The sequence below is a fragment of the Ruicaihuangia caeni genome (assembly GCF_029952955.1).
In the GTDB taxonomy this organism is placed as follows: Bacteria; Actinomycetota; Actinomycetes; order Actinomycetales; family Microbacteriaceae; genus Ruicaihuangia; species Ruicaihuangia caeni.
Genome location: NZ_JASATX010000005.1, coordinates 1 through 56,784, shown reverse-complemented (window position 1 = coordinate 56,784; position 56,784 = coordinate 1). Strand labels below are relative to the sequence as shown.

The window sequence follows — 56,784 nt, the reverse complement described above, 5'->3', positions numbered from 1 at the left end:
CGAGGCGTTCCTGCTCTGCGGGTGAGAGTGCTTCGAGCAGTTGGCGCTCAGATACCATGAGGGCGCTGATCGCGGCATCCACGCGCTCCCGTCCTCGCGCGGTCATCTGCACCAGCACGCCGCGCCCGTCGCGCGGGTCGTGGTGACGTTCGACCAGGCCCCGCGCCACCAATCGGTCGATGCGGTTCGTCATGGTGCCGCTCGACACGAGCGTCTGCAGCAGCAAGGCTTTCGGGCTCAACTGGTAGGGCGCGCCTGCACGGCGGAGGGCCGAGAGCACATCGAATTCCCACAGCTCCAGCTCGGAATCGGAGAAGGCGGTCTTACGCGCCCGGTCGAGGTGCCGAGCGAGGCGCCCGACGCGGCTGAGCACCTGCAGCGGCGAGAAGTCGAGATCCGGGCGCTCCCGATCCCACGCGTCGACGATCCGATCGACCTCGTCGTGAGCTGGCATCCCCCCATTATCGTGGTCGCGCGCATTGTGCCGCCTGTTCCTTGGGTGCAGGCTCGCGGCCTTCTCGCGCGGTGCCATTCCCGCACTCGAGCGATCGGCGCAATCGCACAGCGCAGCCAGCCTGATCTGGCAGACTTGACTGGCGCGTTTCGCGCGGTCCGCCTTGGTGTAACGGCAGCACGACAGCCTTTGGAGCTGTTAGGTCCAGGTTCGAATCCTGGGGGCGGAGCCGACCGACCGAGCCGAAGTAGACGGCTCGCAACCGAGTGCGTCTTCGGGTAATTGAAGATGGTCTCGTGGCCCAGGCGGTATCTGGCGCGGCGTCCGCTTCTCGCAGGTCAAGCCGTTGGGCGTGCAACCAGACGCCTTGCGCGCCGTTGGCGATGATGGTGACGGATGCCACGGGCAACGCTGCCTTCGCAAGCCGATGGCTGCAACCCCCGCAGCCACCCCCACCGGTCCCGTGACGACCGGCGCCCACATCCATTTGTTGCCAACACTAGCTTCGTAATGCTCGAAGTAGATCTCGGCTGCGGTCACCAGTGCACCGGCGGCCGTGAGCGCTGAGAGGCTGCGTTCGAACCGTCGCGTCTCGACGTTGCGGAACATCCGGTCGAGGCCGTATGCCGGACTCTGTCCGGCGCGGTTCATGCGCTCGGGGCCTCGATCGCGTGCCACTCTCATCGCAGCGATCGGCTCGTAACGCTTGATCTGAAAACCACCTCCATGGCGCTCGGCCGTGAGTGCACCACGGAACAATAGGCGCGCGGTTTCAGTTCGATGCTTCCGTCTGCAGAGTGTTTGACGTTACGATGCCGCCATCGGGTGGTGATCGTCCGATCCCCGCTTCGTCTGTTCGTCCTGCGGGGGAGCGCCGAATGTCCGAAACGGTTGCGAGGAACGGCCGAGGCCGCGCCGAGATGATCATCTCGAAAGGTTGGATCCAGGGCGTGGCCCTGGTCATGATCTTCGGATTCTTCGTCATGGGCCTACTGGCCTATCGCACGTACACCGATTCGATGCCGCTGCCGAGCGAGGTGGTCTCCACCGACGGCGAAGTCGTATACACGGGTGAGGATGTCACCGCCGGGCAGCAGATCTTCCTCAGGCGCGGCCTGCAGCAATACGGCTCGGTGATGGGTCACGGCGGATACCTCGGGCCTGACTACACCGCCGAGTATCTGCGGTTGGCGTCCGAGAGTATTCGGGAACAGCTTGTGAACCGCGGCGATGCGGACCCGACTCAGGCCGTGATCGACCTGCAACGCGTCAACCGTTACAACGCCGACACGAAGGTGCTTGAGTACACGCCTGAACAGGCGCAGGCTTTCGAAGAGCTCTCTGCCCACTATGCCGAGTTCTTCGGGGATCCCACCACGGCCAACGGCCTGCTGCCGTCGATGATCACCGACCCGACAGAGATCCACCAGTTGACCGCCTTCTTCGCGTGGACGGCGTGGGCCTCAGCGGCGGAACGCCCTGGGCACGACTATTCGTACACGAACAACTGGCCGCCGGAGCCGCGGGTCGGCAACGCACCCACTGCCGACATCCTGGTGTGGTCGGGATTGTCGCTGACGGCGCTCCTGGTCGGACTCGGCGGCCTCTTCGCGCTCTACGGACGCTGGAGCCGCAAGCTCGGTTGGGGGCAAGGCGGCGAGGCGCCCGCGCTGGTCTTTCGGCAGCCGGAGGAGGTCGAGATCACGCCGGCGCAGCGTGCGACCGCGTGGTTCTTCTTCATCGTGGCGGGACTCTTCCTCGCACAAGTGCTGCTGGGCGCTGCGATCGAGCACTACCGAGCCGAGATCACGAGTTTCTTCGGCATCGATCTCGCTCAGGTCTTGCCGTTCAACCTCGCGCGCACCTGGCACGTCCAATTGTCACTGCTGTGGACGGCTACCTCGTTCCTCGCCGCGGGCATCTTCCTGGCGCCGATCATCTCAGGCAGAGAGCCCAAACGGCAGAATGTGCTCGTCTACGTCTTGCTGGGCGCGCTCGTTGTCGTGGTGGTCGGCTCGCTGCTCAGCGAAGCGGTCAGCATCTACGGTGCCGACTGGGCCAAGGGATCAATCGTCTTCGACCAGCAGTGGGAATACCTTGATCTGCCTTTCCTGTGGCAGATCTTGCTCACCGCGGGACTGATCGTCTGGATCCTCATCATCTACCGGGGGCTTCGCGCACGATTGAAGACCGAGAGCCGCGTCAGCATGCCGTGGCTGTTCCTGTACGCGGGGCTCGCGATCCCCGGCTTCTACGCGGTCGGGCTGCTCGCCCGTACGGAGTCGCACCTGACCGTCGCGGAGTTCTGGCGCTTCTGGGTCGTGCACCTCTGGGTCGAGGACTTCCTCGAACTGTTCACTACCGTCATGGTGGCGTACATCTTCGTGATGCTCGGCGTCGTCAGGCGCAAGATCGCCATCCAGATCATCTTCCTCGACGTCATCCTCTACTCTGCCGGCGGCGTCATCGGCACGATGCACCACCTCTACTTCTCCGGGACCCCGGTGGAGCACATGGCCCTCGGCGCATTCTTCTCCGCGATCGAGGTGGTGCCGCTGACCTTCCTGACGGTTGAGGCCTGGTCGTTCCTGCAGTTGGGCTCGCGACAACAGGCGCGCAGAAGTGGGCCGTTCCCGCACCGATGGGCGGTGATGTTCCTGGTCGCGGTCGGCTTCTGGAACTTCGTCGGTGCCGGCGTGTTCGGATTCCTCATCAACCTCCCGATCGTCAGCTACTACCAGATCGGCACCGCCCTGACCGCCAACCACGCCCACGGCGCCATGATGGGCGTCTACGGCATGCTCGGCGTGGGGTTGTCGCTGTTCGCCCTGCGGTACCTGATCCCGGCCACCCGCTGGTCGGATCGAGCCGCGAAGCTCTCGTTCTGGTCGCTGAACATCGGCTTGGCGTGGATGGTGTTCGCCACGCTGCTGCCGCTCGGTGTGATGCAGTTGTGGCACTCGGTGAACGAGGGCTATTACGAGGCGCGCACCTTGGGCTACATCCTCCAGCCCGGCAATGCCGTGCTGGAATGGCTGCGCATGCCCGGTGACGTGCTCATCATCGTTGGCGGTGTACTGCCGTTCCTCTGGCTGGCGTACAAAGGCGTTCGCTACACGATCAAGGCGACCACGCACGAGATCCCGGTCGAGACGCTGTACGTCGAGGAGCATCCCGAAGCGGAGGAAGACCGCACCGGCCTGCCCGCCACGAGCGAGGGCTCGCGCTATCGCTCCGACCGACTCCGCGACCGGGGGCCCGATGACCCACGAGGCGTGCCATGACCATCGGCGTCGGAGCGTGCCTGGCAGCCGGGTACGGCATGGCGCTGCTGCTCGCGGGCTATGGCATCGACCTGCTCGCCCGACGCGCTACGGCGGCGCTCGAAGGTCGCGGGCGCGGCGGATTCGTGTACCACGCCGACCACGACGCATGGCTCTGCCCGGAGGACCAATGGCTCTGGCCGAAGTCCTACGACCCCGAGAACCGGGTGATGCGATACCGGGGCACCCCGGCGGTGTGCAACTCATGCCCGGTGAAGGACGCCTGCACCGCGTCGGACGACGGCCGAGAGATGGTCAGAGCGGTAGACGCATGGCCGGCCACCGAGACTGCGCGCTTCTATCGCGGCATCGCCTGCGCGATCGCGACGATGGGCGTCATCTGGCCTGCGGCCACCACGTTCGCCGCCGAGAGCGCGGCGGAAGTGCTAGTGCTTCTGGGGGTCGCCGCTGCGATCGGGCTGGGGAGCCTGCCTCTGTGGTCACACCTACGGCGCAGTCCGGCGCTCTTCCCCGAGCACGTTCCACAGCGCTCGCTCGATGAGTCGCTTGCTGACCGGCAGTTGGTCATCACCGCCGTCAACAGCCGCCGTCCCAAGTACGGCTCCGACACCCGACGAGGCCCCGATGGGAACTGAACCGATCATCGTCATCGTCAGCGTCGTGGTGGTGCTGCTGCTGGTACTGCTGCTGGCCTCGCTGCGCATCCTCAAGGAGTATGAGCGCGGCGTCGCGTTCCGTTTGGGTCGCCTGCGCCAACCGCTGCAACCCGGAGTGCGCATCGTGATGCCGGGGCTGGACAAGCTCGTGCGGGTCGACCTTCGCGTCGTGACGCTGACAATCCCGCCGCAGGAGGTCATCACCCGTGACAACGTGCCGGCTCGAGTGAACGCTGTCGTGCTGTTCCGGGTGACCGACCCTGTGTTGTCCGTGATGGCCGTCGAGAACCACGCCGTCGCGACGTCACAGATCGCACAGACCACGCTGCGGTCGGTCGTCGGCCGGGCAGACCTGGACACCCTGCTCGCTCACCGCGCGGATCTCAACGAGGACCTCACTGCATCCATCGACTCGCAGACCGCACCCTGGGGGGTGAAGGTCGCGGTAGTCGAGATCAAGGATGTCGAGATCCCCGAACTCATGCAGCGGGCGATGGCGCGCGAAGCAGAGGCCGAGCGCGAGCGCCGTGCGAAGGTGATCAGCGCGCGAGGGGAACTGCAGGCGTCCGTTGAACTCCGTGACGCGGCCCGGACCCTCAGCGAGGCACCGGCCTCACTGCAGCTTCGGTACCTGCAGACGCTCCTTGAGCTCGGCGCCGATCAGAACTCGACTGTGGTGTTCCCCATCCCGATGGACATCATCGGGCCGTTCCTCGAATCGATGCGTGATCGAAGCCAGCACACTGCCCAAGTTCCCCACCCGTCCCAAACCAAGGCGAGCAGCGATGAGCGATGACACTGCCCTCCCGCCGGGCCGACCGATCCGACTGGCGCCCCTGCCCCCGGGTCTCTGGGGGCTCCTTCTCGGAGCGGGAGTCGCCCTGCTGGCTCCGCTCATGGGATTCCTGATCGGGTCGATCATCGGCCCCGGCGATACCCAGGCCGCAATCAATCCGATGTTCCTCGCCCTGTTCGCCGGCATCGTCATCGGCGCAGGCGGTGCCATCTGGGCGCTCGTGAGCGCGCTTCGTTTGATCCGACACGTGCGTCGGACGCCGCCGACTCCTGCCAGACCGAGCAGCCACTGATAGCACGAAGCGCGTGCAGGCGCGATCGTGATAGCGCGAGAACAGCACACCCCTCCAGAGCCCGGCTCGGAGCGGCCGCAGAACGACTCACGTTAACCTGGGGATAGCCTTGCTCAGGCGAATCGGGCGCCGTCGTCAGCAGCGATGGCGCCGGTTCCGGATCGCCCGCCGAGCACCAGTCGGCGACCCTGACTCCAACGCCACCCACGGAGACCCCATGACAGACAGCAACCTGGCCATCATCGTTCTCGCCGCGGGGCAGGGCACACGCATGAAGTCCGCGCGGCCGAAGGTGCTGCATCCGATCGCCGGGGTGCCGCTGCTCGGGCACGTGCTCGCGACGGCGTGGGCGCTCGAGCCGGCGCATGTGCTGGCAGTCGTGCGCCACGAGCGCGATGCGGTCGCCGGGGCAATCGAAGAGCTCGCGCCCGGAACGACGATCGTCGACCAGGACGAGCTGCCGGGCACCGGGCGAGCTGTCGAGCAGGCCGTCGAGGCGCTCCCCGCCGACTTCGACGGAGATGTCGTGGTCGTCAGCGGTGATGTGCCGCTGCTCGACGCCGAGACGCTCACGGAGCTCATCCGCACGCACAGGGAGGCGTCGGCGTCCGCCACCGTGCTCTCAGCGATCCTCGATGACGCCACCGGCTATGGGCGCGTCATCCGCGGCGATGATGGCGCCCTCGACCGCATTGTGGAGCAGAAGGATGCCGCGGCCGACGAGCTCGTGATCACCGAGGTCAACTCGGGCACCTACGTCTTCGGCTGCGGAGCGCTGCGTCGCGTGCTGCCCGGAATCGGCACCGACAACGCGCAGGGCGAGAAGTACCTCACAGACGCCATCGGACTGCTGCGCCGCGAGGGCGGCGCGGTCGCGGCCGTGCCCGTGGCCGAGCCATGGATCGTCGGGGGAGTCAACGACCGCGTGCAACTCGGCGAGGCGGCGCTGCGGCTGAACCAGCTGATCGTGCGCGGATGGCAGCGCGCCGGAGTCACGGTGCACGACCCAGCCACCACGTGGATCGACCTCAAGGCCCGCCTTGCCGAAGATGTCGAACTGCTGCCGGGCACGCAGATCAAGGGGGCGACCGTCGTCGAGCGAGGAGCTCAGATTGGCCCCGACACCACGCTCGTGGACTGCGAGGTGGGCGCGGATGCCGTCATCAAGCGCACCGACGCGACGCTCGCCGTGATCGGCGCGGGCGCGTCGGTCGGCCCGTTCGCCTATCTGCGGCCGGGCACTGAACTCGGGGAGCACGGCAAGATCGGCACCTTCGTCGAGACCAAGAACTCGAAGATCGGCGTCGGCAGCAAGATTCCGCACCTGAGCTACGTGGGCGATACCGAGGTCGGCGTGCAGTCGAACCTCGGCGCGGGCACGATCACCGCGAACTATAACGGCGTCGAGAAGCAGCGCACCGTCGTCGGTTCGCACGTGCGCACGGGGTCGCACAACGTGTTCGTCGCCCCCGTTAGAATCGGTGACGGAGCGTATACGGGAGCGGGAACCGTGGTGCGAAAAGACGTCGCGCCAGGGGAGCTTGCGATCAACGTTGCTCCGCAACGGAACATGGCCGGCTGGGTCGAGGCCAACCGGGCGGGCACCGCGGCTGCCGCAGCCGCGGCTGCGGCGCGGTCTGACGACAGCTAGCTGCAACGCCGGAGGCGCACCGGCAGAAAGCGGGATACGTGTCCGGCATCAAGGTCAGCGGAGAGAAGCGGCTGGTTCTGGTCAGCGGTCGAGCCCACCCCGAGCTCGCTGAAGACATCGCCCGCGAATTGGGCTCCGAACTGGTTCCTACCGACACCCGCACCTTCGCCAATGGCGAGATCTACGCTCGCTTCGATGAGAGCGTGCGAGGCTGCGACGCCTTTGTCATCCAGTCGCACAGCTCGCCGATCAACGAGTGGCTCATGGAGCAGCTCATCATGGTCGACGCCCTCAAGCGCGCCTCGGCGAAGCGCATCACCGTGGTCGCCCCCAGCTACCCCTATTCGAGGCAGGACAAGAAGGGTCGCGGCCGTGAGCCGATCTCGGCCCGCCTCGTCGCCGACCTCTTCAAGGCCGCCGGCGCCGACCGCATCATGAGCGTCGACCTGCACGCCGCGCAGATCCAGGGCTTCTTCGACGGCCCGGTCGATCACCTCTTCGCCATGCCGGTGCTGCTCGATCACTTCAAGAAGAAGCTCGACCCTGAAACGCTGACCGTCGTATCGCCCGATATGGGGCGCGTGCGCGTGGCCGATATGTGGAGCGACAAGCTCGGCGCGCCGCTCGCCATCATCCACAAGCGCCGCGACCCGATGGTGGCGAACCAGGTGTCGGTGCACGAGATCGTGGGCGACGTCTCCGGGCGCGTCTGCCTGCTCGTCGACGACATGATCGACACGGGCCGCACCATCGTCAAGGCGGCCGAGGCGTTGAAGAAGAATGGCGCGCTCGGCGTCGTGGTGGCGTGCACCCACGCCATCTTCAGCGACCCCGCCAGCGAGATCCTGCAGAGCGACTTCATCGACGAGGTCGTCGTCACCGACACGCTGCCGTTGCCCGAGCACAAGCGCTGGGATCGCCTCACCGTGCTCTCGATCGCCCCGCTCATCGCTCGCGCCATCCGCGAGGTGTTCGAGGACGGCTCGGTCACCTCGCTCTTCGACGGCGCGGCCTGAGGCCGGAGTCCGGCTCGCGAGCGCCGGACCCGCCCAGACCCTCAAGATCACGTAACCGTCGACTGACGCAGCGCTCGAACTGAGCGGATGTCGGTGCCCACCGTCGGAATCCCGGCATCCCGGCCTCCCTGCAGCCGCTCAGTCGTAGCGCCGCGTCTGCTTGGCCGTATCGGCATCCAGTGCGCAGACGACGAAGGGGCCCCGCCAAGGGCCCCTCGGTCGATCGTCGCGGTGCGGCTCAGTGCGAGCCGGTCTCCTCGACCTCGCTCCGGTCACCCGACCACAGCGTGTGGAAGGTGCCGTCGCGGTCGACGCGCTTGTAGGTGTGAGCGCCGAAGAAGTCGCGCTGCCCCTGCACGAGGGCTGCGGGCAGCCGTTCGGCGCGCAACCCGTCGTAGTAGGCGAGCGACGACGAGAAGGCGGGCGTCGGCACGCCGGCGGCAACCGCGTGGATGACGACGCGCCGCCAGGCTTCCTGCGTGCGAGACACCGCCTCGGCGAAGTACGGCGCCGCGACGAGCACCTCGAGGTCGGGATGCTCGGCATACGATTCGGCGATCCGGTTCAGGAACTGCGCGCGGATGATGCAGCCCGCGCGCCAGATCTTCGCGATGTCGCCCTTCTTGATGTCCCAGCCGTATTCCTCGGCACCGGCGATGATCGCGTCGAAGCCCTGCGAGTAGGCGATGATCTTCGAGGCGTACAGCGCCTGACGCACGTCTTCGATGAAGGCGTCGCGGTCGGAGCTCGAGACCGCCGGCGGCGCGCTCGGGCCGGGCAGGTCGGATGCCGCGGCGCGCTGCCGGGGGTGGGCCGAGAGGCTGCGGGCGAACACTGCTTCCGCGATGCCGGAGACCGGCACACCGAGGTCGAGCGAGGTCTGCACCGTCCAGACTCCCGTGCCCTTCGACCCCGCCTGGTCGAGCACGATGTCGATGAAGGGCTTGCCGGTCGCGGCGTCGACCTGACGCAGCACCTCGGCGGTGATCTCGATGAGGTAGCTCTCGAGTTCGCCCTTGTTCCACTCCTCGAAGACGCCGGCGATCTCCGCCGGAGTCATTCCCGCCGCCTTGCGGAGGAGGTCATACGCCTCGGCGATGAGTTGCATGTCGGCGTACTCGATGCCGTTGTGGATCATCTTGACGAAGTGACCGGCGCCGTCGGTGCCCACGTGGGTCACGCACGGCTCGCCCTCGGCGACAGCGGCGATCGACTTGAGGATCGGCCCGAGGGTGTGCCACGCCTCCTCGGAGCCTCCCGGCATGATCGAGGGCCCGTTCAGGGCGCCCTCTTCTCCGCCCGAGATCCCCGCGCCCACGAAGTTGATGCCGGTCTCGCGCACGGCCTTCTCACGTCGGATGGTGTCGGTGAACAGGGCGTTGCCGCCGTCGACGATGATGTCGCCGGGCTCGAAGACCTCGACCAGCTGGTCGATCACGGCATCCGTCGCCTTGCCCGCCTTGACCATGATGATCGCGGTTCTCGGCGTCGAGAGCGACTGCGCGAACTCCTCGATGGTCTTTGCTGCGATGAAGCCGGCTTCCGGGTGGGCCTCGACGACCTCCTCGGTGCGCGACCAGGTGCGGTTGTAGACGGCGACCTTGTTGCCTTCGCGGCTCGCGAGGTTGCGGGCGAGGTTCGACCCCATGACGGCCAGGCCGACAACGCCGATGTTCGCCTTGGCTTCGGAGGCAGTTGACACGTGGGCTCCTTGAAAGAGGGTGGAAGTGGGGGATGACCGCTCTCCAGGCTACTGGTTCGCGTCGCATCGAGACGGTGCCGCGACAGGTCAGGAGGCCGTCGGTGGAGGTCTCAAGGGGTCGCCCCGATGTAGGCGTACGCACTGCTCTTGAGGACACGCTAAAGTCTGATATTTGAGTTGTTCACCTCGCATACATCAGACGTATTGTCGCGTGTGAGTCGAGAAATCCGGAGAGACGAATGGTCGATCAGTCCACATCGGAGCCGCTGGCGCTCGTGGTCATGGGCGTGCAGGGTAGTGGCAAGTCGACGATCGGTCGTCTGCTGGCGGAGCGGCTCGGTGCGGCCTTCATCGACGGAGACGATCTGCACACTCCGGCTGCCAAGGCGAAGATGGCGTCCGGCGCGCCCCTCGACGACGACGACCGCCGGCCGTGGCTGCAGCTGATCGCGGCCAAGATGGCCGAGTCCGTCGAGGCGGGCGCTCCTATCGTCGTCGCATGCTCGGCCCTGAAACGCAGCTATCGCGACCTCATGCGCGGGCGCGTGCCCTCTCTGGGCTTCGCTCACCTCGACGGCGATAAGCACCTCATCGCGCAGCGCCTGACGCAGCGCGATCACGAGTACATGCCTCCCACCCTGCTCGACTCGCAGTTCCAGACGCTCGAGCCGCTCGGCGACGACGAGAGCGGAACGACCATCTCGCTGGTGCGCAGCCCCGACGAGATCGTCGACGCACTCGCCGAATCCTTCGGCGGCCGCTGACGCCGAACCCGCTCGCACCGCGTTCGGGAGCGCCGTTACGCGCGCCAGAAGCCGACCAGCAGCACCGGACGACACCGAGCCCACTGACCACATCCGACAACCCACCACCTGAACAACCTGCACACGAAGGACGACGATGACCGATCTGGAGATGAACTGGGTGCTCGAAGCGCCCGCGCTATTGGGGATCGCCGCAGCTGGCATAGCGCTCCTGCTGCTGGTGATCATGAAGTTCAAGATCCACGCGTTCCTGGCGCTGATCATCGTGAGCCTGCTCACGGCGGTTGCAACCGGCATCCCTGTGACGAGCATCGTCTCGACCCTCACAGGCGGTTTCGGCGGCACGCTCGGTTCAGTGGCGCTGCTGGTCGGTCTCGGCGCGATGCTCGGACGGATGCTGGAGACCAGCGGCGGCGCGCAAGTGCTCACCGACGCGCTGATCGCCCGCTTCGGTGAGAAGCGTGCGCCCCTGGCGCTCTCGATCGCCTCGCTCATGTTCGGGTTCCCGATCTTCTTCGACGCGGGTCTCGTCGTCATGCTGCCGATCATCTTCTCGGTGGCGCGCCGCTTGGGCGGATCGTTCCTCGGCTATGCGTTCCCCGCCGCGGTCGCCTTCTCGGTGATGCACATCTTCGTGCCGCCGCACCCCGGGCCTGTCGCCGCCACCGGACTGCTCGGTGCGGATGTCGGCCTGGTGCTCGTGCTCGGCCTCCTGGTCGCGCTGCCCTCGTGGTACTTCGTCGGTCACCTCTTCGGCCGCTGGGTCGGACGTCGCTACCAGATTCCGGTGCCCTCGCTGCTACGCGGCTCGAACGGTGACTTCGCCGAGTTCGCCTCGAAGCCCTCACTCGGCACCGTCGTGTTCCTGCTGCTCCTTCCGCTCGGGCTCATCTTCCTCAACACCGGACTGAACATGCTCGCGACCGCGGGAGTGGTCTCTCTCGAAGACACCTGGGTGCAGGTGCTCCGGCTGATCGGCGAGACCCCGGTCGCGCTGCTCATCACCGTCGTCTTCAGCATGTGGCTGCTGGGCTGGAAGAAGCGCAAGGGCTCGCGTCTCATCGAGACGGTCGTCGACAGCGCCCTGGGTCCCGTGTGCTCGATCATCCTCATCACCGGTGCCGGTGGCATGTACGGTGGCGTCCTCCGGGCGAGCGGCATCGGCGGAGCGATCGCCGACTCGCTCGACGCCGTGGGTCTGCCCGTCATCGTCGCCGGGTTCGTGATCGCCGCTGTGGTGCGCGTCGCCCAGGGGTCAGCGACCGTCGCGCTGACCACTGCCGCAGCCCTCGTGCAGCCGGTGGTCATGGGCAACCCCGACTTCAACGCCGTGGAGCTCGCCGCCATCGTGCTCTCACTCGCCGCCGGCTCGGTGTTCGCGGGGCACGTGAACGACTCGGGATTCTGGCTCGTCAGCCGCTTCTTCGAGATGGACACCAAGACCACTCTGAAGACGTGGACCGTCGGCCAGGCGTTGATCGGCGTCATCGGCTTCGTGCTGTCGTTCGCCATCTACCTGATCGCCTCGACCTTCTAAGGAGCGCGACATGAGCACTTCGCTGTTCGATATCAGCGGCCGCGTGGCGCTGGTCACTGGATCCAGCCGCGGGATCGGCCGTGCGATCGCCGAGGGACTCCTGGATGCCGGAGCAGTCGTCGTGCTCAACGGCCTCGACCCGCAGCGGCTCCTCGACACCCACCGCGAACTCGTCGGCCGCTACGGCGCCGAACGGGTCCACGCGCGGGCGTTCGACGTGACCGACGGGGCGTCCACGGCTGAAGCTGTCGATTGGGTCGAGCGCGAGATGGGCCCGCTCGACATCCTGGTTAACAACGCCGGCATCCAGCACAGGGTGCCGCTGCTCGAGCTCGAGCAGGCCGACTGGGAACGCGTCGTGAGCACGAACCTCACGAGCGCGTTCCTCGTCGGCCGCGAGGCGGCCCGACACATGATCGCCCGCGGGCGCGGCAAGATCGTCAACATCGCGTCGGTGCAGGCCGACCTGGCACGGCCGACCATCGCCCCGTACACCGCGTCGAAGGGCGGCATCCGCAACCTCACTCGTGCCATGACCGCGGAGTGGGCGCAGCACGGGCTGCAGATCAACGCGATCGCACCCGGCTACATCCACACCGAGATGACCCAGAAGCTGGTCGATGACCCGCAGTTCAACGAGTGGATCCTCGGCCGCACCCCGGCGCATCGCTGGGGGACGACCGCAGACATCGTGGGTCCGCTCCTGTGGCTCGCGAGCGACGCTGCCGGATTCGTCAATGGCCAGGTGGTCTTCGTCGACGGCGGTATGACCGTCGTCGTCTGACGGAGAGCACTCAAGCCGGCCACCGGAGCGCTCAAGCGGCCACGCGCGGCCATCGCGCTCGGCGATCGAGACCAAGGAACGACCATGACTACCACCCCCACCACCCCATCGGTCCCCGCCGAGACGCTCGCGGTCGTCGCGCACGCAGCGGGCGATCTTCGTGTCGACTCCGTCCCGGTCGCGGAACCCGCGGCCCACGAGGCGCTGGTCCAGATCGCCTATGGCGGGGTCTGCGGGTCGGATCTGCACTACTGGCAGCACGGCGCCGCGGGCGAGTCGATCCTCAAAGCACCGATGGTGCTCGGCCATGAGGTGGTGGGCACGGTCGTGAGGGCCGCCGCAGACGGCAGCGGCCCCGCATCCGGAACCGCGGTCGCAGTGCACCCGGCCACCCCGGGCCCCGGCGACGGCGCACGCTACCCGCACGACCGGCCCAACCTCTCGCCGGGCTGCACCTACCTGGGCTCCGCGGCGCGGTTCCCGCACACCGAGGGTGCGTTCCTGAAGGTTGCCGCACTGCCGGCACGGATGCTTCGTCCCCTTCCGGCGCAGCTGTCGCTGCGCGCGGCGGCGCTCGTCGAACCGGCTTCGGTCGCATGGCACGCCGTGTCGCGAGCGGGCGACCTGGCGGGGAAGCGAGTGCTCGTGATCGGGTCGGGGCCGATCGGATCACTCATCGTCGCAGTGGCGAAACGCGCGGGGGCGGCTGAGATCGTGGCAACCGATGTGCAGGAGCTGCCTCGCCGCATCGCCGAGCAGGTCGGCGCCACCCGAACGATCGATGCCGCCGACCAAGCGGCGATCGACGCGGTCGAGGCCGATGTGGTGTTCGAGTCGTCGGGCAACCGATTCGGGCTCGCCTCGGCCTTCCGCGGCGCGATGCGCGGCGGGCGCGTGGTGATGGTCGGACTGCTGCCCTCGGGAGAGCAGCCGGCGCTCATCTCGCTCGCGATCACGCGGGAGCTCGAGCTGCTCGGCTCGTTCCGGTTCAACGACGAGATCGACGATGTGATCACGGCGCTCGCCGACGGCTCGCTGTACGTGGAGCCGATCGTCACGCACGAGTTCCCAGCCGAGCGCGCGCTCGAAGCGTTCGAAGTGGCGCGTGACGCGTCGCGGTCGGGGAAAGTGCTCTTGGCCTTCTGAGCCGTTCCTGCGGTGCTCGCCGGCAGGGGAGCGGCTGGGGCCGCGGCGACTGGAAGCGGCGGCTAGAAGTACAGGCGAGGCGTCGCGCTCCACACCGACTCGACCTCGGCGATCGTGCGGCGCATGATCAAGTCCATCGCCTCGCGGGCCCGCATCGGGTGTCCGCCCTGAATCGCATCGGCGACATCGACGTGCAACTGGAGCGCGTCCTCGTGAGGGTGCGTGGGCATGAGCCCGAGTTCCGTGCGGCCCGTCAGCACTGCGCCGATCGCCTCGTCGAGCTTCGCGAACATCTCGTTGCCCGAGGCTCGCAGCACGAGACGGTGGTAATGGATGTCGAGCTCGAGGAACGCGTCGAGATCGCCCGCGCGGCCGATCGACCGCATCCGTGCGGCGACGGCCATGAGCTCCGCTGAGATGTCCTGCGGGGCGACGCTCGCGGCCAACTCGGCCGCCATGGGTTCTATCGCCGAGCGCAGTTCGGTGAGCGACCGCAGCTGCGCGCCCTGGCCCGAGCCGGCGAGCCTCCACCCGATCAACTGCGGATCGAACACGTTCCACTCAGCCATGGGCAGCACTCGCACGCCCACGCGCTTGACCGACTCCACGAGCCCGATCGACTGCAGCACCCGGATCGCTTCGCGCACGACCGAACGGCTCACCCCGAGCTCCCGCTCGAGCGACTCGGCCCTCATGACCGTGCCTGCGGCGAGCTCTCCCTCCGCGATGCGGCGCCCGAGGCTGTCGACTACGCGGTTGTGGAGGCTCGAGGGCATAGCGGCCAGGATATCGGCGCCCACGCCGATGGCAGGCGCTCCAGGCATCCGGTAGACTCGCGGACGACCTCGGCGAGGGATGCTGTCGGCATCCGTGATCGACGCGGTGAGTGGGCACGAGTCTTCCTCACGCTGTCTTGCGTTCGAGTTGAACAAGCACCGGGCCCCGTCGGGCCCATCATCAGGGCAGTGCGCCCCAACAAGGAGTCAAAGAGAAATGTCTGACGACAACAAGCTCGCAGCGAGCGTTCGCAACTCGTTCGGCAAGGGCGCGGCGCGCAAGATCCGCGCCGCCGGCCGGATCCCCGCGGTCATCTACGGCCACGGCACCGAGCCGCAGCACGTCGAGCTCCCCGGTCACCAGACCATGCTCGCGGTGCGCAAGGCGAACGCCGTGCTCGAGCTCGACATCGAGGGCAAGTCGCAGCTCACGCTCGTCAAGGACGTGCAGCGTGACCCGGTGCGCCAGATCATCGAGCACGTCGACCTCATCGTCGTGAAGAAGGGTGAGCGGGTTCACGTCGAGGTGCCCGTGCACATCGAGGGTGAGTCGTTCAGCGGCACCATCCACGTCACCGAGGTCGCCACGATCCGCCTCGAGGCCGAGGCCACGCACATCCCCGAGAACGTCGTGGTGAACATTCAGGGCGCGGAGGAGGGCACTCAGTTCCTCGCGAAGGACGTCGAGCTGCCCCAGGGTGCGACCCTGATCGACGACCCGGAGCTCCTGCTCGTGCACGTCATGGTTCCCGCTGCGCCTGCAGACGAGACCGCCGAAGCGGCCGAGGCGCCGGCAGCGGCCGCTCCTGCCGCAGAGGCCTCGGAGTAATCCGCCTCTTCGCAACGCTCTCCGAGCGCCTCTCGAAGCGCTCCGAGCGCATGCGCATGACTGACGAATCGCCATGGCTGATAGCCGGGCTCGGCAACCCCGGGCCCGGCTACGCCGGCAATCGCCACAACGTCGGCCACATGGTCGCCGCCGAACTCGCCTCGCGGGTCGGCGGCGCCTTCCGGTCGCACAAGGCCAACGCGATGGTGGTGGAGGGGCGCGCCGTTCCGGGCGGCCCGAAGCTGATCGTGGCCACCCCGAACACCTTCATGAACGTGTCGGGAACCCCCGTCGCCTCGCTGCTGCGCTTCTTCAAGCTGGCGCCCGAGCGGCTCATCGTCATCCATGACGACCTCGATCTGCCGTTCGACACCGTGCGCCTCAAGCACGGCGGCGGCCACGGCGGGCAGAACGGCCTGCGCGACATCATTCGCGCCGTCGGAACGCCGGAGTTCACACGAGTGCGAGTGGGCATCGGTCGCCCTCCCGGCCGCCAGGCGCCCGCCGACTATGTGCTGAGCGACTTCTCGAGCGTCGAACGGCGCACGCTTCCCAATGTGATCGCAGATGCGGCGGATGCCGTCGAGCACATCACTGCTCGCGGACTCCTCGACGCGCAGCAACGGTTCCACACGCCCCGCGAGTGACCGCCGGGTTTCGCCCGGGCTCCGTCGTCGCGGCCGTACTCCCCGGCATCCGTTCAAGCGGGCCGACCTAGAATCGACCGGTGATGCTCGAACGGATGATTCCGGCCCTTTCGTATGCCCAGACGTTCGAATCAGCCCTCGGGAGGGCTGAGCGCGATGCTGACTTCTCGCTCGTCGACGGGCTGCGAGCGCCTCTCATCGCGGGCCTGATGCAGCGGCGCGCCGGCAAGGCGCTGCTCGTCATCACGGCGACCAGCAGAGAGGCCGAATCGCTCGCGCGCGGGCTCAACTCCTACCTGCCCGCGGCGACGGTCGTCGAGTTCCCCGCGTGGGAGACGCTGCCCCACGAGAGGCTGAGCCCGAGCGCCGAGACCGTCGGGCTCCGCATCGCCGCGCTGCGCGCCCTCAAGCGGTGGGAAGGCGTGAACGCCGGCACGGGTGAGAGCGACCGGCACCCGTTCGTGCTCGTTGCGTCTGTGCGCGCCGCGCTGCAGCCGCTCGCCCCCGACCTCGCCGCGCTCGAGCCGGTGGAGCTCGCCGCCGGCGGCCGCGGCCACGATCTCACCGCAATCGCCGAGCGCTTGGTCGACCTCGCCTACAGCCGGGTCGACATGGTGACGCGCCGAGGCGAGTTCGCGGTGCGCGGCGGCATTCTCGACGTCTTCGCCCCGACGGCATCGCATCCGGTGCGAATCGACTTCTTCGGCGACGAGGTGGAGCAGATCCGCGAGTTCTCGGTCGCCGACCAACGATCCGCAGCCGAGCCGATCGAGCGAGTCGAGCTGCAGCCGAGCCGTGAACTGCTGCTGACGGATGCCGTGAAGCAGCGCGCCCGCGAGATGCAGCACGAGTTCCCCAGCATCAGCCAGCTCTTGGCGAAGATCAGCGAGGGCATCCCCGTCGAAGGCATGGAGTCACTTGCGCCCGCGCTCATCGAGAAGCTCGTGCCGATCACCGAGTACCTCCCGGGCGACGCCGCGGTCGCGGTGGTCAGCCCCGAGCGAGTCGCCACGCGCGCTCAGCACCTCGCCGAGACGAACCGCGAGTTCCTCATGGCCGCCTGGGATGCCGCGACCGCCGGCGCAGAGGCTCCGATCGACCTCGCACGAGAACTGCGGTCAGGGCTCGACAGCGGCGACTTCCTGTCGCTCCGCGAGCTGCGCGAGAAGGCAGGGAAGCGCTCGTGGTGGACCTTCAGCGCCTTCGACACGGGGGAGGCCCTCAGCGACGAGGAAGCGGTCGAATCCGCCGGCGACTATGTGCGCGTCGAGGCCACGGCGGTGCCGAGCTTCGCCGGCAACATCGAGGGAGCGGTCGCGCATGTGACCGAGCGCCTGCGTGAAGGATGGAGCATCGCGGTCGCCGCCGAGGGAGTCGGCCTCGTCGAGCGCGCGGCCGATGTGCTCGCCGAGCACGAGCTCGCCGGGCGCATCGTCGACGAGTTCCCAGACGAACCTGAGCCTGGCGTCGCCTACCTCGTTCGTGCCGCGGTCGAGGCGGGCTTCGAGCTGCACGACACTCGACTCGCCGTACTGAGCGAGGCCGAGTTCTACGGCAGGACCGCCGGGTACTCGGGCCGGCAGGTGAAGAAGCTCGCAAGCCGCCGGAAGAACGTCGTCGATCCGCTGCAACTGCGCGCGGGCGACTACGTGGTGCACCAGACGCACGGCATCGGAAAGTTCATCGAACTCACGCAACGCGAGGTCTCGAGCGGCGGCCGGAACGCGGTGAAGTCGACGCGCGAGTACCTCGTGCTCGAGTACGCTCCGTCGAAGCGCGGCCACGCCGGCGACCGGCTGTTCGTGCCGATGGACCAGCTTGACCTGCTCACCCGGTACGTCGGCGGCGAGTCGCCGAGCCTGTCGAAGATGGGTGGCAGCGACTGGTCGGCGGCGAAGAGCAAGGCCCGCAAGGCCGTGCGCGACATCGCAGTGGAGCTCGTGAAGCTCTATTCCGCTCGCATGGCGTCGAAGGGCCACGCCTTCTCGCCCGATACCCCGTGGCAGCGTGAGCTGGAAGAGGCGTTCCCCTTCGCCGAGACTCCAGACCAGTTGCAGACCATCGACGAGGTCAAGGCCGACATGGAGCGCTCCGTGCCCATGGACCGACTCCTCTCTGGAGACGTCGGCTACGGCAAGACCGAGGTCGCCGTGCGCGCCGCGTTCAAAGCCATCCAGGACGGCAAGCAGGTGGCGATGGTCGTGCCGACGACACTGCTCGTGAAGCAGCACCTCGAGACGTTCACCGAGCGCTTCGCGGGCTTTCCGGTGCACCTGCGTGCTCTCAGCCGGTTCCAGACCGACAAGGAGGCGAAGGAGACCATCGAGGGGCTCGCCGACGGCTCGGTCGACATGGTCATCGGCACGCATCGCGTCATCAGCGAGGGGGTGCGGTTCAAGGACATCGGGCTCGTCATCATCGATGAGGAGCAGCGCTTCGGCGTCGAGCACAAAGACGCGCTCAAGAAGCTCAAGACCAATGTCGACGTGCTCGCGATGAGTGCGACGCCGATTCCGCGCACGCTCGAGATGGCGGTCACCGGCATCCGCGAGATGTCGACGCTCGCCACACCGCCGGAAGACCGGCATCCGATCCTCACCTTCGTCGGTCCGCGCTCCGACAAGCAGATCGCCGCCGCCATCCGGCGCGAGCTGCTGCGCGAGGGTCAGATCTTCTTCGTGCACAACCGGGTGTCGAGCATCAACCGGGTCGCGGCCGAGATCGCGGAGCTCGTGCCGGAGGCGCGCATCGCAGTCGCGCACGGCAAGCTCAGCGAGTCCCAGCTCGAGCGAGTGATCGACGACTTCTGGGAACGCCGCTTCGATGTGCTCGTCACGACCACGATCGTCGAGACGGGTCTCGATATCGCGAACGCGAACACGCTGATCATCGACCGCGCCGACAAGTACGGCCTGAGTCAGCTGCACCAGCTCCGCGGACGCGTGGGCCGCGGACGCGAGCGCGCCTACGCCTACTTCCTCTACGACGCCGACAAGCCGCTCAGCGAGACGGCGCACGAGCGGCTCTCGACCATCGCGTCGAACAACGAGCTCGGCGCGGGCATGCAGATCGCGATGAAGGACCTCGAGATCCGCGGCGCGGGCAACCTGCTCGGCGGCGAGCAGTCGGGGCACATCGCGGGCGTCGGCTTCGACCTCTACCTGCGCATGATCGGCGAGGCCGTGAGCACCTTCCGCGGTGATGTCGCCGAAGGTCAGACCGAGCTGCGGCTCGAGCTGCCCGTCGAGGCGCACATCCCCGAGGAGTACATCGAGAGCGAGCGGCTGCGTCTCGAGGCGTATCAGAAGCTCGCAACGGCGGCTGCGCCGGCATCCGCTCCCGATGCCATCGACCGAGTCATCGAAGAGCTCGACGATCGCTATGGCGCTCTCCCCGAACCCGTGCAGCGGCTCATCTCGCTCTCCCGTCTGCGCAGGCACGCGCAGCAGGCCGGTCTCGGCGAGGTCGTCGTCATGGGCCAGAACCTCCGCATCGCGCCGGCCGACCTGCCAGACTCCCTGCAGGTGCGGCTGCAGCGCATGTATCCCGGCGCGAAGCACTTCGCCCAGGCGAGGGCCATCAGCATCCCGCTGCCGAAGGCCGGCGGCGCGGTGCTCGCCGACGGTGCCCTGGTCGAGTGGACCGCGAGTCTGCTCGAGGCGATCTTCCCGGTTGAGCGGGCGGATGCCGAGAAGAAGGAAGAGGTGTCATGACACAAGACCGGGTGACACCGCTCGACAGCCTCTTGCTGCAGTTCCCTCGCATGCTCGACCCAGAGGGCGGCTGCGTATGGAACCGGCAGCAGACCCATCGCTCACTCGTGCCCTACCTGATCGAGGAGGTGTACGAGCTCGTCGAGGCCATCGAGACGGGCGACCGCGACGGCATGCTCGAGGAGCTGGGCGACGTGCTGTACCAGCTCGTGTTCCACGCAGAGCTCGCGGCGTCCGAGCCGGGGGAGGGCTTCGACCTGCAAGACGTGGCGCGAGCGGTGACAGACAAGATGGTGCGCCGGCATCCGCATGTGTTCGCCGATGTGTCGGCGCCCACGGTCGAACGGGTTCTCGAGGTCTGGAACGAGGCCAAGTCGGCCGAGAAGCGCGAGCGCCGCAGCGTGCTCGAGGGAGTGCCGCGGGCGCTTCCTGCCCTGGCGCTCGCCGACAAGCTCTTGGGCCGGGCCGCGCGAGTGGGCATCGACCCGGTGCGCTCGCCGTCAGAGCGGCTCGGAACGGATGCCGCGGCACCGACCGCCGAAGCCGAGCTCGGCGACGCGCTGCTCGCCCTCGTCGAGACCGCCCGTGAGCGCGGTCTCGACGCCGAGCAGGTGTTGCGCGATCGCTTGCGCGAGCTCGAGGCGGAGATCGCCGGCGCCGAGTCGCCCACGACCTGAAGGCCGGCGCCTGAGCAGTCGACGCCTGAGCAGCCTGTCGTGCGGTTGGCTCCGGGTTCAGGATGAACCGGGAGTCACCCGCCCGGTCAGGGTCCGGGCGGGTGACGTGCAAGCGTGTCGCCGCAACCCGAATGCTAGGCGACACGGCCGGTGAACCGGCGCGGCATATCCCGTGGATTACCCGATCCGACAGGTGCCGTGAGCGATCGGCGCATGTCCGATCGAGGGAAGACTATCTGGCTGCGGCAGCGATCGGGGCCAATGTTGCGGACGCCACGCCGGTGAGCGCTCCACGGTCGCGCCCGATCCCCGCCCGCTAGGGCGGAATTCGGTCGGCGCTCTTGCGGTGCGAGAATACGAGCCGTGGCAACTCAGGTGAACCCTCCCCGCGGCATGCGCGACTTCCTGCCGGCCGACAAGGCCCGTCGCGAACGCGTGCTGGCCGTCATCCGCGCGGTATTCCGCTCGCACGGCTTCGATGAGATCGAGACGCCCGTGGTCGAAGACAGCGAGCGCCTGCATTCGGGTCTCGGAGGCGACAACGAGAAGCTCGCGTTCGGCGTCATGCGCCGCGCCCTCACCACCGATGACCTCCGGGCGGCCGGCGACCCGATCGAATTGATCGACCTCGGTCTGCGTTTCGACCTCACGGTGCCGCTCGCGCGCTTCTACGCCAGCCACCGGGCAGAGCTGCCACCGGTCTTCCGCGCGATCCAGATAGCCCCGGTGTGGCGCGCGGAACGCCCGCAGAAGGGCCGCTTCCGCCAGTTCATGCAGTGCGACATCGACATCATCGGCGAGGCAGGCCCGCTCGCCGAGATCGAGTTGCTCGCCGCCGCGGCCGACGCGCTCGACGCCCTCGGGCTCGCGGGATGCTCGTTCCGCGTCAACGATCGCCGCATCCTCGCCGGCATGCTCAACCACTGGGGCGTTCCGGCCGAGCAGCACGAGCGCGCGCTCATCACGATCGACAAGCTCGACAAGATCGGGCCCGAGGGCGTCGCCGCCGAACTCGCGGAGTCGGGAATCGGCGCCGAGGGCCTGGCAGACGCGCTCACGGCGTCAGGCTGGCAGCTGCTCGACGATCCGCCCGCCTGGCTCGACCGCGACGCGTACGCCGAACTGCTGGCGCTTCGCGACGCGGTGCCCGGCGCCGACATGGTGTTCGATCCCACGCTGGTACGCGGCATGGGGTACTACACGGGCACGATCTACGAGATCGCCCATCCCGCGCTCGGCTACTCGCTCGGCGGCGGCGGCCGCTACGACGGCATGATCGGGCGCTTCCTCGGTTCACAGGTGCCTGCGGCGGGAATCTCGCTGGGATTCGAGCGCCTGGTCGACCTCGTCGAGCTCGAGGAGGGCGCGCACCAGGCGTCGGTGGCGCTCCTGCACGACGCGGATGCCGCGGCATCCGACCTGGTCGCGCTCAAGCGCGAACTGCTGCAGTCGGGCCGCGCTCAGCGAGTGCGAGTGGAGCGCCGCCCCAAGAACACGAAGGCGACCCTCGACCGGCTCACGGAGGAGGGCTTCACGCACTTCGCGTTCGTGCGCGCCGACTCGACGCTCGACACGCTCGAGCTGCGGAGCCTGGGCTAGCCGTCGACGCCCTCGGCCGCACGTAGCGCTCGAAGGGCGACGGCTCGACGCGCGCACCCTCGGTAGGATGATCGGCGGACGCGCCACCCGTCTGCCTGAGCCCGAAAGCATCCCGCACGCATTCTGAAGGAGACCATCCCGTGTCGTTGATCGAGGCCGTAGACGCCCGCGAGATCCTTGACTCCCGCGGCAACCCGACCGTCGAGGTCGATGTGCTGCTCAGTGACGGCACCGTCGGCCGTGCCGCCGTGCCGTCGGGCGCCTCGACCGGCGCCTTCGAGGCCTATGAACTGCGAGACGGCGATTCCGAGCGCTACCTCGGCAAGGGCGTGCGGAAGGCCGTCGACGCGGTGCTCGACCAGCTCGGTCCGGCGATCGAGGGCTTCGAAGCCAGCGAGCAGCGGCTGATCGACCAGGCTCTCATCGAGGCCGATGGCAGCGACAACAAGAAGAATGTCGGCGCCAACGCCATCTTGGGCGTCTCGCTCGCCGTGGCGAAGGCCGCTGCTGACAGCGCCGATCTGCCGCTCTTCCGCTACCTCGGCGGGCCCAACGCGCACGTGCTGCCCGTGCCGCAGCTCAACGTCATCAACGGTGGCGCGCATGCCGACACGAACGTCGACATCCAGGAGTTCTTCCTCGTGCCGCTGGGCGCTGAGACGTTCAGCGAGTCGCTTCGCTGGGGGGTCGAGACCTACCACGCGCTCAAGGCCGAGCTGAAGTCGAAGGGCCTGACGACCGGGCTCGGCGACGAGGGCGGCTTCGCCCCCGACCTCCCGAGCAACCGCGCCGCGCTCGACCTGCTCATGGAGGCGATCGACACGGCCGGCTTCCGGGCCGGCACCGACATCGCCGTGGGCCTCGACGTCGCCTCGACCGAGTTCTTCCACGACGGCGTCTATCGCTTCGAGGGCAAGGACCTCAGCGCCGCCGACCTCATCGCCTACTACGGACAGTTGCTCGACGACTACCCCCTCGTGACGATCGAGGACCCGCTCGCCGAAGACGACTGGGAAGGCTACGAGCAGCTCACTCGAGAGCTCGGCCGGGCAGTGCAGCTCGTCGGCGACGACCTCTTCGTCACGAACCCCAAGCGTCTCGCGCAAGGCATCGAGCGTCACGTCGCGAACTCGATCCTCGTGAAGGTGAATCAGATCGGTACCCTCACCGAGACGCTGGATGCGGTCGCGCTCGCGCAGCGCAGCGGCTACACCGCCGTACTGTCGCACCGCTCGGGTGAGACCGAAGACACCACCATCGCCGACCTCGCCGTCGCCACCAATGCCGGCCAGATCAAGACTGGCGCCCCCGCTCGCTCGGAGCGTGTGGCGAAGTACAACCAGCTGCTGCGCATCGAGGAGGAACTGGCGGATGCCGCGGTATTCGCGGGTCGCAGCGCCTTCCCTCGATTCCGCGCTTAGCCTCGACGTATGTCGCGTCGCCCCACCTCCAGACGGTTCTCCGTCTCAGTGCCAGGCGCCGACACGCCGGCGGGAGCGTGGCTGCGCGGCATCCGGCTTCCGGGCTTCGCCGTCAGCATGCTGTTCCTGCTGGTCGCTGCGATCATCGTGCTCGCGCCGAGCCTGCGGCTGCTCATCGAGCAGCAGCAGGATCTCGCGGCGCTGCGTGAAGCGGTCGCGAAGCAGCAGGCAGAGGTCGAGCACCTGGAGGAAGAGCTCGCCCGCTGGGACGACCCGGCATACCTCGAGGCGCAGGCGCGTTCGCGGCTGTACTACGTGTATCCGGGCGAGATCAGCTACCTGGTCATCGATGACGGCCAGACGCCGGTGACCGCCGACGGGCTTCCGATCAGCGACGAGATCCAGACCACCGAGGTCGATTGGCTGCGCATGCTGACCACGTCGATCTTCACCGCCGCCACGACCATCGCCCCGCCGGCCGAGCTCGCCCCGCCGACGCAAGGAGCACCATGACGACCCCGCCGTTCGACCCGCCGACGCCCGACGACATCCGCATCGTGTCGCATCAGCTCGGCAGGCCTGCTCGAGACGTGATCGGCATTCCGGCGCGCTGCGTCTGCGGTGCGCCGACCGTCGTCGCGACGAAGCCGCGGCTGAGCGACGGCACGCCCTTCCCGACGCTCTACTACATGAGCCACCCAGCGGCGACGGCTTCGATGTCGCGGCTCGAAGCGAGCGGCATGATGCCCGAACTCACGGCCATGCTCACCGGAGAACTCGGCGAAGCGTATCGACGCGCGCATGAGCAGTACCTCGCCGATCGCGAGTCGATCGAGGTCGTCGAGGAGCTCGACGGTGTGTCAGCGGGCGGAATGCCCGACCGCGTGAAGTGCCTGCACGCCCTCGCCGCGCACTCGCTTGCCGCAGGGCCGGGCGTCAACCCCATCGGCGACCTCGCCCTCGAGCGGGCCGATTGGAGCCCGGCGGTCTGCGAGTGCGTCCCCTACGAGGACTGAGCGGCGTGGAGCGACTCGGCCGAGCCAACAGCACTGCATGGCGTGCACGGCGCCGGATGCCGTCAGGTCGGCCTGGCATGCGCGCCGGCGTTCGACGGGTCGCCGCCGCGCTCGTGGCCGCCGCTGCATCCGTCGTGCTGATCGCGCCGCCCGCGCACGCCGATCAGGTGCGAGAGATGGAGTACTGGCTCCATGAGTACGGCATCACGCAGGCCTGGAACACCACGCGCGGCGCGGGTGTCACCATCGCCGTGATCGACTCCGGCATCGACAGTTCGCACCCCGACCTCGCCGGTGCTGTCGTCGGCGGTGCCGACTTCTCAGGGTTCGGCGCGCCCGACGGGCAACGCCCGGTCGGCTCCGGCGGAGGACGCGCTCACGCCACGATGGTGGCCTCGCTGGCGGCAGGTCGGGGCTCGGCCGCGGGCGTCGGGGTGATCGGGGTCGCGCCTCAGGCATCGCTGCTGTCCATCTCTGTGGGCTTCGGAGAAGGCACCCGCAATTCCGACGACCAGATCGCGGATGCCGTGCGCTGGGCCGCCGACAACGGCGCTGATGTCATCAACATGTCGCTCACGCGCAACACGCTCGACTGGCCCACCAGTTGGGACGACGCCTTCCTCTACGCGATGGAGCGTGACGTGGTCATCGTCGCGGCCGCCGGCAATAGGGGCTCCGGCACGGTCGAGGTTGGCGCGCCGGCCACCATGCCGGGGGTGCTGACCGTTGCAGGCCTGAGCCGCTCGGGCACGGCCAGCTTCGATGCGTCTTCGCAGGGCATCACCATCGGCGTGGCGGCCCCTGCGGAAGATCTCGTGGGCGCAGCGCCGGACGGCTCGCACGTCACGTGGCAGGGTTCCAGCGGCGCGACTCCCATCGTCGCCGGGGTCGTCGCGCTGGTCATGGCGGCGCATCCCGAGTTGAGCGCGGGAGCGGTCATCGACCGCATCACTCAGACCGCGAGGGATGCCGGCGCCCCCGGGCCCGATCCGCTCTACGGCAACGGGATCCTCGACGCGGCAGCGGCGGTTCGCGGCACGGTCGAGTCGAGCGGCGTCGAACCCGCTGAGCAGCTGCGCGAGTGGATCCGGCTGCACCGGCGGGCGCCCATTGAGGAGGAGCCTGCGACCACGCCGCAGCCGGTCGTGCCCGCGCCCGAGGTCGAACCCGCGCCGGTGCCGCAGGCGCGGGGCCCGGTGGGTGAACTGCTCCCGACCGTGAACGAGCTGCGGCTCGTCGGCATCCCACTGCTCGTGCTCGGCGGATTCTCGGCCGCGGCCATCGCGCTGGGAGTGGGTGCAGCCCGGCACGTCAGGAGGCAACGCGCAGGGGAGTAAGCTATTGGGGTCCATTGCGTGAGGAGACGTTGTCAGCGTGCCTAGAATCCTGATCGTCGGCGGAGGTTACGCCGGCTTCTACACCGCGTTCAAGCTCGAGAAGCTGTTGCGTGACGGTGAAGCCGAAGTGGTCATGGTCGATCCCCGGCCATACATGACCTACCAGCCGTTCCTCCCCGAGGTCGCCGCCGGTTCCATCGAGCCCCGACACGCTGTCGTCTCGCAGCGCCGCCACCTCAAGAAGACGCAGGTCATCACGGCCAAGGTCACGAACGTCGACCACGCCACGAAGACCGCGACGATCGAGCCCGAGCACGAGCCGGCCTATGAGCTGCAGTACGACGTCGTCGTCGTCACCGCCGGCGCCGTCTCTCGCACATTCCCGATCCCCGGTGTCGCCGACGAGGCGATCGGCCTGAAGAACATCGAAGAGGCCGTCGCGATCCGCGATCGCGTGCTCACGAACTTCGACAAGGCCGCACAGCTGCCGCCCGGACCGGAGCGCGACCGCCTGCTCACCTTCGTCGTCGTCGGCGGCGGGTTCGCGGGCATCGAGATCTTCGCCGAGCTGCGCTCGTTCGCGAGCTCCTTGCTCAACCGCTACCCCGAGCTCAACTTCTCCGACACCCACTTCCACCTCATCGAGGCGATGGGTCGCATCATGCCCGAGGTGTCGCTCGAGACGAGCAAGTGGGTCATCAAGAACCTCGACCAGCGCGGCGCGACCATCCACCTCGACACGCAGCTCTCCTCGGCTGTCGGCGGCCGGTGCGAGCTCTCGACCGGCCAGGTCATCGAGACCGACCTCATCGTGTGGACCGCTGGTGTCATGGCGAACCCGCAGATCACGCGGAACACCACCCTCCCTGTCGAGGAGCGCGGCCGCATCCAGACCCGCGCCGACCTCCGCGTGGGCACCAAGGACGAGATCGTTCCGGATGCCTGGGCAGCCGGTGACGTGTCGGCAGTGCCCGACCTGAGCGGCGGCGGCGTCGGCGGCTTCTGCGTGCCGAACGCCCAGCACGCGGTGCGCCAGGGCAAGCTGCTCGCGCGCAACATCGTGGCGGTGCTGCGCGGCGAGGAGCCGAGGGACTACTTCCACAAGAACATGGGCGCCGTCGCCGGACTCGGCATCGGCCACGGAGTCTTCCAGTCCGGCAAGCTCGCCATCAAGGGCTGGATCGCCTGGCTCATGCACCGCGGATACCACGGTCTCGCGATTCCCATGTGGGAGCGCAAGCTGCGGGTGTTCTCGGGCTGGTGGAACAACTTCTGGCTCGGCCGCGACAACGTGTCGCTCGAAGCGGTGCAGCAGCCGCGGGCCGCGTTCGAAGAGTTCGCCTCGCGCCCCAAGGTGTGAACCCGCGCGCCTGAGCGCAACGAGCTTCGAGAGCGTCCGGCGCCCTGCCGGAGCAGCGACGCAGCATGCCGTAGGACCTGAGTCCTAGTGGTTCCTCTCCTCGACCGTGATGATGGTCGCGGAGAGGAGACCGCCATGACCGCTGTCGTGCTGTACGAGTCGATGTTCGGAAACACCAGGCGGATCGCTGAAGCGATCGCTGAGGGACTGTCTCCGGTCACCGCGGTGACCGTCGAGCCGTGCTCGCGAGGCGGGGGAGCGGACGCCGACCTCGTCGTGCTGGGGGCACCGACGCACGCGCACACGCTTCCTCGACCGGAGTCGCGGAAGGAGGCCGCGCGGTGGGCTGACGACCCCGAGCAGCACCTGACGCTCGAGCCGGAGGCGACGGCATCCGGCGTCCGCGAGTGGCTCGAGCAGTTGACGACGCCGCCCGAGGCGTGGGCCGCGTTCGGCACCCGTGTGGACATCCCCCGGATGTTCGCCGGGGATGCGTCGGCCGGCATCCAGCGCAGGCTCCGTCGTCTCGGTTCCGATCCGATCGCCGAATCCGAGTGCTTCGTGGTCACCACGAAGAACACGCTCGTCGACGGCGAATTGGAGCGCGCTCGGGAATGGGGGCGCTCGCTCGGCGAGCACGTCTTCGCTCCACTCGTGGCGGAATGACCTCGACGCGCCCGGCGCGAGTCGCGCTGCTCTGGGTTGAGGGGTTCGTCGCCGTCACGGCCCTCGCCGGGGGCGCGGCGCTCGCGGTCGGCTCGCTCATGCCCGAGCTCGACCTGGTCATCACCCCGCCGCCCGAGTATCTCGACGGCTCGCCGTTCACGAGCTATCTCCTGCCCGGGCTCGTGCTCGGCCTCGTGCTCGGAGGAGTCCATGCGCTCGCCTTCGTGCTGCTGCTCCGACGTCGCCCCGCCGCCCTGTTCGCGGGCGCGGCGGCCGGGTACGCAGCGTTGATCTGGATCTTCGTGCAGATGACCGTGATCCCGTTCAGCGTGTTGCAGGCGGTCTACTTCGCTGCGGGCGCCGTCGAGCTCGGGCTCGTGCTGGTGATGCTCGGACTGCTGCCGATCGGCTCCTCACGGCGTCGAAGTGAGCGCAGCGAGAGCAGCGCGAACGCTTGATTGCTGCTCGTGCGCCGGTCGTCCGCCGGTCGTGCGCCATTCCGGCATCGCGCTTCGGGGCGAGCGGCTGCACAATGGGCGCATGGACTACGCGGAAGAGCGGCCGCCGTCCCGTGCCCTGTCGCCTGAGGAGTGCTGGGAGCGCATCAAGGCCGCACCGTACGGCCGTATCGCTGCGGTCGCAGGCGGACAGCTCGATATCTTTCCGGTGAATCACGGAGTCGACGACGACGGCAGCATCGTGTTCCGCACGGCGGCCGGCACGAAACTGCTCGAACTCACGATCCACCAGCAAGTGGCCTTCGAGATCGACGGCTACACCGACGCCGACGCGTTCAGCGTGGTGGTGAAAGGCACCGCGACCGAGTTCGACAAGCAGCGCGAGGTCTACGCCGCCGAACGGCTCGGCATCACGCCGTGGGCGCCCGAGGAGAAGGACCGCTGGGTGCGGATCATGCCGAGCGAGATCAGCGGCCGAGAGTTCCTGCGCGCGCCGCGAATGTGAGCCGCGATTGTGAGTTCGGTCGGGTTCGCGCCACTCGCGGTGCAAGCTCGACTCCTGTGTCCCGACTGGGATTCGAACCCAGACTGAGGCGATTTTAAGTCGCCTGCCTCTGCCGTTGGGCTACCGGGACTCGCCTGCGAGCCTAGCGGCGGCTCTCTGGCGCCACATACCGCTGCCACAGCCAGGCGGCGAGCACGCATGCCGCGAACCCGACCGGAATCGCGAACGCCGCGACGATCAGCGTTGTCGAACCGGCCATGAGCACGACGGCTGCGAGCAGCACGACCACGAAGGTCGTCACCGCCCATGCCAGGGGCGACCAGGCGAACACGATGCGCCCGGGCAATGCTCTGATCGGCAGCGTCAGCAGCACCGCCGAGCCGAATCCTGCGAGGCAGACCGTAGCGAGGAACTCGCTCAGCGTCGAAGCCCAGAAGCCATCCACTCGCCCCATCGCCGAGTGCGCGATCCACGCGGCGGTGGCGAGTGCCGTCAGCGCGACGAGCTGCGTCAGGGCGATCGCAGCACGCCGTGCGCGCGGGATCTGAAGCGGGATGGTGGTGGCGATCAGCACACCGAGCACGATCGGCGGATGGACGTCGAACATCCTGGAGGCGAGCGTCGCGAGCGCCGCGAGGGCGAGGTACGCGGGCACGAAGCGCTGCCATGTGGTGACGCGAAGCGCGCGCGAGGCGAGGCGTGATGCCAGCGCGACCCCCACGAGATTCAGCACGACGATTCCCGCCCCGATCGCGCCGAGCAGCCGCACATAGCGGGACTCCGGCAGCAGACCGGTCGACAGAGCGGCCAGGATCGCGGCTCCGAGCACGGCGCCGCCGACCACGATCGCGGGGCGCACGAGCGGACCGTCCTCGCCGGCGGATGCCGCAAGCGGCCGGTTTCGGCCGAAGAACCGCACGCGCGGCCTGCTGCTGCCCGCAGCGAGCAGCATCGCCATGCGCAGGGGCAGCGCGACGAAGACGACGAACACCAGCCCGAGGAACGGGGCGATCGCCCAATTGCCGCGCTCGAAGGCCTCGACCGGTGTCGGTATGTTCCAGCCGAACCCGGTCGGGGTGCCCCAGGTGAGCAGCGGCGGAGTCTCGCCGCGGTCGGGGGCAGGCACGGGCCCGGGGAAGAAAGGATCGGCCGAGGGAGCGGAGGTCGGCCCCTCATCCGGTGCCGGCGTCGGATCCACGGCCTCGGGGTCCAACGTCTCCGAGGGCGGCGGCGACGGCGTGCTCGGTGCGGTCGGGAGTGTGGGTTGGGCGCTCGCTGGTGCACGTCCGTAGTGCACCTCGAAGGGCAGGTTCGAAGGGCCGGGATTGCCGGCGGCATCCCATTGCAGCGCGTGCACGAGCCAGGTGCCTCTCGGCACATCGGTTCCCTGGCACGACCACGCGCCGCCTGCCACGAGCGCGGTGCACACCGGGGCGCTCACACCTGATACGAAGACCGAGACCGTCGCGTTGTTCTCTCCGGTGCCCGCATACGTCGTCGGCTGGGTCGTGATGCGCTGACCAGCAGCCGGCGAGGTGACCGTCGGCGCCGGGGGATTGTCGGTGTCGATCGTCAGTGTTCGCGACTGTGCGTGCGACCACCGTGGTGAGGCTCCAGGTGCTCCTTGCTCCACGCTGACGGTGTAGCTGCCGCTGGGAAGCCTGGAGCCATCGCCCGCCACGAGCAGGCAGGTCCAGCTGCCGCCGGAGTCGACCCGTCCGCAGTCGACGGCGGCGCTGGCCGGCCCGGTCGCGGTGGCGCGCACGAGCGCAGACGGGTAGCCGACCCCTTTCACGATGCCGATGCCGAGCGCCGGCCCTGAGATGACGGGAGGTCCGAGCACCAGCAGTCGCGTGGTCCACGAGTCCAGCGAGTCGCCGTCGCGGAACTCGGTCACGCGCAATGTCAGTTCACCGTTGGGCAGCGGCGTCGCGCATGACCAGCGCCCATCGACGGGCGATGCGGATGCCGTGCAGCCCGCTTGCGGCGGCTGCCCCGCCCGCACGATGTCCACGACGATCGTGCTGCCCGCGGTCGCCGTGCCCGAGGCCGTCACCGAGCCGACGGGCAAGAAGCCGTCGGCCGCGGGTGTCGGCGAGAGCGTCACCTCGCCAAGGGCAGTGGCTGCCGACTCGCCCTGTTCTCCCGGCGATGCCGCGGCAGGAGCGGACAGCGAGAGCGCGATCATCGCCATGAGCGCCACGACCGCCACGCGGGCGACCCGCGTCGCCGTCGCCTCGCGGCGAGCGGTGCGAGGGGCAGCGGACAGGGGGTGCACAGTACGGTCTACCCTAGGCGAGCGTCGACGAATCCAGGCGGCTCTTTCCACCACGGGTGCCGTGTCGGAGCGCCGATCGACCGGGGCGCCTGGACTGAACGACGCGCGAGGCGGCGCCACTGCCTCTTGCCCCGTATTCTCGGGCGCGGGGAGGGTGAGCAAACTTCGGCTCCGGCCTTCGAGAGTGCTCAGAACCCAGCGGATCCAAGGGCTCGCTCACGTATCATGCCGATATGGAAACCCTCATCGTCATCGGCGTGATCGTGCTGCTGGTCGTGATCGTCGGCATCTACCTCTGGGCGACGTACAACTCGCTCGTCACGCTCAACGTGCGCGTCGATGAGGCATGGAGCGACATCACCGTGCAGCTCAAGCGCCGCGCGGACCTGATCCCGAACCTCATCGACACCGTGAAGGGATATGCCGCTCATGAGAAAGCCGTCTTCGAGTCGGTGACCCAGGCGCGCGCCGAGACGCTTTCCGCCCACGGGCCGGCCGAGGCATCCGTCGCCGAGAACCACATGCAGCAGGCGCTGAAATCGATCTTCGCGGTCGCCGAGGCGTACCCCCAGTTGCAGGCGAGCCAGAACTTCCTGCAACTGCAGGCCGAACTGGTCGACACCGAAGACAAGATCCAGGCCTCGCGCCGGTTCTACAACGGCGGCGTGCGCGAGCTCAACACCAAGATCAAGCTCTTCCCCAACACGCTGTTCGTTCGGGGGTTGGGCTTCACGGAGCGCGAGTTCTTCGAGGTGGGCGACACTGCCGCGATCGCGGAGCCTCCGCGCGTTCAGTTCTAGTCGGCGGGACGCTGAATGTACCGCGCGATCGCACGGAACAAACGCAATACCGTCTTCATCATCCTGGTCTTCCTGCTGATCATCGGCGGGCTCGGGTTCTTCGCGAACTGGTACTACGGTGATGGCAGTTGGACGATCTTCATCGGAACGATCGTCGGTTCGCTGGCCTACGTGGTGCTGCAGTACTTCGCAGCGGGTCGGCAGGCGGTGGCCATCTCGGGCGGTCGCGAGATCACGAAGGCGGACGAGCCGCGGCTGTATCGCACCGTCGAGAACCTCGCGATCACGAACGGCATGCCCATGCCGAAGGTCTATGTGATCGACGATCCCGCGCCGAACGCGTTCGCCACGGGCCGTGATCCGGAGCACGCCATCGTCGCGGCCACCACAGGGCTGCTCGAGATCATGACCGATTCCGAGCTCGAGGGCGTCATGGCTCACGAGATGGGTCACGTGAAGAACTACGACATCCGCGTCTCGATGATCGTCTTCGGTCTCGTGGTCGTCATCGGCTTCCTCGCCGACATCCTGCTTCGCATGTCGTTCTTCGCCGGGGGCAACCGCAACAACAACAACGCGAACCCGATCATCCTCGTGCTCGGCATCGCGGCGATGCTCATCGCGCCGCTCGTCGCCGGGCTGGTGCAGGCGGCGGTGTCTCGCGAGCGCGAGTACCTGGCCGACGCCACCGGGGCTCTGACCACGCGGCATCCCGAAGCGCTCGCGAGCGCGCTCCACAAGCTGGGGGAGTACGGCAGGCCGATGCGTCGACAGAACACCTCCATGGCGCACATGTGGATCTCAGACCCCACGAAGCCCGGAATCATCGATCGCATGTTCTCGACCCACCCGCCGATTCCCGACCGCATCCGCCGACTTCTCGGCAGCGCAGACCGCTTCTGAGACCGTCTCGCGCCGCCGACAACTTCTGAGACAGTTCGCGGTCCCGAACGGTTCTGAAACGGGTGTCCGTCGCCGATCGGCCATCACGCTGTGACGAGTGCCGGCTCGGGCAGTCGCTAGCGCAGTGCGGATGCCGCCGCTTCGAGTTCCGCCGAGAGGTCGCCGCGCCCGGAGAACTGCACGCGCTCGAGCCCCTGCCAGCGCATCGCCTGGTCAAGCAGCGGCACGATGCGCTCCACCTCCGCCCTCGCACCCGACTCGCGCCACGCCGACTGCACGAGCAGTGTCTTCGCCTTGCGATCGCTCTTGAGGTCCATGCGCCCCACGAGTCGATCGTCGAGGAGAAGCGGCAGCGTGTAGTAGCCGTGCACACGTTTGTGGGCCGGCGTGTAGATCTCGATGCGGTAGTGGAAATCGAAGAGCCGCTCGGCGCGACGCCTGAACCACACGACCGGGTCGAATGGTGAGAGCAGCGCGGCCGCAGTGATCTTGCGCGGCCGTCTCGCCTCGGCGTGAAGGTAGGCGAGGTCGCGCCAGCCGTCGACGGCGACCGGCACCAGCACGCCTCCATCGACGAGCTCGCGGATCGCGGTCATCGTGTCGTCGCGCCGCATGCGGAAGTAATCGGCGAGGTCGGATGCCGTCGCGATGCCGTATGCGCGGGCAGCGCGCTCGACGAGCTGCCGCTTGGCATCGGCTGCCGGAACCTCGAGGTCGAGCACCTCGCGCGGAAGCACTTGGTGCGGCAGCGCATACACGCGCTCGAACCGTTGGCGGCCGGCGGTGGTCACCTCGCCCCGGCGGAACAGATGCTCCATCGCGATCTTCACGTCGGACCACCCCCACCACGGCCCGCGGGAGACGTTCGCGTCGTGCTCGATCTCACTCACGCGAAGGGGGCCCTTCTCGGCAAGCTCGTCGAGCAGCCAGTGAGCGAGCGGGCGGTTCGCCTCGAACCACTCCCGCTCCTCTTCGCCGCGGTACCGCTCCATGCGCCAGCGCAGCAGCGGCCACGTCGACACCGGAATCACGGCTGCTTCGTGCGCCACGTACTCCACATGACCCTTGCCGGGCGACAGCGCGAGCTCGTCGAGCAGCGCCCGGTCATACGAGCCCAGGCGTGCCAGCGGCGGCAGGTAGTGGCTGCGCTCGAAGACATTCACCGAGTCGAGCTGCAGCAGCCCGAGCTTCTCGATCGTCGATCGAAGACGACGTGCCGTCACAGGGCCGCCCGGCATCGAGCCGAAGCCTTGTGCGGCCACGGCAATGCGCCGGGCGAGAGCAGGCGACACCGAATCGGTCGCGAGGAGGCGAGTCACGTGCCCGATGCTAGCCAGGGCTACCGACATGCTCTCGGGTTGCGCGCCAATACACTGAAGAGGTGGCATTCCGGAAGCGCATCGCGACGACTGAGCGGTCGCGCGCGGAGATCGTGAGCGACTCCCTGCCCATCGGCATGCACATCGCCGGCGCGTGGGCTTGGCGCATCCTCGCGATGCTCGCCGTGCTCGGTGTGGTCGTCTTCCTCGTCATGCAGCTCAGGCTGCTCGTGATCCCGCTCATGGTGGCCGTGCTCATCGCGGCGCTGCTCGTCCCGTTCTGCAACTGGCTGCAGTCGCACCGCTGGCCCAAGGGTCTCGCGGTCGCCGTCTCCGAACTCGGATTGATCGCGGTCGTGGCGGCGTTGGTGTACCTCGTGATCACGCAGGTCGCGGAGGGTGTGCCGTCGCTGCAGACCAAGGCGCTCGAGCGCTACGACGACCTCAAGACCTGGTTGCTCGAATCGCCGCTGCATCTCACCGAGGCCGACATCAACGGGTATGTGCAGGCGGCGGTCGAGTCCATTCAGCGCGACAGCCAGTTCATCATCTCGGGGGCGACGTCACTCGGGGCGAGCGCCGGGCATTTCATCACCGGCGCGCTGCTCGCCCTGTTCGCGACGCTGTTCATGCTGATCGACGGTCGAAGCATCTGGCACTGGGTCGTCAGGGTCTTCCCGCGCCGCGCGCGCCCGGCGATCATGGGCGGAGGCCAGGCCGGCTGGGTCACGCTCACCAACTTCGTGAAGGTGCAGATCTTCGTCGCCTTCGTCGATGCCGTCGGCATCGGCATCGGGGCGGCCATCCTGCAGCTTCCGCTCGTGATCCCGATCGCGGTCGCGGTGTTCCTCGGCTCATTCGTGCCCATCATCGGTGCCCTCGTCTCGGGCGCGCTGGCCGTGCTCGTGGCGCTCCTCTACTACGACATCTGGATCGCGCTCATCATGCTCGGGATCGTGCTGCTCGTGCAGCAGATCGAGGGCCACGTGCTGCAACCGCTGATCATGGGCTCGGCGGTCAAGGTGCACCCGCTCGCCGTCGTGCTGGCGGTCGCGGGCGGCGGCATGCTCGCCGGCATCCCTGGCACCCTGTTCGCGGTGCCAGTCATCGCGACCCTCAACGTCATCGTGAAGTACATCGCCTCCGGGCAGTGGCGCACGAACCCCCATCCGCAACTGAAGGATGTGATCGCGGATGCATGAGCACGCGGCGCCCGCTGATGCCGCCACGGTCTTCGCCGGGCCTTCGCTCGCGGAGTTCGAGGCGGCCCGTGAAGTCGTCTCGCGGGCGGCCGACCCGACCCCCATGGAGAGCTCGCGCTACCTCGCCGAGGTGCTCGGCCACCCGGTCTCGCTGAAGTGCGAGAACCTGCAGCGCACGGGGTCGTACAAGATCCGCGGCGCGTACAACCGCATGGCGCGGCTGAGCGACGAGGAGCGCGCGAGGGGAGTGGTCGCGGCATCCGCTGGAAACCACGCCCAGGGCGTCGCCTTCGCAGCGCGCGAACTCGGCATCAAGGCGACGATATTCATGCCTGTCGGCGTCGCCCTGCCGAAGCTGCAGGCGACCCGCGCCTATGGCGCCGAGGTGGTGCTGAGCGGGCACACCGTCGACCAGCCGCTGCGCGCCGCTGCCGAGTTCGCAGCCTCTACCGGCGCCGTGCTGATCCCGCCGTTCGACCACTACGACGTCGTGATGGGGCAGGGCACGCTCGGTCTCGAGATCCTCGATCAAGTACCGGATGTCGCGACCATCGTCGTGCCGATCGGCGGTGGCGGGCTCATCGCCGGCATCGCGAGCGCGGTCAAGCAGCGCGCGGCCGCCGAGGGCAAGCGCATCAAGGTGATCGGCGTGCAGGCCGAGAACGCCGCGCCCTATCCGCTGTCACTCGAACGCGGTGAACCGGTGGACATCGAGATCACTCCCACCATCGCCGATGGCATCGCGGTGTCGAAGCCGGGCGCGCTGAACTTCGAGATCGTGCGCCAGGCCGTCGACGACGTGGTGACCGTCGACGACGACGAGATCGCGAAGGCGCTCCTCGTGCTGATCGAGCGCGCGAAGCTCGTGGTCGAACCCGCGGGTGCCGTGGGCGTGGCGGCGATCCTCAGCGGCAAGATCGACGCGACCGGCCCGACGGTCGCCGTGCTGAGCGGCGGCAACATCGACCCGCTCATGCTCGAGCGCATCGTGAGTCATGGGCTCGCCGCGTCGGAACGGTACCTGAAGCTTCGGATCCCGCTGCCCGACCGCCCAGGACAACTCGCAAGGACGGCCGAGATCGTCGCCGAGCAGAACGCGAACGTCGTCGAAGTGCTGCACACCAGGCATGGCGGCGGCCTGCAGATCAGCCAGGTCGAACTCGAACTGCACATCGAGACGCGCGGGCCGGAGCACGCCGAGCGGGTGCTCGCGGCCCTGCGGTCTGCGGGCTATTCACCGCGATCGGTGTGACCGCCGCGGCGGATCATTCAGCGATCAGCGATCAGCGATGGCCGTGCGAGCCGAGGCGCCAAGCCTGCAGTCGGCTAACTGCCCGCGGCGCAACGGAGACGCATCAGCCCGCGAAGCTCTCGACCTTCAAGACCTTGACGGTGATCTCTTTGCCATTCGGCGCGATGTAGCTGGTGGTGTCGCCGGCCTTGCGGCCCATGATTGCCGCACCTAGCGGGCTCTGCTCGCTGTACACGTCGAGGTCGCTGTCGCCCGCGATCTCGCGGCTGCCGAGCACGAACGTCGACTCGTCGCCGAGAATCTCAGCGGTGATCAGGGTGCCCGGGGCGACTGTGCCGTCGCTGGCCGGGGGCTCGCCGACCGTCGCAGTGCGAAGCAGCTCGGTCAGCTGACGGATGCGGGCCTCCATCTTGCCCTGCTCGTCCTTGGCCGCGTGATAGCCGCCGTTCTCCTTGAGGTCGCCTTCTTCGCGCGCAGCCTCGATGCGCTTCGCGATCTCGGTGCGGCCTTCGCCGCTGAGCTGCGCGAGCTCTGCACTCAGCCGGTCGTACGCCTCCTGGGTCAGCCAGGTGACCGAAGTGTCAGACATACTGCTCCTCATACGAAATGAGACCGGCCGTTCGGCCGGTCCCTGGTGAATGCCACATTCTACTGCGACCAGCAGTGGTGGATCAACCCTGTCGTCGCCGGCTGCATGACGCGCACCGTCTCGCTGAACGCCCTGACATGTCGGTCGGATGCCGGGATGTCGACGATCTTCCAGCCGACGATGTTCTTCGACTCGCTGAGCGCCTGCACAGCGCACTGCACCGGCGTACCGGGTTCGACGGTCAGCTGCCAGCGCACTTCGACCTCGTTCGCGCTCTCGTCCACCGAGTAGCCGGTCGTCCGCGAGTCGATCTCGGCGCCGGGGGAGAGGAGCCCTGCCCACACGACCCACGCGACGAAGACGAGAGCCACGGCGCCGCCGAAGACCCACAGCATCCGTCGATCCCGTTGCGCCCTTTCGGGCGTTCGGCCGTACCGTTCTTGCAGCCGCGACGCCTGGTCAGTCACGCACACTCCTCGCGATTAGTCTTGAACAAGGCTATTCCGACTGGCTGAGGAGTTCTGTGACCCTGCGATTGCTCGCCATCCACGCGCATCCCGACGACGAGTCGAGCAAGGGCGCGGCGACGAGCGCGTACTATGCGAGCCGCGGAGCGCGGGTCATCGTGGTGAGCTGCACCGGGGGCGAGCGCGGGAGCGTGCTGAACGAGCAGTTGGGCGACCAGGCCAGAGCGCAGGCCGAGCGCGACATGGGTGGGCTGCGCCGGGAGGAGATGCGGGCAGCCCAAGAGGCTCTCGGGATCGAGCACCGATGGCTCGGCTACGAAGACAGCGGGCTGCCGGGACCAGACGAACCGCTTCCGCCCGGATCGTTCGCGACCGTGCCGGTCGAGCTCTCCGCCGAGCCGCTGGTGCGCCTGGTGCGCGAGGTGCGCCCCCACGTGATCGTCAGCTATGACGAGAACGGCGGCTACCCGCATCCGGACCACATCCGCACCCACGAGGTGGCGATGGCGGCGTGGAACCTCTCGGGCGACAGCGGTGCCTACCCCGAGGCGGGCGAGCCCTGGGAGATCAAGAAGTTCTACTACGACCGCGCATTCAACCCCTCGCGCGCTCGCGCGGTGTACGACCTGATGCTCGAGCGCGAGCCGGATTCGCCGCTCACGTCAGAGCTGCACCGCATCATCGAGTGGATCGGCGAACGGGTCGACACGGCCACGACGCGCGTACCGTGCGGCGAGTTCTTCGAGGCGAGGGATGCTGCGCTCCGGGCGCACGCGAGCCAGGTGTCGCCCGAGAGCCCCTTCTTCTTCTGGCCGAACCATCTGCTGCGCGAGGCGTGGCCGACCGAGGACTACGAGCTCGCGCACTCGCGCGTGCACTCCGACCTGCCCGAGAGCGACCTGTTCGCGGGCATCGATGACGAGGAGGAGCAGGCATGAGCCCGCTCACTGCGACCGTGCTGTTCGCCGAGGTGCGAGAAGAAGACGTCACTCCGGGTGTGATCGGCTTCCTCGTCACCTTCGCGGTCATGGCGGCCGTCGTACTGCTCATCGTCGACATGGCGCGCCGAGTGCGTCGCACCAACCAGCGCGCCGAGATCCGCGAGAGGCTCCGCGCCGAGTACGAGGCGGAGCAGGCGGGTGAGGCAGGCCCGCTCGCAGGGGACGATGAGCTCGGCGGTGCGGATGCCGCGGCATCCGACGACGAGCCGCCGACGCGTCCCTAGTACCGAGCTTCAGCGGCTTCCGCGCCCTCAGGGGTGCGCGGCCGCGGCCGCGCAGTCGCGCGGTTGCCTACTGGAACAGCGGCGGATGGATCGCGATCAGCAGAATCGCGGTCCAGTGGCAGAGGAACGCCAGCACCGTGAAGATGTGGAAGATCTCGTGGAAGCCGAAGACGCCCGGCACGGGGTTCGGACGCTTCAGCGCGTACACCACGGCACCGACCGAGTACAGCAGACCACCGGCGATGACGAGCACCATCATGGCGACATTCGCGAGCATGAGGTCGTAGAGGTACATGACCGCTGCCCATCCGAGCAGGAGGTAGAGCGGAACGTAGATCCAGCGGGGCGCGTTGAGCCAGAACATTCGGAACCCGATGCCGAGCAGGGCGCCCGTCCACACGGCGATGAGCAGCACGACGCCCTTCGACGGCGGAAGCGCCAGCAGCGAGATCGGCGTGTACGTGCCCGCGATGAGCAGCATGATGTTCGCGTGGTCGATGCGCTTCAGAATGCGCTTCGCGCGTGGCTTCCAGTCGAAGCGGTGGTACGTCGCTGACAACCCGAACAGCAGCAGCGATGCCGAGAAGAACACCGCGGACCCCCACTTCGCCGCGGCTCCATCTGCCAGTACGACCAGTACGACGCCGCAGGCGATGACCACGGGGAGGATGCCTGCGTGGATCCAGCCACGCCACGTCGGCTTCACCTCGGTCGGTGGTTGCGCGTGATGCTCGACCGAGTCGTCGAGCAGGGGGAGCTTGGGCATCTCGAGCCCCTCAACGCCCTCGTCGAGGCCGGAGGGGGAGGTCGATTCCGGTCGCGCCATTTCGCCATGATACGAGCGGTGTGCAACGGCAAGCTGTGAGCGATTCCGATAACGTGGCACCGTGCAGAATCGCAGGTCGGCTGTGGGTCGCGGTTTCCTTTACGGCCTGTACTCCCGCCGTCTTCGCCGGGAACTCGCCGGATTGAGGCTGCCGCGCCACGTCGCGATGATCATTGACGGCAACAGGCGATGGGCGAAGCAGCGACTGCTCGAGACCGCTGCGCACGGGCACCGCGCGGGCGCCGAGAAGGTGCGCGAATTCCTGTCGTGGTGCGACGAGCTCGGTATCAAGGTGGCGACGCTGTATCTGCTGTCGAGCGACAATCTGTCGCACCGCGATCCCGAGGAGCTCCGCCAACTGTTCGACATCATCGGCGACCTTGCTGACGAGTTGTCGCGCACAAGAGATTGGCGGATCAAGCACGTCGGCCGAGCGGAGGGACTGCCCACACCGCTGGTCGAGGCGCTCGAGGCGGCTGAGGCTCGCACCGCCGGCAACCGCGGGCTCCACGTGAACTTGGCGGTCGGCTACGGCGGTCGGCGCGAGATCTCGGATGCTGTGCACAGCATCATCGACGAGCACAGCGCGCAGGGCGGCACCCTCGACGACCTCGGCGAGCTCCTCACCCCGGAGAACATCGGCGAGCACCTCTACACGAGCGGCCAGCCGGAGCTCGATCTGATCATCCGCACCTCCGGCGAGCAGCGGCTGAGCGACTTCATGCTGTGGCAGAGCGCGCACAGCGAGCTGTACTTTATGGAGGCGCTCGGCCCTGACCTGCGCGAGATCGACTTCCTCCGGGCGCTGCGCGACTACGGCGGCCGCGACCGGCGCTACGGGTCGTAGTTCCGGGGCGTCGCGCCGCGGCATCCGGCACGCCTCTCCGCTCGGCGCGCTTGGCGTGCTCGGCTCCGCATCGTGCCGTTCACCTGACCGTCACCGTTCAGCGGTGTGTCGCGCAGGGACGAGCGCGGTCGCGCCACGTAGTTTCAAGCCATCAGGCGCCGCGCCTGGTCGGGACGGCCACACGATCGTTCCGCGACCGACGGCCGTCACGAGACTGGATCCGGGTGGATCGCGCCCGGGGATGGAGTGGCCATGGTCGACACCAACACCCCCCAACGGCAGACGGGAACGGCGGGGAAGCCGAACGCCCGTACGACCGAGCGAACCTACGTGCTCGATACTTCGGTGCTGCTGAGCGATCCCGATGCGATGTTCCGCTTCGCGGAGCACGCGGTCGTGCTGCCGGTCGTCGTGATCGCCGAACTCGAGGGCAAACGGCACGACCCGGAGCTCGGGTACTTCGCCAGGCGCGCCCTTCGCAATCTCGATGAGCTGCGCGTGCAGCACGAACGGCTCGACTTCCCGATTCCGGTCGGCGAGCTCGGCGGTTCGATCCGGGTGGAACTGAACCACTCGAACCAGGCGGTGCTGCCGAGCGGATTGCAGCTCGGCGACAACGACTCGCGCATCCTGGCGGTCGCCATGAACCTCGCCGGCGACGGACTCGCCGTGACCGTGGTGTCGAAAGACATGCCGATGCGTGTCAAGGCAGCGTCGATCGGGCTCGCCGCCGAGGAGTACCGGGCCGAGCAGGCAGTCGACTCCGGGTGGACGGGGCAGGCGGAACTCTCGCTCAGCGGCGACGAGATGGCCGGCCTGTACGAGCACGAACGACTCGAGGTGCCCGCAGCCGCCGAGCTGCCGGTCAACACGGGGCTCGTGCTGCAGTCCGAGCGTGGCTCGGCGCTCGGCCGCGTCGCGCACGGCGGCGCGATCTCGCTCGTGCGAGGTGATCGCGACGTGTTCGGGCTGCACGGACGGTCGGCTGAGCAGCGGCTCGCGATCGACCTGCTGCTCGACCCCGAGATCGGCATCCTCTCCATCGGCGGTCGCGCTGGCACTGGCAAGTCGGCGCTTGCGCTCTGCGCAGGGCTCGAGGCAGTGCTTGAGCGTCAGCAGCACCGCAAGATCATGGTCTTCCGGCCGCTGTACGCGGTCGGGGGGCAAGAACTCGGCTACCTGCCCGGAGACCATGCCGAGAAGATGAACCCGTGGGCGCAGGCCGTGTTCGACACCCTCGGGGCGGTGGTCAGCGAGAACGTACTGGATGAGGTCGTGGAGCGCGGCATCCTCGAGGTGCTGCCGCTCACGCACATCCGCGGACGCTCGCTGCACGACGCGTTCGTGATCGTCGACGAGGCGCAATCGCTCGAACGCAACGTGCTGCTGACGATGCTCAGCCGAATCGGGCAGAACTCGCGCGTGGTGCTCACGCACGATGTCGCGCAGCGCGACAACCTGCGCGTCGGGCGCCACGACGGCATCCACTCGGTGATCGAAGCGCTCAAGGGGCACCCGCTCTTCGCACACATCACGCTCACCAGGTCTGAGCGCAGCGCGATCGCCGCCCTCGTGACCGACTTGCTCGAAGGCGGTGCCCCAGCCCGCTGACTCCTGGCACGAGCCGCGAGACTACGCGAATGACCAGCAGCCCCGTTGCGGAGTGCTCATTTGCGTAGTCTCGCGGGCCATTGGGGGTGAAACGAGACGAGGGGCGGATGCTGTGGCATCCGCCCCTCGTCTGGGGTGAGGTCAGCTGTGGTGTGAGGTCAGCTGGGGTGCGTCATGCTCAGCACATCGAGTGCCGAGTCGAGCTGCTCCTCCGTGATCTCGCCGCGCTCGACGAAGCCGAGCTCGATCGTCGCCTCGCGAACCGTGATTCCCTTCGCGACCGAGTGCTTGGCGATCTTCGCGGCGTTCTCGTAGCCGATGATCTTGTTCAGCGGCGTCACGATCGACGGCGACGACTCGGCCATGGCGCGGGCGCGGTCGAGGTTCGCCTCGAGGCCCTTCACGGTCTTGTCAGCGAGCACGCGGCTCGAGTTCGCGAGCAGACGGATCGACTCGAGCAGCGCGGTGCCCATGACCGGGATCGCGACGTTGAGTTCGAACGAACCCGAGGCGCCCGCCCAGGCGATGGTCGCGTCGTTGCCGATGACTCGTGCGCACACCATGAGCACTGCCTCGGGGACGACCGGGTTCACCTTGCCGGGCATGATCGACGAGCCGGGCTGCAGGTCGGGGATGTGCAGCTCGGCGAGGCCGGTGTTCGGTCCCGAGCCCATCCAGCGGAGGTCGTTGTTGATCTTCGTGAGCGAGACCGCGATGGTGCGGAGCGCGCCGGATGCCTCGACCAGGCCGTCGCGAGCACCCTGCGCCTCGAAGTGGTCCTCGGCCTCGGTGATCGGCAGGCCCGAGTTCTCGGCCAGCACCGCGATCACCTTCTGCGGGAAGCCGAGCGGCGTGTTGATGCCGGTGCCGGTCGCCGTGCCACCGAGGGGCACCTCGGCCACGCGGGCGATGGTGCTCTGCACGCGCTCGATGCCCAGTCGCACCTGGCGCGCGTAGCCGCCGAACTCCTGGCCCAGGGTGACCGGAGTGGCGTCCATGAGGTGGGTGCGGCCGGCCTTGACGGCATCCTTCCAGAGCTCGGCCTTCTCTTCGAAGGACTCTGCGAGGTGCTCGAGCGCGGGAACCAGGTCGCGCAGCAGTGCGTCGGTGACGGCCACGTGCACCGAGGTAGGGAACACGTCGTTCGACGACTGCGAGGCGTTCACGTGGTCGTTCGGGTGCACGGTCGCGCCGGCGATCTCGGTCGCGAGCGTCGACAGCACCTCGTTCATGTTCATGTTCGACGAGGTGCCCGAACCGGTCTGGTAGGTGTCGACCGGGAACTGGTCGTGGTGCGATCCGTTGATGATGGTGTCGGCTGCGGCGACGATCGCCTTCGACACCTCGGGCTTGATGATGCCGAGCTCGCCGTTCACGATCGCGGCGGCCCGCTTCACGCGTGCCAGCGCGACGATCTGGGCGGGCTCGAGCCCGCTGCCCGAGATCGGGAAGTTCTCGACGGCACGCTGGGTCTGTGCGCGATACAGCGCGGAGGCCGGAACCCGGACCTCGCCCATGGTGTCGTGCTCGATGCGGTACTCGGTCTGCGCCGAAGTGCTCACTGCTCTGCTTCCTTCTCCTGCTCAGGGGTTGACGCGTCGATCTCGCCGACGACGAAGTGGGGGACCGCGCGACCCTCGACCAGCCGGTAGTTCACGGCTGCCACGGCCAGCGTACCGGCGGCGACTGCATCGGCGATCAATGGCGATCGCTCGAGCAGTTCGCGCACCGTGTCCTTAAGGTGCTCCCTGCCGACCTCCTGCGCGTCGACGCGTGCGACCGGGAGCGCTGAGTTCTTCGCGACTCGACGTACGGCGGGAACGATCGGGTCGATGAGCTGCGCGATGTGCGGGGGCAGCGGTGCCGCATCCGCACCGGCCGAAGCGATCGCCGCAGCGACCGCGCCGCACTGGTCGTGGCCGAGCACGATGATGAGCGGCACCTTGAGGATCGCGACGGCGTACTCGATCGAGCCGAGCACTGAGTCGCCGAGCACCTGGCCGGCGTTTCTGATGACGAAGAGATCGCCGAGACCGAGGTCGAAGATGATCTCGGCCGCGAGGCGCGAGTCGCTGCAGCCGAAGAGCGCGGCGATGGGCTCCTGCTTGTTGCCGAGCTCGTCACGTCGTTCGGAGTCCTGGTGCGGATGCCGCGGCTTGCCGCTCACGAATCGGTCGTTGCCGCTGAGCAACTCGTTCCATGCTGCTGCCGGCGTCATCGTCGTCTGTGTCGCGGTCTTCGCGGCCATCAGGCTCCTTCGATGTTGGTGTGGGGTCGAACGCTGGTGCTCTGTTGCTTGGTGCTTTGTGGAGCTCTCGGTGCTGGTGCTGGTGCTGGTGCCTGGTGCTGAGTGTGCGGTGCTCCGTGTCAGTGCCGGCCCAGCGACGCGCTGCCGAACCGGCGGGCGTGTCAGCCGCTGAGTTGGCGGCCCGCTTGCTCAGCGATCGCCTTGAACTCGCCGTCTGAAGCCGTGCCGTTCAATACGAGCGGGCCCGAATCGGTCTCGGTCCACATGACGTACTCGAAGTTGCCGGTGTCGCGCTGGCCGCGACGGTCGATAACGGTCCACTCGAGGCCCGCGATCCTCTCGGTGCCGGTGGCGAGCGTCTTGCCGATCGTCGCCGCGAGCCACGTCTCGTCTTCGCCAATGGTCTGTTGCACAGCGATGTAGTCGTCATCGGCGGTGATGAGCCCCAGGTACCAGATGCGCGCGTCGCGGTTGCTGCCCTGCACGAGCTCGGCTCGGTTCGCGCTCCACCCCGGCGGTGTCTCAGGAACGACCAGGGCAGGGGGAGCATCGGGCAGTGCTTCGACCGCGGGCGAGGCCGCAGCCGCGACAGCCTGGTAGTCGACCGATGGGTGATGCGCGACATTCGGTCGCGCAACCACCAGCACGAGGACCAGCACGATGCCGAACGAGGCGAGTGTCGCCGCGATGAGGTTGCGCGGCGTCTGAGCTGCGCGGTGGAGGCGCGACCGCTCTGCCTTGCGCGCGGCAGTCTCCTCGGGGGTCTCCGGCCTGCCGAGCTCGGCGACGATGTTCGGCTGTTGCGGACGCTGCTTGGCGCTCACTGGTTCACTCGGCGGCGCGCGCCGCGTCGAGACGCTCCTTGGCGCCGATCAGCCATTCCTCGCAGCGGTTGGCGAGTGCCTCGCCGCGCTCCCAGAGCGACAGGGACTGCTCGAGCGTGGCGGAGCCCTGCTCGAGTTCGGTGACGACGCGCACGAGCTCGTCGCGCGCATCTTCGTAGCTCAGCTCTGCCACGTCACGGTCGTCGGTTGCCACGCGGTCAATCCTAACGATCGGCGCTGTCAACGGCATCGACGGTCGCGTGCAGCCTTCCGTCGCTCACGGTGACGCGCAGCGCGGTGCCGACCGGTGCCTCGGCGACATGGCGGAGCGCGCGGCCGTCCGGACCCTGCACGATGGCGTAGCCGCGCTCCAGAGTGCGTTTCGGACTGAGCGCTCTGAGATGGGAACGCAGATCGGCCAACTGCTGGGCAGCACGGTCGACGCGATAGTCGATGAGCTCGGTTCCTCGGGCCACCAGCCGGGTGAGCTCCTCGGCTCGCGAGTCGACCAGCCAGGTGTGGGATGCGAGGGCCGGTCGTGACCGCAGCTGCCCGATGCGGTCGATCTCGTGGCCGACGAATGAGGTGACGCGCGAACGCATCCTGGCGCGCGCCTGCTGGATGCGCGAGAGCTCCTCGGCGACATCGGGCACGACGCGCTTCGCGGCATCGGTCGGAGTCGACGCGCGCAGATCGGCGACCTCGTCGAGCAGCGGCCGGTCGGCTTCGTGCCCGATCGCCGACACGATCGGCGTCGTCGCTTCCGCCGCTGCCCGCACCACCGTCTCATCGCTGAAGCCGAGCAGGTTCTGGAAGTCGCCTCCGCCGCGGGCCACGATGATGACGTCGACCTCCGGGTCTGCATCGAGTCTCCGGATCGCGGATGCCACCTCGCTCACGCAGCGGTCTCCCTGCACCGCCGCGTGCACGACGCGGAACTGCACGGAGGGCCAGCGGAGGTGGGCATTCCGCAGCACATCCTTCTCGGCATCCGAGTCCTTGCCGGTGATGAGCCCGATGAGGTTCGGAAGGAAGGGGAGCGGGCGCTTGCGGGCCGGGTCGAAGAGACCCTCCGACTGCAATTGCCGCTTCAAGCGCTCGATGCGCTCGAGCAGGTCGCCCAGCCCGACGTGTCGCAACTGCAGCACCTGCATCGTGAGCGAGCCGCCCTTGACCCACCAATTGGGCTTGACGAGTGCGATCACCCGGTCGCCCTGCTTGAAGTCTTCGGTGAGCTTCGCGCGGGTCGACGACCAGAGAGTGAACGAGACCGTCGCGTCGGCCTCGAGGTCTTTGAGCTTGCCGTAGACGTTGCCGCCCGAGACGCCCCACTGCGTCAGCTCGCCTTCGACCCACGCGGTGCCGAGCCTGTCGATCCAGCCCTTGATCTGGTTCGAGAGGAACCCGACAGACCATGGCTGCTCGAAGGTCGATGGCACTGGTGCGGACAACGGCTCTCCTCATGCGCTCAGGTGCCCATGCCTAGGATGGTGGGCGTGAGCCAGATCACCAACGGCAACGCCGTCAGCCTCGGAACACCGCGGATTCCCGCGGTGCGTAACAGGCTACGCGACGAGCCGGTCGGCGCCCCGAAGCGGGTGCTTCTCGCCGCCCCGCGCGGCTATTGTGCAGGAGTCGATCGAGCGGTCATCGCCGTCGAGAAGGCGCTGGAGCAATACGGTGCGCCGGTGTACGTGCGCAAGCAGATCGTGCACAACATCCACGTCGTGTCGACGCTCGAGCAGCAAGGCGCGATCTTCGTCGACGAGGTCGACGAGGTGCCCGAGGGCGCGAACGTGGTGTTCAGTGCGCACGGCGTCTCACCGATGGTCGTGCAGTCGGCATCCGATCGGGGATTGCATGCCATCGACGCGACGTGCCCCCTCGTGACGAAGGTGCACCGTGAGGCGGTGCGCTTCGCCAAGCAGGACTACGAGATCCTGCTCATCGGCCATGCCGGGCATGAAGAGGTCGAGGGCACGATGGGCCACGCGCCCGAGCGCACGACCCTCGTGAACAACCCTGACGAAGCCGACACCGTCGAGGTCAAGAACCCCGACCACCTGGTGTGGCTGTCGCAGACCACGCTCAGCGTCGACGAGACGATGGAGACGGTTCGCCGTCTGCGGAAGCGCTTCCCGAAGCTGCAGGACCCGCCGAGCGATGACATCTGCTACGCGACCCAGAACCGCCAGGTGGCGATCAAGAAGGTCGCCCGCGATGCCGACTTGGTGATCGTGGTCGGCTCGGCCAATAGCTCCAACAGCGTGCGCCTGGTGGAAGTGGCGCTCGACCACGGCGCGAAGGCGGCGTATCGCATCGACTATGCGCACGAGATCCAGCAGGAGTGGCTCGACGGTGTCGCAACCGTGGGTGTCACGAGCGGCGCCTCGGTGCCCGAGGTGCTCGTGCAGGAAGTGCTTCGTGATCTCGCGGATGCCGGCTACGTCGACGTCGAGCCGGTCGTCACCGCTGAGGAAGACCTGATGTTCTCGCTGCCGAAGGAGCTTCGCAAGACGAAGAGCGGCGCGACCGATGAACGCGGTCTCGGCGGCCGCGTACGCGACAAGCAACTCTCGTGAGCGAGCAGCGGTCGGAAGGCAACGAGCCCGACGACGCGGCTCGGCGACCGGAGTTCGGCGCGTTCGCCACTCCTGACGAACAGGCTCGCCGACGGGGCACAGCCGACCAGCATGAGAAGGATGCTGGAGGGCACGCGCGTCCCACTCCGCCCGCGGGCTCGAAGTCAGCGTGGCGCGCGGCCACTCCCGCGAAGCAACCGGCGCCGCCGCTGCCGGGCATGGTGCCTCTCGCACCGAACGAGCGCAGCGAGCGCAACCGCCGAGCGGATCGCTTCGTCGCCTACGTGCTGCTCGCCCTCGGCTTCCTCAACGTAGTGAGTTCTGCGCCCGCCTACCTCGCGCTGCAATCGACGCTGAACATGGCGTACGAACAGCTCGGTGCCGGCCCGTTCGACAACCCGGAACTGGCTTCGGCCATGGGTGTCGCGATCGTCATCGTGCAAGCGGTCATCTGGGTGGCGACCTTCGCGCTCACCCTCACCCGCATCCGTGCCGGGCGTCTCGCCTGGTGGGTGCCGGTCGTCGGCGCATTCGTCGCGTTCATCGCGCTCGCCGTGATGCTGACAGTCGTCATGGCGACGGATGTGCCCTCGATGACGCCAGCACCCTCACCACCCGCCGGATGACGGTATCGGTCACCGGCCGATCGACCGCTCGGAGCGGAGCCAGGGGCCTGGGGCGCGTTCGCTCACGCCCCAGCGCCGGTGGAGGAGTCGTCCGTCAGATCTTCTGGCCGGCTGAACCGAGCTGGCGTGTGGCCTCGGCGACGCGTGCTGCCATGGCCTTCTCGGCGAGCTTGCCCCATGAGCGAGGGTCGTACACCTTCTTGTTGCCCACCTCGCCATCGACCTTGAGCACGCCGTCATAGTTGCGGAACATCGTGTCGGCGATCGAGCGCGTGAACGCGTACTGCGTGTCGGTGTCGATGTTCATCTTGATGACGCCGTTCGCGACCGCCTCGGCGACCTCGGCGTCGCTCGAACCCGAGCCGCCGTGGAACACGAGGTCGAGCGGCTTCGGGCCGGTGCCGTACTTCTCTGCGAGGCCGTCTTGGATCTCCTTGAGGAGCGAGGGACGGAGCTTCACATTGCCCGGCTTGTAGACGCCGTGGACGTTGCCGAACGTCAGCGCGGCCATGTACCGGCCCTGCTCGCCGAAGCCGAGCGCCTCGACGGTCTCGATCGCGTCGTCGAGGGTGGTGTACAGGTGTTCGTTGATGGCATGGCTGACGCCGTCTTCCTCACCGCCGACGACACCGATCTCGACTTCGAGCACGGCGTTGATCGCGCGGGTGCGCTTCAGCATGTCCTTGGCGATGTCGAGGTTCTCCTTGAGCGGCACTGCCGAGCCGTCCCACATGTGGGACTGGAAGATCGGGTTGCGACCGGCGCGCACCTCTTCTTCGGAAGCGGCGATGAGCGGCATGACGAAGCCGTCGAGCGCGTCCTTGGGGCAGTGGTCGGTGTGCAGCGCCACGGTGATCGGGTAGTTCTTCGCGACTTCGGTCACGAACGCGGCGAAGGCCAGCGCGCCTGACGCGCGCGCCTTCACGCTCTGGCCCGCGAAGTAGTCGGCGCCACCGGTCGTCACCTGGATGATGCCGTCGGATTCGGCCTCGGCGAGGCCCTGCAGCGCGGCGTTGATGGTCTGCGACGACGAGACGTTGACGGCCGGGAATGCGAATCCGGTGCGCTTCGCCTTGTCGAGCATCTCCGCGTACTGATCGGGCGTGGCGATAGGCATGGGTTCTCCTTCGGCGTCGAGGGGATGACGCCTTCGAGTCTATTGATGCGCAGCGACAACGCCACGCCGTGGTGCCGACCTGGCCGGAGACGCCCGGATGCCGCCTCGATGTCAGCCCGCCGCCCGCGACCGATCCGGTGGTTCGCTAGGCTGAACGGACGCTGCCTACCACCTGGCGAACGCCAGCCAGCGGCCCCGAGACCGACCCAGCAGGAGGACGCACAGGTGAGCGCTGCTTCATTGGAACAGCCCGATCGCAACTTGGCCCTGGAGCTTGTGAGGGCCACCGAGGCCGCGGCAATCCGCGCCTGGCCCTTCATCGGTCGGGGCGACAAGATCGCCGCCGATGGGGCCGCAGTCGACGCGATGCGCAAGTTCCTCGGGACCGTCGACTTCGACGGTCTCGTCGTCATCGGCGAGGGCGAGAAGGACGAGGCGCCGATGCTCTTCAACGGCGAGCACGTCGGCACCGGCCGCGGGCCCGCATGCGACATCGCGGTCGACCCGATCGACGGCACCTCGCTCACTGCCGCCGGTCGGCAGAACGCGATCTCGATGCTCGCGGTATCCGACCGCGGAACCATGCTCGACGCGTCCGCGGTGTTCTACATGGAGAAGATCGTGACCGGCGCCGAAGGACGAGGCGTGGTGGATATCCGCAAGCCCATCGGCGAGAACCTGCGGGCACTCGCGAAAGCGCAGGGCCGCGACGTGGCCGATCTGAATGTGGCGGTGCTCGACCGTCCACGGCACGCGCAGTTGATCGACGAGATCCGCAGCGCGGGAGCGGCGACGCTGCTCATGCTCGATGGCGACGTGGCGGGCGGCATCAACGCGGCGCGATATGGAACGCGCATCGACATGTGCGTCGGGGTGGGCGGCAGCCCCGAGGGCGTCGCGACCGCAGCGGCGATCAAGGCGCTGGGCGGCTTCATTCAGGGCCGGCTGGCTCCCACCGACGACGACGAAAAGCAGCGCGGCATCGATGCCGGCCTGAAGTTCGACCACGTGTACGAGGGTGAGGAACTCGTCCGTGGCGACAACACGTTCTTCGTGGCCACGGGCGTTACCGACGGCGAGCTCGTCGCCGGGGTGCGGCGCAAGGGCCCGGTCATCCACACCGAGAGCGTCGTGCTTCGCTCACGCTCGGGCACGATCCGCCGCATCGGTGCCGACCACCTCGTCTCCAAGTGGCTCGACGAGTGACTCGATTTCGCTGAGTTCATTGAGCTCGGTGAGTTCCGTGAGTTCCGTGAGCTCGCCGGCCGTGAGCCTTCTCGGGGATTCTTGGATCACCGACGCCTCCTCGATCAGCTTCGTCTGGTCGATGCCGGGGAACTGCCGGGCGGTCACGAGTACGCGGGTCTCCAGCGAGTTCGCGAACTTGTTGTAACTGTCGACGGTGCGCTCGATCGCGCGCCGAAGCCCGTCTGCATGACCGGCGAGGGTGCCGAGTCGCTGGTACAGCGTGTTGCCGAGATCGAAGAGCTTCTTCGCCTCGTCGGTCACGGCCTGCTGCTGCCAGGTGAATGCCACGGTCTTGAGCACCGCCCAGAGGTTGACCGGTGATGCGAGTGCTACGCGTTTGCCGAACGCGTAGTCGAGCAGTGCCGGATCGGCCTCGAGCGCGGCTGAGAGCAGCGACTCGCTGGGGATGAAAGCGATGACGAACTCGGGGCTCGCCGAGAGGCCTTCCCAGTAGGTCTTCTTCGACAGTGCGTCGACGTGGGCGCGCAGCGCTTTCACATGGCGGTCGATGAGTTGCTTGCGGCGGGCGCCTTCCTCGCCAGAAGCGGTGACCGGAATCTGGCTCGCCTCGATGTAGTGCTCGAGCGGCACCTTCGCGTCGATGGCGATCGCCTTGTGCCCGGGCAGCCGCACGACCATGTCGGGACGGCCGGCTCCGGCATCCGTGGTGATGCTGTGCTGCGTGTCGAAGTCGACGTACTGCGTGAGGCCCGCCGCCTCGACGACGCGCCGCAATTGCGTCTCGCCCCAGACCCCTCGCGTGCTGTTCGAGCGCAGCGCGCTCGCCAGGTATTCCGTCGTCGCGCGCAACTGCTCGTCGGCGAGCTGCGACTGCTTCAGCTGCTCTGACAGCGAGCCGTACTGTTCCGAGCGTTGAGTCTCGAGGTCGGCGACCTTTCGCTGCATGTGCTGCAGCGTGTCGCGCACCGGCGCGAGGGCTTGGAGCACCTTGCTCTCTGCGCGCTCGCGCTCGGCCTGTGCCGCTTGCTCGGCGCGGTGGCGCTCGATGAGCTCACGCTGCTGCTGCTGCAGTTCGGCGACCTGCCGGCTGAGCGCGTCAGCGGTCGCCTGCACGGAGGCGAGCTCGGTCTCGAGCGCTGAGCGGGAGCGTTGCTCCTCGGCGCGCACGGTGGTCAGCTCCACCTCGTGTCGAGCGCGAAGCACGTCGAGATTCTCGCCGCGCGCATCGTCGCCCGCGCGGCGGCGCAGCATGAGCACGGCGAGCAGGCCGCCGAGCACGACACCGATGACAAGGCCGAGGAGCAGTGCGAGAACGTCCATGCCAGCAGTGTCGCAGCGGCATCCGACATTCCTGGCCGACCCGCTAAGAAGCCCGCCCCGGCGAAGACGGAGCTCCAGGAATGCCGTTGCCGACCAGGGGGAAACTCCATCTGCCGCAGCCGCGGCGCGCGCGTATCGTGGGCGCCATGAGCATCCTTGAACGCGAGGACAGCCCTGGCCTCGTCACCACCACCCTTGACCACTGGGTCGCCGGCGCGCCCTTCAGCGGCGAATCGACGCGCACCGGCCCTGTGTACAACCCGGCGCTGGGCACGGTGGCCCGCAACGTGCGGCTCGCGAATGCCGACGACGTCGACGCCGCTGTGCAGGCGGCCCGAACGGCCTTCCCGCAGTGGGCAGGAACGTCGTGGGCCAAGCGCCAACAGGTGATGTTCGCATTCCGCGAGCTGCTCAACCAGCGCAAGGAAGAGCTCGCCGCGATCCTCACCGCAGAGCACGGCAAGGTGCTCGCCGACGCGCTCGGTGAGGTCGCCCGCGGGCTGGAGGTGGTCGAGTTCGCCTGCGGCATGGCAACGCACGCGAAGGGCGAGTTCAGCGAGAACGTGTCGACAGGCGTCGACGTCTACTCCCTCCGTCAGCCGCTCGGGGTCGTGGGCATCATCAGCCCGTTCAACTTTCCGGCGATGGTGCCGCTGTGGTTCTTCCCGATCGCGATCGCCGCTGGCGACACGGTCGTGCTGAAGCCGAGCGAGAAGGACCCCTCAGCTGCGAACTGGATGGCGTCCCTCATGCGCGAGGCGGGCTTGCCGGACGGCGTGCTCAATGTGGTGCACGGCGACAAGGTCGCAGTCGACGCGCTGCTCCAGCATCCTGACGTCGCGAGCATCTCGTTCGTCGGCTCCACCCCGATCGCCAAGTACATCTACGAGACCGCGTCGGCGCACGGCAAGCGCGTGCAGGCCCTTGGTGGGGCGAAGAACCACATGCTGGTGCTGCCCGACGCTGATCTCGAGCTCACCGCCGACGCCGCCGTGAACGCCGGCTTCGGCTCGGCGGGGGAGCGCTGCATGGCCATCAGCGTCGTCGTGGCGGTGGAGCCGGTCGCCGACGAGCTGATCGAGAAGATCTCCGACCGGATGCGGTCGCTCGCCGTCGGCGACGGCACGCGCGGTTGCGATATGGGCCCACTCATCACCCGCGAGCACCGCGACAAGGTGGCGGCGTACCTCGATGTCGCGGCTGAAGACGGGGCCGCCGTCGTGGTCGACGGCCGACGCGTCGAGGCCGATGGCGACGCTGACGGATTCTGGCTCGGGCCAACCCTCATCGACAACGTGCCGACCACATCGCGCGTGTACCAGGACGAGATCTTCGGACCGGTGCTCTCCGTGGTCCGTGTCGACTCATACGACGAAGGGCTCGAGCTCATCAACGGGAGCCGCTACGGCAATGGCACAGCGATCTTCACGAACGACGGTGGCGCTGCGAGACGCTTCCAGCGCGACGTGCAAGTGGGCATGATCGGCATCAACGTGCCGATTCCAGTGCCTGTTGGCCACTTCTCGTTCGGAGGGTGGAAGGACTCGCTGTTCGGCAGCGCCAAGGCGTACGGCCCCGAAGCGGTGAACTTCTTCACGCGGGAGAAAGCAGTCACCAGTCGATGGCTCGACCCATCGCACGGCGGCATCAACTTGGGATTCCCGCAGAACGGCTGAGCCGGCCGCTGTCTGCGCTGGCCGCTGCTTGCGTCAGGCGGCCGTCGCCACCATGAGTTGTGAGAGTCGGAGACCCGCCAGTTCGGCAAGGGTCTCCATCGATTCGGCCCCGTGCCGTGCCGCCGCGTGGACGACGATCGATGCGCACGCGAGCGCGTCTTCGAGCGCATCGTGATGGCTGAAGTCTTCGAACCCGGCAGCCATCGCAACCACCGGCAACCGGTACGAGTCGAGGTGATAGGTCTTTCGCGCGAGTTGCAGCGAGCACGCATAGCGGAGCAGCGGCACCTCGGCACCGACTGCCGAGCACGCGGCGCCGAGCACCTTCATGTCAAAGCCCGCGTTGTGTGCGACGACGGTGTCGTCGCCGATGAAATCGAGGAGCAGCGGCAACTGGTCGAGCCAGCCTGCGGCTGACGACACATCGGCAGCAGTGATTCCGTGGATGCGGGTGTTCCACTCGGAGAAGACGTCGTACCCCACGGGCGGCTTGATCAACCAGCCGGCCCGTTCCACGATCTCTCCGCCGCGCACCCGCACCAGTCCCACCGAGCACGCCGAGGCCGAGTGATTGTTCGCGGTTTCGAAGTCGATGGCGGTGAAGTCGAGTGGCACGACCTGATCGTTTCACGCCCCTGCGACACCGGGTGTCCGGCGCACCGGCACCAACGCATCCCTGCGGCGCAGCATCCTGCTCAGCGATCACAGCCCGGGTGCACGCGTCGCTCCAAGCGGTTGCGCCGCACCCGCACGGTACCCTTGACCTCCGTGGCTCTCACTATCGGCATCGTCGGCCTGCCCAACGTCGGCAAGTCCACCCTCTTCAACGCGCTCACCAAGAACACCGTGCTCGCGGCGAACTATCCGTTCGCCACGATCGAGCCGAACGTGGGCGTGGTGAACCTGCCCGATGAGCGGCTCACCAAGCTCGCCGAGATCTTCGGCAGCGAGCGGATCCTGCCCGCGCCGGTGTCGTTCGTCGACATCGCCGGCATCGTGAAGGGCGCGAGCGAGGGAGAAGGGCTCGGCAACAAGTTCCTCGCGAACATCCGCGAAGCCGACGCGATCGCGCAGGTGATCCGGGGCTTCAGCGACAGCGATGTGGTGCACGTCGACGGCGCGGTCAACCCGGCCAGCGACATGGAGACGATCAACACCGAGCTGATCCTCGCCGACCTGCAGACGCTCGAGAAGGCGATTGCGCGCTACGAGAAAGAGGTGCGCGGCAAGAAGCTCGATCCGGTGGTGCTCGACACGGCACAGCGCGCCGTCGAGGAGCTCAATGCCGGGCGACTGCTCTCGGCATCCGGCCTCGACATCGAGCCGATCCGCGAACTCGGCCTGCTCACCGCCAAACCGGTCATCTTCGTCTTCAATGTCGATGAGGCGGTGCTGACGGATGTCGCGAAGAAGGCGGAGCTCGAGGCCCTCGTGGCGCCGGCGAAGGCCGTGTTCCTCGACGCGAAGCTCGAGAGCGAGCTGATCGACCTCGACGAGGCGGATGCCGCCGAGCTGCTCGCCTCGACCGGGCAGGACGAGAGCGGGCTCGACCAGCTCGCCCGAGTCGGCTTCGACACCCTGGGCCTGCAGACGTACCTCACCGCCGGGCCGAAGGAGGCCCGCGCGTGGACGATCGGCAAGGGCTGGAAGGCACCGCAGGCGGCGGGCGTGATCCACACCGATTTCGAGCGCGGCTTCATCAAGGCCGAGGTGATCTCGTTCGACGACCTCGTCGATGCCGGGTCAGTGGCAGAGGCCCGGGCTCGCGGCAAGGCGCGCATGGAAGGCAAGGACTACGTCATGCAGGACGGAGACGTCGTGGAGTTCAGATTCAACGTGTAGTCCTGTTCGCTTCACTTCTGCCAAAGTGGCGATGTGGAGCTTCGTGAAGCACGACGTTTGAGTCTGTCAGCAAGGATGCTGCCAGCGATCGTCATTCTGCTGGCGACGTGGGTGCTCATGTGGCTGGCTCAGAGCATTCCGACGCTGTGTGCGCTCGCGAATCCGTGTCCTGCTCCCGATGTCCGCGTCGCTCCTGCGTGGCTGTTCGGCGGTCTCATGATCGTGCCGACGTTGGGTTTGATTCTCGCTGCTCGGGCCAGGCAGTCGTGGGGGTGGGTGCGCACTCTCTCGTACATCGTGCTCGTGGGGCTGGCGGTTGTCGGGCTCGGTGCCGTGCTCTTCTCGGGCGGGTTCACTGTTCCGCTCGTGCTCTAGGGTCGCCGATCGAGGGGCTGTGATGCTTATCCGTGACGCAATCCGGTGGAGTTCCGCTTCCTGTTTGACCACTGACGGGTATGGAGACCCGCCCCGAAGAGTCATTGATCTGTTGCCGGGGGCTCCAATAGCGTTCGTTGCATGGAGACCACCGGACGCGATCGACGACCGACTGCCGTAGCAGCCGGAGTGGCGCTCGCATTGGCCGCGTGCGCCGGACTGTCACTCGCCGTCGGCGACGCAATCGGGTTCGTCAGCCCGAGCGCAGAAGCGGGCTTCGCCCTCCTGTTCGTCGCCGGTTGGGTGCTCCTCATCGTGGCCATGGTCGTTGGCGTCGCCGTTTTGGTGCGTGTCATCCGTGCCGTCGCCTTCGGTCGCCGTCCGCCCCTGTTGGAAACCGCGTTCGTGGTCGCGACGGTCGCCATCATCGCTGCCGTGGTGGTGACCCACCCGCTGATTGGGAGCGGCTCGGGCGCTGGGTAGTGAATCGCCCCGGGTTTAGTGGAGGGCGAGTTCTCCCAGAGCCGACTGGTTCTGGGAGTTGATCTCACGGTAGTAGC

54 protein-coding genes and 2 tRNA genes (1 of these 56 only partly in view) are annotated in these 56,784 nt (G+C 67.8%); 39 read left to right on the top strand and 17 right to left on the bottom strand.

Annotated features, from left to right (window positions below; all coding sequences use genetic code 11):
- On the bottom strand, positions 1 to 454 hold the 5' portion of the coding sequence (locus QF206_RS11220; RefSeq protein ID WP_281489327.1) for a MarR family winged helix-turn-helix transcriptional regulator. Its footprint begins 44 nt before the window's first position; the window shows 454 of its 498 coding nt (coding positions 1-454); the start codon lies at positions 452 to 454; its stop codon lies beyond the left edge, outside the window.
- A gap of 157 nt (positions 455 to 611) precedes the next feature.
- On the opposite strand from QF206_RS11220, the gene QF206_RS11215 reads away from it, so the two are divergent.
- The 7 genes from QF206_RS11215 (at position 612) to QF206_RS11185 (ending at position 8,149) form a co-directional block, all read left to right on the top strand.
- Positions 612 to 683: transfer RNA gene (locus QF206_RS11215), tRNA-Gln, on the top strand.
- A gap of 649 nt (positions 684 to 1,332) precedes the next feature.
- Entirely contained in the window at positions 1,333 to 3,738 is a 2,406-nt protein-coding gene (locus QF206_RS11210; RefSeq protein ID WP_281489326.1) for a nitric-oxide reductase large subunit, read from the top strand.
- Complete coding sequence (locus QF206_RS11205) at positions 3,735 to 4,373, top strand: hypothetical protein (RefSeq protein WP_281489325.1); 639 nt, start codon at positions 3,735 to 3,737, stop codon at positions 4,371 to 4,373. Before QF206_RS11210 ends, QF206_RS11205 begins: the two co-directional genes overlap by 4 nt.
- On the top strand, positions 4,363 to 5,190 hold the full coding sequence (locus QF206_RS11200; protein ID WP_281489324.1) for an SPFH domain-containing protein: 828 nt from the start codon (positions 4,363 to 4,365) through the stop codon (positions 5,188 to 5,190). The genes QF206_RS11205 and QF206_RS11200 overlap by 11 nt, the downstream gene beginning before the upstream one ends.
- Positions 5,180 to 5,482, top strand: a complete 303-nt coding sequence (locus tag QF206_RS11195) for a hypothetical protein (protein WP_281489323.1) — start codon at positions 5,180 to 5,182, stop codon at positions 5,480 to 5,482. The genes QF206_RS11200 and QF206_RS11195 overlap by 11 nt, the downstream gene beginning before the upstream one ends.
- Before the next feature lie 217 nt (positions 5,483 to 5,699).
- A complete protein-coding gene (gene glmU, locus QF206_RS11190) occupies positions 5,700 to 7,133 on the top strand; it encodes a bifunctional UDP-N-acetylglucosamine diphosphorylase/glucosamine-1-phosphate N-acetyltransferase GlmU (protein ID WP_281489322.1) in 1,434 nt (477 codons plus the stop codon).
- A 38-nt stretch (positions 7,134 to 7,171) separates the two neighbouring features.
- Complete coding sequence (locus QF206_RS11185; protein ID WP_281489321.1) at positions 7,172 to 8,149, top strand: ribose-phosphate diphosphokinase; 978 nt, start codon at positions 7,172 to 7,174, stop codon at positions 8,147 to 8,149.
- Positions 8,150 to 8,387: 238 nt separating this feature from the next.
- On the opposite strand, the gene gndA is transcribed toward QF206_RS11185, so the two are convergent.
- Entirely contained in the window at positions 8,388 to 9,851 is a 1,464-nt protein-coding gene (gndA, locus tag QF206_RS11180; RefSeq protein WP_281489320.1) for an NADP-dependent phosphogluconate dehydrogenase, read from the bottom strand.
- A 239-nt stretch (positions 9,852 to 10,090) separates the two neighbouring features.
- Here gndA and QF206_RS11175 point away from each other — a divergent pair, with 239 nt between their 5' ends.
- The 4 genes from QF206_RS11175 to QF206_RS11160 all read left to right on the top strand — a co-directional run bounded on the left by QF206_RS11175 (position 10,091) and on the right by QF206_RS11160 (position 14,082).
- On the top strand, positions 10,091 to 10,615 hold the full coding sequence (locus tag QF206_RS11175; RefSeq protein ID WP_281489319.1) for a gluconokinase: 525 nt from the start codon (positions 10,091 to 10,093) through the stop codon (positions 10,613 to 10,615).
- A gap of 136 nt (positions 10,616 to 10,751) precedes the next feature.
- Positions 10,752 to 12,152, top strand: a complete 1,401-nt coding sequence (locus QF206_RS11170) for a GntP family permease (RefSeq protein WP_281489318.1) — start codon at positions 10,752 to 10,754, stop codon at positions 12,150 to 12,152.
- Positions 12,153 to 12,162: 10 nt separating this feature from the next.
- Positions 12,163 to 12,936, top strand: a complete 774-nt coding sequence (locus QF206_RS11165; protein ID WP_281489317.1) for a glucose 1-dehydrogenase — start codon at positions 12,163 to 12,165, stop codon at positions 12,934 to 12,936.
- A gap of 84 nt (positions 12,937 to 13,020) precedes the next feature.
- Positions 13,021 to 14,082, top strand: coding sequence for an L-idonate 5-dehydrogenase (locus tag QF206_RS11160; protein WP_281489316.1), 1,062 nt, complete (start codon positions 13,021 to 13,023; stop codon positions 14,080 to 14,082).
- 62 nt (positions 14,083 to 14,144) lie between these two features.
- On the opposite strand, the gene QF206_RS11155 is transcribed toward QF206_RS11160, so the two are convergent.
- A complete protein-coding gene (locus tag QF206_RS11155) occupies positions 14,145 to 14,858 on the bottom strand; it encodes a FadR/GntR family transcriptional regulator (protein ID WP_281489315.1) in 714 nt (237 codons plus the stop codon).
- A gap of 217 nt (positions 14,859 to 15,075) precedes the next feature.
- Between QF206_RS11155 and QF206_RS11150 the strand changes: the two genes are divergently transcribed.
- The 13 genes from QF206_RS11150 (at position 15,076) to QF206_RS11090 (ending at position 29,086) form a co-directional block, all read left to right on the top strand.
- On the top strand, positions 15,076 to 15,687 hold the full coding sequence (locus QF206_RS11150; RefSeq protein ID WP_281489314.1) for a 50S ribosomal protein L25/general stress protein Ctc: 612 nt from the start codon (positions 15,076 to 15,078) through the stop codon (positions 15,685 to 15,687).
- A gap of 56 nt (positions 15,688 to 15,743) precedes the next feature.
- On the top strand, positions 15,744 to 16,334 hold the full coding sequence (gene pth, locus QF206_RS11145) for an aminoacyl-tRNA hydrolase (protein WP_281489313.1): 591 nt from the start codon (positions 15,744 to 15,746) through the stop codon (positions 16,332 to 16,334).
- A gap of 80 nt (positions 16,335 to 16,414) precedes the next feature.
- A complete protein-coding gene (gene mfd / locus QF206_RS11140; RefSeq protein ID WP_281489312.1) occupies positions 16,415 to 20,047 on the top strand; it encodes a transcription-repair coupling factor in 3,633 nt (1,210 codons plus the stop codon).
- Complete coding sequence (locus tag QF206_RS11135) at positions 20,044 to 20,724, top strand: MazG family protein (protein WP_281489311.1); 681 nt, start codon at positions 20,044 to 20,046, stop codon at positions 20,722 to 20,724. Before mfd ends, QF206_RS11135 begins: the two co-directional genes overlap by 4 nt.
- A gap of 363 nt (positions 20,725 to 21,087) precedes the next feature.
- Complete coding sequence (gene hisS, locus QF206_RS11130) at positions 21,088 to 22,323, top strand: histidine--tRNA ligase (protein WP_281489310.1); 1,236 nt, start codon at positions 21,088 to 21,090, stop codon at positions 22,321 to 22,323.
- Positions 22,324 to 22,463: 140 nt separating this feature from the next.
- Positions 22,464 to 23,744, top strand: coding sequence for a phosphopyruvate hydratase (gene eno, locus QF206_RS11125; protein WP_281489309.1), 1,281 nt, complete (start codon positions 22,464 to 22,466; stop codon positions 23,742 to 23,744).
- A 9-nt stretch (positions 23,745 to 23,753) separates the two neighbouring features.
- A complete protein-coding gene (locus tag QF206_RS11120; protein ID WP_281489308.1) occupies positions 23,754 to 24,257 on the top strand; it encodes an FtsB family cell division protein in 504 nt (167 codons plus the stop codon).
- Entirely contained in the window at positions 24,254 to 24,760 is a 507-nt protein-coding gene (locus QF206_RS11115) for a DUF501 domain-containing protein (RefSeq protein ID WP_281489307.1), read from the top strand. Before QF206_RS11120 ends, QF206_RS11115 begins: the two co-directional genes overlap by 4 nt.
- Before the next feature lie 77 nt (positions 24,761 to 24,837).
- Positions 24,838 to 26,097 (top strand): S8 family peptidase, encoded by a 1,260-nt coding sequence (locus tag QF206_RS11110; protein WP_281489306.1) that lies wholly within the window; start codon positions 24,838 to 24,840, stop codon positions 26,095 to 26,097.
- 37 nt (positions 26,098 to 26,134) lie between these two features.
- Entirely contained in the window at positions 26,135 to 27,457 is a 1,323-nt protein-coding gene (locus QF206_RS11105) for an NAD(P)/FAD-dependent oxidoreductase (RefSeq protein ID WP_281489305.1), read from the top strand.
- Between the two features lie 135 nt (positions 27,458 to 27,592).
- A complete protein-coding gene (locus QF206_RS11100; protein ID WP_281489304.1) occupies positions 27,593 to 28,123 on the top strand; it encodes a flavodoxin family protein in 531 nt (176 codons plus the stop codon).
- A complete protein-coding gene (locus QF206_RS11095) occupies positions 28,120 to 28,581 on the top strand; it encodes a hypothetical protein (RefSeq protein WP_281489303.1) in 462 nt (153 codons plus the stop codon). Before QF206_RS11100 ends, QF206_RS11095 begins: the two co-directional genes overlap by 4 nt.
- Positions 28,582 to 28,663: 82 nt before the next feature.
- Positions 28,664 to 29,086: a pyridoxamine 5'-phosphate oxidase family protein gene (locus QF206_RS11090; protein ID WP_281489302.1), complete on the top strand. Its 423-nt coding sequence runs from the start codon at positions 28,664 to 28,666 to the stop codon at positions 29,084 to 29,086.
- 57 nt (positions 29,087 to 29,143) lie between these two features.
- Here QF206_RS11090 and QF206_RS11085 read toward each other — a convergent pair.
- Positions 29,144 to 29,216: transfer RNA gene (locus QF206_RS11085), tRNA-Leu, on the bottom strand.
- A 12-nt stretch (positions 29,217 to 29,228) separates the two neighbouring features.
- Positions 29,229 to 31,364 (bottom strand): hypothetical protein, encoded by a 2,136-nt coding sequence (locus tag QF206_RS11080; protein WP_281489301.1) that lies wholly within the window; start codon positions 31,362 to 31,364, stop codon positions 29,229 to 29,231.
- Between the two features lie 233 nt (positions 31,365 to 31,597).
- Here QF206_RS11080 and QF206_RS11075 point away from each other — a divergent pair, with 233 nt between their 5' ends.
- Positions 31,598 to 32,164, top strand: coding sequence for a LemA family protein (locus tag QF206_RS11075; RefSeq protein WP_281489300.1), 567 nt, complete (start codon positions 31,598 to 31,600; stop codon positions 32,162 to 32,164).
- 15 nt (positions 32,165 to 32,179) lie between these two features.
- Positions 32,180 to 33,067: a M48 family metalloprotease gene (locus tag QF206_RS11070; protein WP_281489299.1), complete on the top strand. Its 888-nt coding sequence runs from the start codon at positions 32,180 to 32,182 to the stop codon at positions 33,065 to 33,067.
- A 116-nt stretch (positions 33,068 to 33,183) separates the two neighbouring features.
- Here the strand turns inward: QF206_RS11070 and QF206_RS11065 are convergent, their stop codons facing one another.
- On the bottom strand, positions 33,184 to 34,386 hold the full coding sequence (locus QF206_RS11065) for a winged helix-turn-helix domain-containing protein (RefSeq protein ID WP_281489298.1): 1,203 nt from the start codon (positions 34,384 to 34,386) through the stop codon (positions 33,184 to 33,186).
- Positions 34,387 to 34,448: 62 nt separating this feature from the next.
- Between QF206_RS11065 and QF206_RS11060 the strand changes: the two genes are divergently transcribed.
- Both QF206_RS11060 and ilvA read left to right on the top strand, forming a co-directional pair.
- Positions 34,449 to 35,588, top strand: a complete 1,140-nt coding sequence (locus tag QF206_RS11060; protein WP_281489297.1) for an AI-2E family transporter — start codon at positions 34,449 to 34,451, stop codon at positions 35,586 to 35,588.
- The gene (gene ilvA, locus QF206_RS11055; RefSeq protein ID WP_281489296.1) at positions 35,581 to 36,840 is read left to right on the top strand and encodes a threonine ammonia-lyase; all 1,260 of its coding nucleotides are present in this window, start codon (positions 35,581 to 35,583) and stop codon (positions 36,838 to 36,840) included. The genes QF206_RS11060 and ilvA overlap by 8 nt, the downstream gene beginning before the upstream one ends.
- Positions 36,841 to 36,943: 103 nt before the next feature.
- Here ilvA and greA read toward each other — a convergent pair whose 3' ends face one another.
- Complete coding sequence (gene greA, locus QF206_RS11050) at positions 36,944 to 37,429, bottom strand: transcription elongation factor GreA (protein WP_281489295.1); 486 nt, start codon at positions 37,427 to 37,429, stop codon at positions 36,944 to 36,946.
- 59 nt (positions 37,430 to 37,488) lie between these two features.
- The gene (locus tag QF206_RS11045) at positions 37,489 to 37,896 is read right to left on the bottom strand and encodes a DUF4307 domain-containing protein (protein ID WP_281489294.1); all 408 of its coding nucleotides are present in this window, start codon (positions 37,894 to 37,896) and stop codon (positions 37,489 to 37,491) included.
- A gap of 56 nt (positions 37,897 to 37,952) precedes the next feature.
- Here QF206_RS11045 and mca point away from each other — a divergent pair, with 56 nt between their 5' ends.
- Together mca and QF206_RS11035 are read left to right on the top strand one after the other, a co-directional pair.
- Complete coding sequence (gene mca / locus QF206_RS11040) at positions 37,953 to 38,834, top strand: mycothiol conjugate amidase Mca (RefSeq protein WP_281489293.1); 882 nt, start codon at positions 37,953 to 37,955, stop codon at positions 38,832 to 38,834.
- The gene (locus QF206_RS11035) at positions 38,831 to 39,121 is read left to right on the top strand and encodes a hypothetical protein (protein WP_281489292.1); all 291 of its coding nucleotides are present in this window, start codon (positions 38,831 to 38,833) and stop codon (positions 39,119 to 39,121) included. The genes mca and QF206_RS11035 overlap by 4 nt, the downstream gene beginning before the upstream one ends.
- Positions 39,122 to 39,188: 67 nt before the next feature.
- On the opposite strand, the gene trhA is transcribed toward QF206_RS11035, so the two are convergent.
- Entirely contained in the window at positions 39,189 to 39,887 is a 699-nt protein-coding gene (gene trhA, locus QF206_RS11030) for a PAQR family membrane homeostasis protein TrhA (RefSeq protein ID WP_281489385.1), read from the bottom strand.
- A 121-nt stretch (positions 39,888 to 40,008) separates the two neighbouring features.
- Between trhA and QF206_RS11025 the strand changes: the two genes are divergently transcribed.
- Both QF206_RS11025 and QF206_RS11020 read left to right on the top strand, forming a co-directional pair.
- The gene (locus QF206_RS11025; RefSeq protein WP_281489291.1) at positions 40,009 to 40,794 is read left to right on the top strand and encodes an isoprenyl transferase; all 786 of its coding nucleotides are present in this window, start codon (positions 40,009 to 40,011) and stop codon (positions 40,792 to 40,794) included.
- Between the two features lie 252 nt (positions 40,795 to 41,046).
- Positions 41,047 to 42,405, top strand: a complete 1,359-nt coding sequence (locus tag QF206_RS11020; protein WP_281489290.1) for an RNA 5'-3' helicase PhoH2 — start codon at positions 41,047 to 41,049, stop codon at positions 42,403 to 42,405.
- A gap of 158 nt (positions 42,406 to 42,563) precedes the next feature.
- Here the strand turns inward: QF206_RS11020 and QF206_RS11015 are convergent, their stop codons facing one another.
- The 5 genes from QF206_RS11015 to xseA form a co-directional block, all read right to left on the bottom strand.
- The gene (locus tag QF206_RS11015; protein ID WP_281489289.1) at positions 42,564 to 43,967 is read right to left on the bottom strand and encodes a class II fumarate hydratase; all 1,404 of its coding nucleotides are present in this window, start codon (positions 43,965 to 43,967) and stop codon (positions 42,564 to 42,566) included.
- On the bottom strand, positions 43,964 to 44,653 hold the full coding sequence (locus QF206_RS11010) for a carbonic anhydrase (protein WP_281489288.1): 690 nt from the start codon (positions 44,651 to 44,653) through the stop codon (positions 43,964 to 43,966). The genes QF206_RS11015 and QF206_RS11010 overlap by 4 nt, the downstream gene beginning before the upstream one ends.
- Before the next feature lie 161 nt (positions 44,654 to 44,814).
- Positions 44,815 to 45,477, bottom strand: coding sequence for a DUF4245 family protein (locus QF206_RS11005; RefSeq protein ID WP_281489287.1), 663 nt, complete (start codon positions 45,475 to 45,477; stop codon positions 44,815 to 44,817).
- Positions 45,478 to 45,481: 4 nt separating this feature from the next.
- Positions 45,482 to 45,727 carry an exodeoxyribonuclease VII small subunit gene (locus QF206_RS11000; protein ID WP_281489286.1) on the bottom strand — a complete coding sequence of 82 codons (246 nt, stop codon included), beginning with the start codon at positions 45,725 to 45,727 and terminating at the stop codon, positions 45,482 to 45,484.
- Positions 45,702 to 46,928 (bottom strand): exodeoxyribonuclease VII large subunit, encoded by a 1,227-nt coding sequence (xseA, locus tag QF206_RS10995; protein WP_281489285.1) that lies wholly within the window; start codon positions 46,926 to 46,928, stop codon positions 45,702 to 45,704. Before xseA ends, QF206_RS11000 begins: the two co-directional genes overlap by 26 nt.
- Positions 46,929 to 46,964: 36 nt before the next feature.
- Between xseA and QF206_RS10990 the strand changes: the two genes are divergently transcribed.
- On the top strand, positions 46,965 to 48,059 hold the full coding sequence (locus QF206_RS10990) for a 4-hydroxy-3-methylbut-2-enyl diphosphate reductase (protein WP_281489384.1): 1,095 nt from the start codon (positions 46,965 to 46,967) through the stop codon (positions 48,057 to 48,059).
- Positions 48,056 to 48,685, top strand: a complete 630-nt coding sequence (locus QF206_RS10985; protein WP_281489284.1) for a DUF6264 family protein — start codon at positions 48,056 to 48,058, stop codon at positions 48,683 to 48,685. Before QF206_RS10990 ends, QF206_RS10985 begins: the two co-directional genes overlap by 4 nt.
- Before the next feature lie 94 nt (positions 48,686 to 48,779).
- Here QF206_RS10985 and fbaA read toward each other — a convergent pair whose 3' ends face one another.
- Positions 48,780 to 49,802: a class II fructose-bisphosphate aldolase gene (fbaA, locus tag QF206_RS10980; RefSeq protein WP_281489283.1), complete on the bottom strand. Its 1,023-nt coding sequence runs from the start codon at positions 49,800 to 49,802 to the stop codon at positions 48,780 to 48,782.
- A 225-nt stretch (positions 49,803 to 50,027) separates the two neighbouring features.
- On the opposite strand from fbaA, the gene glpX reads away from it, so the two are divergent.
- Positions 50,028 to 51,008, top strand: coding sequence for a class II fructose-bisphosphatase (glpX, locus tag QF206_RS10975; RefSeq protein ID WP_281489282.1), 981 nt, complete (start codon positions 50,028 to 50,030; stop codon positions 51,006 to 51,008).
- Here glpX and QF206_RS10970 read toward each other — a convergent pair.
- On the bottom strand, positions 50,943 to 52,331 hold the full coding sequence (locus tag QF206_RS10970) for a DNA recombination protein RmuC (RefSeq protein WP_281489281.1): 1,389 nt from the start codon (positions 52,329 to 52,331) through the stop codon (positions 50,943 to 50,945). The two genes, glpX and QF206_RS10970, sit on opposite strands and share 66 nt — an antisense overlap.
- A 146-nt stretch (positions 52,332 to 52,477) precedes the next feature.
- On the opposite strand from QF206_RS10970, the gene QF206_RS10965 reads away from it, so the two are divergent.
- Complete coding sequence (locus tag QF206_RS10965) at positions 52,478 to 54,007, top strand: CoA-acylating methylmalonate-semialdehyde dehydrogenase (RefSeq protein WP_281489280.1); 1,530 nt, start codon at positions 52,478 to 52,480, stop codon at positions 54,005 to 54,007.
- A gap of 33 nt (positions 54,008 to 54,040) precedes the next feature.
- Here the strand turns inward: QF206_RS10965 and QF206_RS10960 are convergent, their stop codons facing one another.
- Positions 54,041 to 54,622, bottom strand: coding sequence for a 3'-5' exonuclease (locus tag QF206_RS10960; RefSeq protein ID WP_281489279.1), 582 nt, complete (start codon positions 54,620 to 54,622; stop codon positions 54,041 to 54,043).
- Between the two features lie 153 nt (positions 54,623 to 54,775).
- Here QF206_RS10960 and ychF point away from each other — a divergent pair, with 153 nt between their 5' ends.
- The 3 genes from ychF to QF206_RS10945 all read left to right on the top strand — a co-directional run bounded on the left by ychF (position 54,776) and on the right by QF206_RS10945 (position 56,707).
- A complete protein-coding gene (gene ychF, locus QF206_RS10955) occupies positions 54,776 to 55,849 on the top strand; it encodes a redox-regulated ATPase YchF (RefSeq protein WP_281489278.1) in 1,074 nt (357 codons plus the stop codon).
- Positions 55,850 to 55,924: 75 nt separating this feature from the next.
- Positions 55,925 to 56,224, top strand: coding sequence for a hypothetical protein (locus QF206_RS10950; RefSeq protein ID WP_281489277.1), 300 nt, complete (start codon positions 55,925 to 55,927; stop codon positions 56,222 to 56,224).
- 141 nt (positions 56,225 to 56,365) lie between these two features.
- A complete protein-coding gene (locus tag QF206_RS10945) occupies positions 56,366 to 56,707 on the top strand; it encodes a hypothetical protein (RefSeq protein WP_281489276.1) in 342 nt (113 codons plus the stop codon).
- Positions 56,708 to 56,784 lie beyond the last annotated feature (77 nt).

What these genes read in the sequence shown, in the direction of transcription:
- QF206_RS11155 (WP_281489315.1), bottom strand. Translation starts at nt 14,858, where the DNA reads ATGCCCTCGAGCCTCCACAACCGCGTAGTCGACAGCCTCGGGCGCCGC.
- QF206_RS10970 (WP_281489281.1), bottom strand. Translation starts at nt 52,331, where the DNA reads ATGGACGTTCTCGCACTGCTCCTCGGCCTTGTCATCGGTGTCGTGCTC.
- QF206_RS10945 (WP_281489276.1), top strand. Translation starts at nt 56,366, where the DNA reads ATGGAGACCACCGGACGCGATCGACGACCGACTGCCGTAGCAGCCGGA.
- QF206_RS10965 (WP_281489280.1), top strand. Translation starts at nt 52,478, where the DNA reads ATGAGCATCCTTGAACGCGAGGACAGCCCTGGCCTCGTCACCACCACC.
- QF206_RS11135 (WP_281489311.1), top strand. Translation starts at nt 20,044, where the DNA reads ATGACACAAGACCGGGTGACACCGCTCGACAGCCTCTTGCTGCAGTTC.
- QF206_RS11150 (WP_281489314.1), top strand. Translation starts at nt 15,076, where the DNA reads ATGTCTGACGACAACAAGCTCGCAGCGAGCGTTCGCAACTCGTTCGGC.
- QF206_RS11070 (WP_281489299.1), top strand. Translation starts at nt 32,180, where the DNA reads ATGTACCGCGCGATCGCACGGAACAAACGCAATACCGTCTTCATCATC.
- QF206_RS11020 (WP_281489290.1), top strand. Translation starts at nt 41,047, where the DNA reads ATGGTCGACACCAACACCCCCCAACGGCAGACGGGAACGGCGGGGAAG.
- QF206_RS11035 (WP_281489292.1), top strand. Translation starts at nt 38,831, where the DNA reads ATGAGCCCGCTCACTGCGACCGTGCTGTTCGCCGAGGTGCGAGAAGAA.
- fbaA (WP_281489283.1), bottom strand. Translation starts at nt 49,802, where the DNA reads ATGCCTATCGCCACGCCCGATCAGTACGCGGAGATGCTCGACAAGGCG.
- QF206_RS11170 (WP_281489318.1), top strand. Translation starts at nt 10,752, where the DNA reads ATGACCGATCTGGAGATGAACTGGGTGCTCGAAGCGCCCGCGCTATTG.
- QF206_RS11110 (WP_281489306.1), top strand. Translation starts at nt 24,838, where the DNA reads ATGCGCGCCGGCGTTCGACGGGTCGCCGCCGCGCTCGTGGCCGCCGCT.
- QF206_RS11095 (WP_281489303.1), top strand. Translation starts at nt 28,120, where the DNA reads ATGACCTCGACGCGCCCGGCGCGAGTCGCGCTGCTCTGGGTTGAGGGG.
- glmU (WP_281489322.1), top strand. Translation starts at nt 5,700, where the DNA reads ATGACAGACAGCAACCTGGCCATCATCGTTCTCGCCGCGGGGCAGGGC.
- QF206_RS11160 (WP_281489316.1), top strand. Translation starts at nt 13,021, where the DNA reads ATGACTACCACCCCCACCACCCCATCGGTCCCCGCCGAGACGCTCGCG.
- QF206_RS11090 (WP_281489302.1), top strand. Translation starts at nt 28,664, where the DNA reads ATGGACTACGCGGAAGAGCGGCCGCCGTCCCGTGCCCTGTCGCCTGAG.
- QF206_RS10990 (WP_281489384.1), top strand. Translation starts at nt 46,965, where the DNA reads ATGGTGGGCGTGAGCCAGATCACCAACGGCAACGCCGTCAGCCTCGGA.
- QF206_RS11010 (WP_281489288.1), bottom strand. Translation starts at nt 44,653, where the DNA reads ATGGCCGCGAAGACCGCGACACAGACGACGATGACGCCGGCAGCAGCA.
- QF206_RS11120 (WP_281489308.1), top strand. Translation starts at nt 23,754, where the DNA reads ATGTCGCGTCGCCCCACCTCCAGACGGTTCTCCGTCTCAGTGCCAGGC.
- QF206_RS11210 (WP_281489326.1), top strand. Translation starts at nt 1,333, where the DNA reads ATGTCCGAAACGGTTGCGAGGAACGGCCGAGGCCGCGCCGAGATGATC.
- greA (WP_281489295.1), bottom strand. Translation starts at nt 37,429, where the DNA reads ATGTCTGACACTTCGGTCACCTGGCTGACCCAGGAGGCGTACGACCGG.
- QF206_RS11000 (WP_281489286.1), bottom strand. Translation starts at nt 45,727, where the DNA reads ATGCCGTTGACAGCGCCGATCGTTAGGATTGACCGCGTGGCAACCGAC.
- QF206_RS11195 (WP_281489323.1), top strand. Translation starts at nt 5,180, where the DNA reads ATGAGCGATGACACTGCCCTCCCGCCGGGCCGACCGATCCGACTGGCG.
- QF206_RS11200 (WP_281489324.1), top strand. Translation starts at nt 4,363, where the DNA reads ATGGGAACTGAACCGATCATCGTCATCGTCAGCGTCGTGGTGGTGCTG.
- QF206_RS11100 (WP_281489304.1), top strand. Translation starts at nt 27,593, where the DNA reads ATGACCGCTGTCGTGCTGTACGAGTCGATGTTCGGAAACACCAGGCGG.
- QF206_RS10950 (WP_281489277.1), top strand. Translation starts at nt 55,925, where the DNA reads ATGCTGCCAGCGATCGTCATTCTGCTGGCGACGTGGGTGCTCATGTGG.
- QF206_RS11165 (WP_281489317.1), top strand. Translation starts at nt 12,163, where the DNA reads ATGAGCACTTCGCTGTTCGATATCAGCGGCCGCGTGGCGCTGGTCACT.
- QF206_RS11175 (WP_281489319.1), top strand. Translation starts at nt 10,091, where the DNA reads ATGGTCGATCAGTCCACATCGGAGCCGCTGGCGCTCGTGGTCATGGGC.
- QF206_RS11075 (WP_281489300.1), top strand. Translation starts at nt 31,598, where the DNA reads ATGGAAACCCTCATCGTCATCGGCGTGATCGTGCTGCTGGTCGTGATC.
- QF206_RS11205 (WP_281489325.1), top strand. Translation starts at nt 3,735, where the DNA reads ATGACCATCGGCGTCGGAGCGTGCCTGGCAGCCGGGTACGGCATGGCG.
- pth (WP_281489313.1), top strand. Translation starts at nt 15,744, where the DNA reads ATGACTGACGAATCGCCATGGCTGATAGCCGGGCTCGGCAACCCCGGG.
- trhA (WP_281489385.1), bottom strand. Translation starts at nt 39,887, where the DNA reads ATGCCCAAGCTCCCCCTGCTCGACGACTCGGTCGAGCATCACGCGCAA.
- ilvA (WP_281489296.1), top strand. Translation starts at nt 35,581, where the DNA reads ATGCATGAGCACGCGGCGCCCGCTGATGCCGCCACGGTCTTCGCCGGG.
- QF206_RS11115 (WP_281489307.1), top strand. Translation starts at nt 24,254, where the DNA reads ATGACGACCCCGCCGTTCGACCCGCCGACGCCCGACGACATCCGCATC.